Origin of the sequence: Dissulfurirhabdus thermomarina, from assembly GCF_012979235.1 — a bacterium.
Lineage (GTDB): Bacteria > Desulfobacterota > Dissulfuribacteria > Dissulfuribacterales > Dissulfurirhabdaceae > Dissulfurirhabdus > Dissulfurirhabdus thermomarina.
In genome coordinates this window covers 478,171-533,283 of record NZ_JAATWC010000001.1, presented here as the reverse complement: position 1 = coordinate 533,283, position 55,113 = coordinate 478,171, and the positions used below count along the sequence as shown (strand labels likewise).

The following is a 55,113-nucleotide window of genomic DNA, read 5'->3' as shown; positions in this document are numbered from 1 at the left end:
TAGGACTTCTCCACGCCCGGGAAGGACGTGGCCAGGCGCTCGAGGTCCTCGAGGCGCTTGACGTAGGACTCCAGCATCTCGCGCCGGGCGCCGGGCCGGGCCCCGGACAGGGCGTCGGCCGCCTGGACCAGCACGGCCAGGACGGTGTCCGGCGGCACGTCCTCGTGGTGGGCGGCGATGGCGTGGACGATCTCGGGGGCCTCGCCGTACTTCTTGGCGAGGTCGGCCCCGATGATGGCGTGGGGGCCCTCCACCTCGTGGTCCACGGCCTTGCCGATGTCGTGGAGGAGGCCGGCGCGCTTGGCCTTCTTGGGATTCAGGCCGAGCTCCGAGGCCATGATCCCGCACAGGAAGGCCACTTCCACGGAATGCTGGAGGACGTTCTGGGCGTAGCTCGTCCGGAAGCGCAGCCGCCCGAGGAGCTTCACCAGCTCCGGGTGGACCTCGTAGGCCCCCACGTCGAAGGTGGCCTGCTCCCCGGTCTCCCGGATGGTGACGTCGAGCTCTTTTTCGACCTTGCGGACCACCTCCTCGATCCGGGCCGGGTGGATGCGCCCGTCGGCCACCAGCCGCTCGAGGGCGATGCGGGCCACCTCGCGGCGCACCGGGTTGAAGGCCGAAAGCAACACCGCCTCCGGGGTGTCGTCGATGATGAGGTCCACTCCCGTCGCCGCCTCGATGGCCCGGATGTTGCGCCCCTCGCGGCCGATGATCCGCCCCTTCATCTCGTCGCTGGGGAGCGAGACCACGGAGACCGTCCGCTCCGCCACGAAGTCGCCCGCGTAGCGGGCGATGGCCAGGGAGAGGATCTCCTTGGCCTTCTTGTCGGCGGCCTCCCGGGTCTCGGCCTCGATGTTCTTCAGGATGCGGGCGGCGTCCTGCCGGGCCTCCCGCTCCATGGCCTGGAGGAGCTGTTCCTTGGCCTCGGCGGCGGTCATCCCGGAGATCTCCTCCAGGCGGGCCAGCTGCTGGACCCGCAACGCCTCGACCTCCCGTTCCCGGTCCTTGAGCGCCTCCACGGCCTGGAGGTGGGCCTTCTCCTTCTCGAGAAGCTCGATCTCCCGGCGTTCGACCAGGTCCTGCTTCCGGTCGATCTGCTGCGCCTTCTGGAGCAGCCGCTTCTCCTGGTCCTGGAGTTCCGCCTTGAGCTCGCGGATCTCGCGTTCCGCCTCCTGCTTCAGGCGGAAGGTCTCTTCCTGGGCCCGGACCAAGGCCTCCTTCTGGATCCTTTCGGCCTCGACGCGGGCGGCATCCTTGATGCGCTCGGCCTCGTCCATGGCCGGCCCCCTGGCCGCCTCCATGCGGCGGCGGGCCATGCAGATCCCCGCGGGGACCCCGATGGCCAGGGCCAGGACGACGCCTATGGCGAAATATATGGGTTCCATGACGTGCGGCACCTCCCAGAACCGCCAAACGCCATACCCGATCTGGTCCGCCGGGGAGTCCGGCGGTTGAACGGACTTGAATCGGGGGAACTCCGGATCAGGCGGGAACCGGCCGGAGCCTTGGCCGGTCCTTCAAGAGAGGGTCCCGGGGCGCCTTGGCGCCCGTGGTGCCGTCCCCGCACCTTTTTGGGTCACAACCGTTTCGCCGTTACTGATTTCGGCCCGAACGAATGCTAGGGGACAGCCCAACCGTAGCCAGGGCGGCGCGACGGAAACCTCTCCGGGCGGCCCATCGGGGCCCTACGGCCCGGTCTTCCGCCCCCCTGGCCATCGGGATTCGGTTATGTCATCGGCCGCTGAAACCGTCGTTCTCCTCAAATCCGCTGCATCGTATATGTCATCCCCAGACAGGGTTATAGCCGATGGCACCGCAAGAATGCGCCGACTACCGCGTGGCTTCGGATGTCTCGGCGGCGTACCGTAGAACACGCCTCCTCCCTCGACATCCTCGCGCCTTGCATCTGGCGATTCCCGCTGAACCACCCACTCAGAGGCCTCTCTACGAGGCCACATCAAGCTGAACCCCCGCCCATGCCGTGTCTCCGGGGTCCATTGAACCTCTGGAAGCCAGGTGGGGATTTCGTCCACGCCGCTTGGGACGGCGCCGTGGCGCCTTCCCGGCGACGGGGAGAGGAAGTCCCCGGTTCAATGATGTTGGCTCAACAAACATCCCGTCGATCACCAACAGGGCAGGGAAATTTTCCCGCGGCCTCCGCCAGGGCCCTTCCGGGCGGGAGCCGCCGCCTTACTTGGCGGTCTCGGTCACCTTCACCACGGCGTCGATCTGGGCCGCCAGGTGGCGGGCCTTGTCCGAGACCACCGCCTCCAGCCGCTCCGCCCGGGCCCGTACCTGCACCAGTTCCTTGGCCAGGGTCAGCACCGTCAGCACCATCAGTTTATGCGGCGGCAGGCCCGGGTGCAACCTTTCCTGTTCCGCCACCTTCTCGCGGACATGGGCCACGACCTCCCGGATGTCCACGTCCTCGGCCTCGGCCCTGAGATGGTAGACCTGGCCGAAGAGCTCCAGGACCACGGTCCCGGGGTCTGCTGGCCGGCCGTCGGGCATCGGCGATCCTTAGGGGCCTTCCCGCTCGGGGGCCGGCGCCTCGGCGCGGCCCTCCCCGGTCAACTGGTCGATCTTGGCGATGAGCGCCGAAACCCGGTCGCGAACCGCCGAACGCTCCCCCCGCAACTGCTGGACCTCCTGCTCGAGGTCGGCGAGACGGCCCCCCATCTCCTCGGCCCGCCGCCGGTAGTCCTCCCGCTCGATCCGCAACTGCCCGCACAGGTGGAGGAGCTGCTCCACCTTTTCCTCAAGGATTCGAAATTCCTCGCTCTCCATGGCCTTCTCCTGGAATCTTCATGATAGTTGTTGCCGTCGGTCCTGGCAAACCCGCGCCGCGCGGTGCGGCCCGCCCTCCGGGTGCCCCGCAAGGCGTCATCCGGCGGGCAGGAAACGCCGCCTTCAGCCCCCGGCCGCCCGGCACCTGCCCACGAGGTGCGAGAAGGGCGGCACCTCCGCCCCCCCGGGCACCTCCGCGTCCTGGAGCAGGGCGAAGGGGCCGATGCGCGCGCCCGCCCCCACCCGGGTCCGCCCGCGAAGCACGGCGTGGGGGCCGACCACCACGTCGGCCTCCAACTCCACGGTGGGCTCCAGGTAGACGCTCTCGGCGAGCTCGAAGCTGACCCCGGAGTCCATCCAGCGGCGCCGCAGGCGCCGGAGAAGGACCGCCTCGGCCCGCGCCAGCTCCGCCCGGCTGTTCACCCCGAGGGCCTCCTCGGCAGAGGCCAGGGGCTCCCCGTCGACATCCATGCCGGAGGCCACGCCGATCTCCACGATATCCGTGAGGTAGTACTCGCCCTGGGCGTTTTCGGGCCGGACCGCGGACAAGGCCCTGAAGAGGAACCCCGACTCCACGGCATAGATCCCGGTATTGATCTCGTCGACGGCCCGTTCCGCGGCCCCGGCGTCCCGCTCTTCCACGATGCGCACGAGCCGCCCGCCCTCCCCGGACCGGAGGATCCGCCCGTACCCGGCGGGGTCCGCCACCCGGGCGGTCAGGACCGACAGGGTCCGCCCCCCCTCCAGGTGGGCCGCCATGAAGGCCCCGAGCGTCTCGGGCCGGACCAGGGGGGTGTCCCCGCAGAGGATGAGCACGGGGCCCCGCCAGTCCTCGAGGCAGGGCCGGGCCGCGGCCACGGCGTGGGCCGTCCCGAGCTGCGCCTCCTGGACCGCCACCGAGACCGGGAGACCGCCCAGCACCTCCCGCACGGCGTCGGCCCCGTGTCCCACCACCACCACCACGCGGTCCACCGCGAGATCCTGGAGGGCCGTCAGGACGTGGAGCACCAGGGGGCGGCCCAGCAGGGGATGGAGGACCTTCGGCAGGTTCGAGCGCATGCGCGTCCCCTGCCCGGCGGCCAGCACCACCGCGGCCCACCCGGGCCCCGTGCCCCGTGCCTCGCATGCGCCCATGGAACGCCTCCTCAAAAAAAACGGGGCCGGCCAGGATCCCTGGCCGCCCCGATAAGATTAACGGATGCCCTCGGGCCGCCGCAACTATTCCTGCCGCTGCGCCACCTTGAGACGGGTCAGGGCCCGGGTGAGCGCCGCCTGGGCGCGGGCCACGTCGATCCGCTCCCGCTGGGCGGCCGCCTCCTGGAGTCGCCGCTCGGCGCGCTCCTTGGCGCGAAGCGCCCGCTCGACGTCGATCTCTTCGGCCCTTTCGGCCGATTCCGCCAGGACGGTCATCCGGTTGTTGGATATCTCGCAAAAGCCGCCGCTGATGGCCAGCCGGACCGCCCCCCCACCGGAGGCATAGCGCATCTCGCCAGCGCGAAGGGTGGCGAGCAAGGGCGCATGGTTGGCCATGACGCCGAAGGTCCCCTCCGCACCCGGCGCGGTCACCAGCTCGACCTCTTCACTCAGGACCGACTTCGTGGGTGTCACCACTTCCAGCAGTATTCGGTTCGCCATATCTCCTCAACCGCCGACGCCCGGCGCCCGATCCAGGGCCATGCGCCGGCCGGCCTCCTCTCTGGGATTGCCGGGGGTCAGGACTGCGCCTTCTTGGCCTTTTCCACGGCCTCTTCGATGGTCCCGACCATGTAGAAGGCCTGCTCGGGCAGATCGTCGTGCTTGCCCTCGAGGATCTCCTTGAACCCGCGGACGGTGTCCTCGACCTTGCAGTACTTGCCGGGCATGCCGGTGAAGGTCTCCGCCACGTGGAAGGGCTGCGAGAGGAACCGCTGGATCTTCCGCGCCCGCTGCACGGTGAGCTTGTCCTCGTCGGAGAGCTCGTCCATGCCGAGGATGGCGATGATGTCCTGGAGGTCCTTGTACTTCTGCAGCGTCTGCTGCACCTGCCGGGCCACGTAGTAGTGGTCCTCGCCGAGGACGTTCGGGTCGAGGATCCGGGAGGTGGAGTCCAGCGGGTCCACCGCGGGGTAGATGCCGAGCTCGGCGATCTGCCGCGAGAGCACCACGGTGCCGTCGAGGTGGGCGAAGGTGGTGGCCGGCGCGGGGTCGGTCAGGTCGTCGGCCGGGACGTACACGCATTCCACGGCGGTGATGGACCCCTTGGTGGTGGAGGTAATCCGCTCCTGGAGCGCCCCGAGGTCCGTGGCCAAGGTCGGCTGGTAGCCCACGGCGCTGGGGATGCGGCCGAGCAGGGCCGAGACCTCGGACCCGGCCTGGGTGAAGCGGAAGATGTTGTCGATGAAGAAGAGGACGTCCTGACCCTCCTCGTCGCGGAAGTACTCGGCGGCGGTGAGGCCCGTGAGCCCGATCCGCGCCCGCGCCCCCGGCGGCTCGGTCATCTGCCCGTAGATGAGGGCGGCCTTGGGGAGGACGCCGGATTCCTTCATCTCCATGTAGAGGTCGTTACCCTCGCGGGTGCGCTCCCCGGCGCCGCAGAAGACGGAGATGCCGCCGTGCTGCATGGCGATGTTGTGGACCATCTCCATCATGATGACGGTCTTGCCGCAGCCGGCGCCGCCGAAGAGCCCCATCTTGCCGCCCCGGGGGAAGGGCACCAGGAGGTCGATGACCTTGATCCCCGTCTCGAGGACGTTGACCGTGGTGTCCTGCTCCACGAAGGGCGGGGCCGGGCGGTGGATCGGCAGCTTGTGGTCGGACTTGACCTCGCCGAGGCCGTCCACCGGGCGGCCGATCACGTTCAGGACGCGGCCCAGGGTGGGGGGGCCCACCGGGATCTCGATGGGGCCGCCCGTGTCACGGGCGTCCATGCCCCGGACGAGGCCGTCGGTGGTGTCCATGGCGATGCACCGCACCATGTTGTCGCCGAGGTGCTGCGCCACCTCGATGATGAGGTTGTCCTTGGTGTCGTCGATGGCCGGGTTGGTCACCGCCAGACCGTTCAGGATGGCCGGAAGCTTCCCCGGCTCGAACTCCACGTCGACGACAGGCCCGATGACCTGGGCGATCTTTCCGACTCCTGCAGTTTGCTCAGCCATAGTTCCTTCTACCTCCCGTGGCACCCGCTCGGGGGGCCATCAGATTTCCTGCGACGCTGCCGTCGCCGCCCGTCATCCCTTGAGTGCCTCGGCGCCGCCCACGATGTCCATGAGTTCCGTGGTGATGGCGGCCTGCCGGGCCTTGTTGTACACCAGGGAGAGGCTGTCGATCATGTCCTTGCACGCCCGGGTCGCGTTGTCCATGGCGGTCATCCGGGCGCCCTGCTCGCTGGCGGCCGTCTCCAGCATGGCGTGCATGAGCTGCACGTTCACGTACATGGGCATGAGCTGGTTCAGGATCCGTTCCGGCTCCGGCTCGTAGGTGTAGGCCGCGGCCGGCCCCTCCTCTCCGCCGCCTTCGCCGAGCCCCTCGCTGGTGATGGGCAGAAGCCGCTGCACCGTGGGCCGCTGGACGGCCGGGTTGACGAACCGGCTGAAGAGGAGATGGACCTCGTCGGCGGCCTCTTCCAGGAAGAGCCGGATCACCTCCTGGGCCACCTGCCGGGCGTTGAACATCTGGACGTTGCCCATGACGTCGATGGTCTTGGAGACCACCGGGAAACGGCTCTTCCCGAAGTAGGCGGCCCCCTTGCGCCCCACACACACCAGGGCCACCTCGCGGCCCTGCTCCTCCTGGGCCGCCAGGAATTTCTCTGCCGTATGGATGAGGTTGGTGTTGAAGGCCCCGCAGAGGCCGCGGTCGGAGGAGATGAGCACCAGGAGGACCTTTCGGACCTCCCGGACGGCCATCAGCGGGAAGGCGTTGGAACTGGCCCCCCCGGCGAGATCCCCCATGACGGCCCGGAACTTGTCGGCGTAGGGCCGAAAGTCTTCCATGCGGGCCTGGGCGCCCCGCAACTTCGCCGCGGCCACCATGTTCATGGCCTTGGTGATCTGCTGGGTCTTCTTGACCCCGGTGATCTTGATCTTGATGTCCTTCAGCGCAGCCATGGCGGTCGGGTCCTTAGATGTTCCGGTTGGCCCGGAATTCCTTCACGAACTCCTGGATGGCCGCAGTCATCTTCTGCTCGAGGCCCTCGTCGATGGCCTGCTTCTCCTTGAGCTCCGTGTAGATGTCCCCGTGCTTCTGGCCCACGAAGTCGTAGAGCTCCTTCTCGAAGTCCCCCAGGACCTCCACCGGCAGCTCGTCGAGGTGGCCGCGGGTGCCGGCGAAGAGGATGAGCACCTGCTTCTCCATGGGAAGCGGCTGATACTGGGGCTGCTTCAGGATCTCCACCAGGCGGGCGCCGCGGTTGAGCTGCCGCTGGGTGGCCTTGTCGAGGTCGCTGCCGAACTGGGCGAAGGCGGCCAGCTCGCGGTACTGGGCCAGGTCCAGCCGCAAGGTGCCGGCCACCTGCTTCATGGCCTTCACCTGGGCCGCGCCCCCGACCCGGGAGACCGAGAGGCCGACATTGACCGCCGGGCGGATGCCGCTGAAGAACAGCGACGGCTCCAAGTAGACCTGCCCGTCGGTGATGGAGATCACGTTGGTCGGGATGTAGGCCGACACGTCGCCCTGCTGGGTCTCGATGATGGGGAGCGCCGTGAGGGACCCCGCCCCGAGCTCGTCGTTGAGCTTGGCCGCCCGCTCGAGGAGCCGGGAGTGGTTGTAGAAGATGTCGCCCGGGTAGGCCTCGCGTCCCGGCGGCCGCCGGAGCAGGAGGGACAGCTCGCGGTAGGCCACGGCCTGCTTGGAGAGGTCGTCGTAGATGATGAGGGCGTGCTTGCCGTTGTCACGGAAGTACTCGCCCATGGCGCAGCCGGAGAAGGCCGCAAGATACTGGAGGGAGGCCGGCTCACTGGCGCTGGCGGCCACCACCGTGGTGTACTCCATGGCGCCGGCCCGGCGCAGGGCCTCCACCACCAGGGCCACCGTGGACTGCTTCTGCCCGATGGCCACGTAGATGCAGTAGACGTCCGTCTCCTTCTGCGCGATGATGGCGTCCACGCCGATGGCGGTCTTGCCGATCTGGCGGTCGCCGATGATGAGCTCCCGCTGCCCGCGGCCCACCGGCGTCATGGCGTCGATGGCCTTGAGCCCCGTGTAGCAGGGCTCGTGCACGGACTTGCGGTCGATGACGCCGGGGGCCTTCATCTCGATCCGGTTGAACTCTGTGGCGTTGATGGGCCCCTTGCCGTCGATGGGGTTGCCGAGGGCGTCCACCACGCGGCCGAGCAGGGCCTCGCCCACCGGCACCTGGGCGATCTTCCCCGTCCGCTTGACGATGTCGCCCTCCTTGATGTGCTCGACGCTGCCCATGACGGCGACGCCCACGTTGTCCTGCTCGAGGTTGAGCGCCACCCCCATGATGCCCCCGGGGAACTCGAGCAGCTCCATGGCCATGCAGTTGCGCACCCCGTAGACGCGGGCGATGTTGTCGCCCACCGAGAGCACCGTCCCGGTCTCGGCGAGGTCGATGGCCTTCTCGTAGTCCTTGATCTGCTTCTTTATGATGTCACTGATTTCGGATGCGTTGATCTGTGCCATTATCCCAGCTCACCCCTCTCGATGGATTCTTTGAAGCCCTGCAGCTGGCTCGCGATGCTCCCGTCCAAGACCTTGTCGCCGATCTGCGCGACCACGCCCGCAATGACGGAAGGATCTTCCCGGAGCTCGAGCTTGACCTCCTTGCCGCTCACGCGTGCAAGGGCCTCGGATACCCGTGCCTTGAGATCGTCGGGCAGCGGCACCGCCGTGCGGACCACCGCCCTGACGACGTTCATCTCTTCGTCCATCAGCTCCTGGTAGCACTCGGCGATGAGGCCCAGGTGCTGGATCCGGCGCCGATCCACCAGGAGCTCGAGGAAGCGGGCCAGCGTCCCCTGGACCCCGAAGGCCTTGATGATCTCCTGGACGGCCTTGTGCTTGAGTTCCATGGGCAGCACCGGGCTGGAGAGCGCCGCCTCCACCTCGGGGCTGTCGGCGAGAAAACCGTGGATCTCGCCGAGGACCCGGTACATCTCCTCCAGGGTCCCCTCCTCCTTCGCGATGGCGAAGAGGGCCTTGGCATACCGTCGGGCAACGACCGTGCTAATCAATTCTGCACCACCCTTTCCAGATAGTCAGAGATGAGGCGCCGGTGGTCCTCCGGGGTCAGGTTCTTCCGGACCAGCTCCTCGGCCATCCGCACCGCCATGTCGGCGACCTCGGCCTGGAGCTGCTGACGCGCCTTGGCGAGTTCCTGCTGGACGTAGAATTCCGCCTGGGCCCGGATCCGCTCGGCGGCCTCCCGGGCCTGCGCGACGATCTTCTCCTTCTCCGCCTGGCCCTGCTCCACGAAGGCCTGCCGGATCCGCGCCGCCTCTTCTTCCATGTTGGCCAGGCGCCGCTCGTACTCGGCGTACTGCCGCTCCGCCTCGACCCGCTTGGCCTCGAGATCCTCGAAGGCCTGGCGGATCCCCTCCCGCCGACCCCGGAGAGACTCCGTAATGGGCTTGCGGAGGAAGTGGACCAGCACCACCACCATGATGGCGAAGTTCAGGCAGTGCCAGATGAAGTTCATGAGCTGCGAGTGGGTGACACCGTGGTGCCCCTCGCCGTGGCCCGCCGCCTCGCCATGGGTCTCCACGTCCACGACCCCGGCCTCGTGCTCCGCGGCCAGGGCCACGCCGTGCCCGCCGACCGCAACGCCCGCCGCCGGCCAAGCCACCGGCAGCAACAGCACCAGCCCCACCAACGTCACCAGGGCGGCCGCGGCCGCCCGGAACCCATTGCGTCTCATCAAACGGCCCTCCCCAGCAACTTCTGCGCGATCTCCGCCGCGAAGTTCTCCACCTGGGCCCGAAGCTCCTCGCGCGCCTTGCCGATCTGGGCATGAAGCTCGGTGAGCATCTGCTGCTTGCGCACCTCGGTCTCCTTGGCGCTGGTCTCGAGCAGCCGGCGTTCCTCCTCCCGGGCCTCCTTCTTGCGCCCTTCCCGCTCCGCCAGGCCGGACCGGCGCGCCTCGTCGAGCTTGCGGCTGTAGTCGGCCAGGAGCTGCTCGGCGTTCCGGCGGAACTTCTCGACGTCGCTCCGGATGGCGGCCATCCGGGCCTCCCGCTCCTCGAGCAGGCGCCGGATCGGCTTGTAGAGCATGGCGTTCAGGAGGAACATCAACACCAGCATGGAGACGAGCTCGATCCACAGGGAAATGTCTAGATCTATCATCTGGCGTCCTCGGTTGTCCGTGGCGATTTTTTATTTGTTGTTTTTTCAGTCAGTTATAAAAAATGAAGCCCCATTCAGAAATTACTGTCTGATGCTTTTACATTATTTGCCGCAGCGTGTCAACGCCTCCCGGCCGAAACCCGCCCGGCGTCAAAAAACGAACCGCCGGGCCCGGACGTTGAGGAGCAGCCCGATCCCCGCCAGGGAAACCAGGACCGAGGACCCCCCGTAACTCACCAGGGGCAGCGGGATTCCCACCACCGGCATGAGCCCGAGGACCATGCCCACGTTGATCAGGAACTGCCAGAAGAAGAGGGCGGTGATCCCGAAGGCGAGGAAGGCCCCGAACCGGTCCTTGGCCTCGGCCGCGGCCAGGAGCCCCCGGTAGAGGAGGAGGGTGAAGAGGACCAGCATGACCAGGGATCCCACGAAGCCCCATTCCTCGGCCCAGACCGAGAAGGCGAAGTCCGTGTGGATCTCCGGCAGGAAGTTGAGGTGGGCCTGCGTCCCCGCCATGTAGCCCTTGCCGAGGACCTGGCCCGACCCGACGGCGATCTTGGACTGGAGGACGTGGTAGCCGGCGTGAAGGGGATCGCTCTCCGGGTTGAGAAAGGTCTCGATGCGCCGGCGCTGGTACGGCTTGAGCAGCTTCCAGACCAGCGGCATGGCCACCATGGCGAGCCCCGCGAGGATCAACACCGAGGAGGCCCGGAGCCTCGCCAGGAAGACCATGGACCCGAAGATGGCCAGGTAGAGGATGGCTGTCCCGAGATCCGGTTCCAGGTAGACCAGGACCGCCGGCACCAGGACCAAGAGGGCCGGGCGCCACAGGTCCCGGATCCGGTAGGTCTCGTGCTGTTCGTTGTAGAAGTAGCTGGCCAGGACCACCACCAGGGTGAGCTTGGCCAGTTCCGAGGGCTGGAAGTTCAGGAAGCCAAGGGAGAGCCATCGCTGGGATCCGCCCACCGCCTTCCCGGCCACCAGGACGAGGGCCAGGAGGGCCACGGTGCCGAGGTAGAGGTGGGCCGTGTAGGCGGCCAGCAGCCGGTAATCCATCCAGAAGAGGGCGAGGGCGCCCCCCGCCCCCAGGCAGAACCACTGGAGCTGGCGCCAGTGGTAGGCATGGCCCGCGGCCACGCTGGCGCTGTGGAGGTTCACGAACCCCAGGCAGGCCAGGCCGCACGCGGCGAAGAGCAACCAGCCGTCCACGTGGGCGAACACCCGGCGGTCCATCACGTCGCCCCCCCGTCCCCGCGGCCCCGGCCCTCCCCGCCGGGCCGGCCCCGGAACCAGGTCTCGAAGAGCCTCCGGGCGATGGGGGCGGCCGCGCTGCCCCCGTGCCCGCCGTGCTCCACCAGGACCGCCACCGCCAGCTCCGGCGCCTCGGCCGGGGCGTAGGCGATGAAGATGGCATGATCCCGGAGGTTCCAGGGAAGCTCCTCGAGCTGGCCCCGCCTGGACTGCTGCACCACCTGGACGGTGGCCGTCTTCCCGGCCACCGCCACGTCCGGGAGCCGGCAGGCGTGTCCCGTCCCCTCCTCGTCGGCCACGACGCCTCGGAGCGCCCGCCGGACGAGCCGGAGGGTCTCGGGCCGGACATCCAGGCGGCCCACCACCTCGGGAGCGTCCCCCGGCCGGACCCGGCCGGAGGGCGACCGCTCCCGGTCCACGTAGAGGGGCCGGTAGAAGGTCCCCCCGTTGGCGATGGCGGCGATCATCTCCGCCAGCTGGAGCGGGGTCACCAGGGTGAAGCCCTGCCCGATGGCCATGATGGCCGTCTCCCCGTCCTGCCAGGGCTTGCCGTAGCGCTCGAGCTTCCAGGCCCGGTCGGGGACGAGGCCCGCCTTCTCGTCCTCGAGGGCGATGCCGGTGGCCCGCCCGAACCCGAAGGCCCGGGCGTAGCGGGCCAGCTCGTCCACCCCCACCATGAGCCCCGCCTGGTAGAAGAAGACGTCGCACGAGGCCACCAGGGCCTCGTAGAGGTCCGGCTCCCCGTGCCCCCGCCGGTCCCAGCACCGGAAGACCCGGCGCCCCAGACGGAAGCTCCCCGTGCAGGTCAGGCGGGTCTGCGGCGCAAGGCGCCCCGTCTCCAGCGCGGCGACGGCCGCCACGATCTTGAAGATGGACCCGGGGGAATAGAGCCCCTGGACGGCCTTGTCCTGGAGGGGGCGGGTCCGGGCGTCGTTCAAGGCCCGCCACTGGGCGGGCGTCAGGCCCCAGGCGAAGGGCTCGAGGTCGTACTCGGGCACGCTGGTGAAGGCCCGGATGCAGCCGTTGCGGGGGTCGAGGGCCACCACCGCCCCCACCTTCCCGCGCATGGCCCGCTCGGCCTCCTCCTGGAGATCGAGGTCGAGGGTCAGGAAGAGATCGCTGCCGGGCAGGGGCGGGGTCTCGTCGAGGACGCGGGCCAGGCGCCCCGTGGCGTCCACCTCCACCCGCCGGACCCCGCTCCGCCCCGACAGCACCTTCTGGTACTGGGCCTCCACGCCGGCCCGCCCCACGAGGTCGCCCGGCCGCACGCCCGGGTAGATCCCCTTGGCCAGTTCCGCCTCGTTCACCTCGGCGAGGTACCCGAGCAGATGGGAAGCCAGGCGGCCGTGGGGGTACTTGCGCAGGGGTTCCACCTCCACGCTCACCCCCGGGAGCCGGAAGAGCCGGGGTTCGAGGCGGGCCAGGGTGTCGCGGTCGATGCCCCGCTTGAGGACGATGGGCGTGTACAGGGGGAGCCGCCGCCCCAGGATGAGCCGCTCCCGGAGCGCACCCACCGGCTCCTCCAGCAGGACGGAGAGCCGGCCGAGGAGGTCCTCCACGTCCTTGGCCTCTTCCCGGACGAGGCAGACGTTGAAACAGGGCTGGTTGCCCACGAGCAGGCGCCCGGAGCGGTCCAGCAGCTTGCCCCGGGGCGGCTGGAGCCGGACCAGGCGGACACGGTTGTGCTCGGACCGGGCCCGGAGCTCCGTCCCCTTCACGATCTGGAGGTACCAGAGCCGCGCCGCGAGGGTGACCACGCACAGGAGCACGAAGAGGAAGGCGGCCTCGCACCGCTGCCGGTTGACCTCCCGGGCCTTGACATCGAGCTGCCTGAGGCGGAGGAGCACCCGCCCCGCGTCCCTGAGCGACGGCCTCATGCCTCCGGCTCCGGCAGCCAGGACTCGGCCCGGTCGAAGAGCCAGAACCAGGCCGGCGCGGTGACACCCCAGACGACCGCCTGCCCCACGCCCCACGGCCAGAAGAGGTCGGTCACACCATCACCGGCGAACAGCACCAGGGCCACCGCCAGCCCCACGAACCCGGCCAGCAGCGCCTGCTGCCACGCGGCCGGACACAGGACCTGCCCCTGGAGGTAGCGCACGAGGAGATACCCGGCGGCGTAGGCCACGAAGAAGAGCCCGGTGGCCACGTTGGAGAAGACCCCGGCCAGGAGCGCCAGGGCGAGCACCGGAATGAGGCCGGCGGGCAGGGGGCGCCGGAGCCCGTGCCAGATCACCATGGGCACCACGCCGTCCAGCCGAATCATGCCGGCCTGGAAGACCCGTCCGAGGGCCGTCTCCAGCACCAGGAGCACGAAGCCGGCCGCCAGGATGAAGAAGACGTCCCGCATGGCCCGTCCCTAGTCGACGCCCCCGCCGGTCCGGAGCACGATGAGCACCTCCTCCAGATGCCGGAAGTCCGCCGCCGGCCGCACCGTCACCTCCTGGAAGAGATCCTCCGCCGTCCCGGGCTCCACGGCGGTCACCCGCCCGAGGAGCAAACCCTTGGGATAGATCTGGTCGAGCCCCGAGGTGACCACCACGTCCCCCACCTGGACGTCGGCCCCCTTCTCCACGTACTCCAGGCGGCACAGGCCCACCTCCCCCGTCCCCTTGAGGACGCCCCGGGCCCGGCTCCGCTGGACGAAGGCGTCCGCGGCGCTGTTGTAGTCGGTGAGCAGGAGCACCCGGCTGAAATGCGGCGCCGTGTCCACCACCTGGCCCGCCACCCCCGCCCCGGCCAAAACGGCCATCCCCGGGGCCACCCCCTGGCTCGCCCCCCGGTCCACCGTCACGGTGGCCACCCACGGGGCCACGTCCACCGCCACCACGCGGGCCGCCAGGGTCGGGGCCTCGAGGGAACCGCGAAGGTCCAGCAGGCGCTGGAGACGCACGTTGGCGATCATGGCCTCACGGTACCGGTTGACCTCCTCCCGGAGACGCTCGATCTCGGACCGCAGGGCCGCGTTCTCCACCCGGACGTCCCGGAGGTCCACGTAGGACCGCCACAGGTCCCCCAGCCACCCGGCCGGGACAGAGAGCGCCTTCTGGAAGAGCCCCCCCACCTCCATCACCCCGTGGGTCGCCGGCCGGAAGCCGGGACGCCCCAGGCGGAAACCCACGAACAGGAAGACCAGCCCCAGGGCCGCGGCCAGGGCGAGGCACCCGACCGGGTGGCGGCGCACCCGCTTCGAAAGGGGGGCAGAGGGCGGCTTCAGGCGCACGGAACCGGCGACCTCCCGGGCCGGGGCGGCGGCCCCGGCGGACGATGGGCGGCCCGGCGGGGGGCGGCCTCAGTAGATGACGATCTCCCGGAGGATGTCAAGGTTGTCCAGGGCCTTCCCGGAGCCGAGCACCACGGAGGAAAGGGGATCGTCCGAGATGATGATGGGCAGAGAGGTCTTCTCCCGCAGGAGCTTGTCGAGGTTCCGGAGCAAGGCCCCGCCGCCGGTGAGGACGATCCCGCGGTCGACGATGTCGGCGGCCAACTCCGGAGGCGTCTGCTCCAGGGCCACGCGGACCGCCTCCACGATGGCGTCCACCTGCTCGCTGATGGCCTGGCGGACCTCGTCGGAGTCGATCACGATGGTCTTGGGCACGCCGGTGACCAGGTCCCGCCCCTTGATCTCCATCTGCTCGTAGGGCGGCTCGGGCATGACGTCCGCGCAGTTCATCTTGATCTGCTCGGCCGTGTGCTCCCCGATGAGGAGGTTGTACCGGCGCTTGATGTGCTGGAGGATCGCCTCGTCCATCTTGTCGCCCGCCACCCGGACCGACTGGCTGTAGACGATCCCCGCCAGGGAGATCACCGCCACCTCGGTGGTCCCGCCGCCGATGTCCACCACCATGTTGGCGGTGGGTTCCGTGATGGGCAGCCCCGCGCCGATGGCCGCCGCCATGGGCTCCTCGATGAGGTAGACCTCCTTGGCGCCGGCATGCTCGGCCGACTCCCGGACCGCCCGCTTCTCCACCTGGGTGATGCCGGAGGGGACGCTGATGATCATCCGGGGCCGGACGAAGCGGCTCTTGTGGACCTTGCGGATGAAGTAGCGGAGCATGGCCTCCGTGACCTCGAAGTCCGCGATGACCCCGTCCTTCATGGGCCGGATGGCCACGATGTTGCCCGGGGTCTTGCCCAGCATGTTCTTGGCCTCCTTCCCCACGGCCAAGACCTTGTCGGTGCGGATGTCGCGCCGGACCGCCACCACCGAGGGCTCCCGCAGCACGATCCCCTTGCCCTTGACGTAGACCAGGGTGTTGGCGGTACCGAGGTCGATGGCCAGGTCACAGGAAAGCCATTTCTCTGAAAAAGGGAACATGTCTCCGGTCCTTTCCGAGGGAGGGCCGCCGGCCCCAGAAAACGAGGATCACCCCGCTTCCATGAAGCACGAACACTAACAAAAAGCAATACCCTTGACAAGGACGGAGGCGTCCGGCGGCGCCGGGATGACAGCTGTTGCCGGAGATGTTTTAATGTTTTTTTGAACAAATCCCCGGCGGCGTCCCACCCGCGACGCCGCCCGCCACCGCGAGGCACCGATGCCGCTGACCGAACTCGAAGAACGGGCCCGAAAGGCCCTCAAGCCCAAGAAGGCGGGCGTCATCGAACCCGTCCGCCTGGAACGCGACAGCACCTTCCGCTTCCGCTGCCATCCCGGGGTGACCTGCTTCACCCGGTGCTGCCGGAACATGAACATCATCCTCACCCCCTACGACATCATCCGGCTCAAGCACCGGCTCGGGCTCAGCGCCGACGCCTTCCTCAAGCTCTACGCCGAGCCCGAGATCCTCGAGGTCACGGGGGTCCCGGTGGCCCGGCTCCGGATGCTCGAGGACCAGGGGGGCAAGTGTCCCTTCGTGACGCCCGCCGGCTGCCAGGTCTACACCGACCGGCCGGTGAGCTGCCGCTACTACCCCATCGGGATGGCCAGCCTCCGCCAGCAGGAGAAACACGCGGGAGAGGAAGAGGAATTCTTCTTCCTCATCAAGGAAGACCACTGCCAAGGGTTCCAGGAACCCGCCGAGTGGACGGTGGACTCCTGGCGCGCCGACCAGGAGGCCGACCTCTACGACCGGATGAACCGGGGCTGGATGGAGCTCATGCTCCGGAAGAAGTCCTTCGGCGACGACGTGGACATGCCCCCCAAGGCCCAGCGGCTCTTCTACATGGTGACCACCAACGCCGAGCAGTTCCGGCGCTTCGTCTTCGAGAGCCGCTTCCTCGAAAAATACGAGGTGGACGAATCGGTGCTGCGGAACATCCTCGAGGACGACGTCGCCCTCATGGAGTTCGGCTTCGAGTTCCTGAAGACCGCGGTCTTCGGGGCCGAGAGCCGGGTGGTCCGGCTCCGCCCGGACGTCCTCCAGGCCGAGGTCGAAAAGATCCGGCGGCGGCGGGAGAAGGAACGAAAACGCCTCGAGCGGCTCGCCCGGGGCCGGCGCTGAGGCCGGCCGGCCCGGAGGCGCCCCATGCACCTGGCCTGCCGCGGGCTTACCTTCCGCTACCCCGGGGCCGACGCCCCGGTCTTCCGGGGGCTCGACTGGGCCCTCGACGTCCCCGGCCTCCACGCCCTCTTCGGTTTCTCCGGGTGCGGAAAGAGCACCCTGGCCCGCCTCCTGGCCCGGGAGCTGGCCCCGCAGGCGGGGGAATGCACCGCCCCGCCCGGCGGCCCCGTCCTCTATGCCCACAACGCCGAACGCCTGCCGGGATGGCAGACCGTGGCGGCGCACCTCGACTCGGTGACCCCGGCCCCGTCCCGCCGCCTCCTCGACGACCTGGTGGCCGCCTATGACCTCGCCCCGGTGACCGGCCACCGCTTCGGGGCCCTCTCCATGGGGCAGAAGAACCGGGTCAACCTGGTCCGGTACCTGGTCCAGCCCTTCGCCGTCCTGATCCTGGACGAGATCCTGGCCAACGTGGACGAGCCCATGCGGGAGCGCATCCTGGGCGACCTCAAGCGGCGGTTCCCCGACCGGCTCCTCCTCTACATCTCCCACAACGCCCTGGAGGTGGCCCGCTACTGCCGCCGCGTCCACGTCGTCCCCCACGCGCGGGGCGGCGTCCGGCGCCTCCGGTCCCTGGACGCCCTGGACCGGCCCGGCGGCGGGGAACCGGCCCCGGACGCCGCCGTCCAACGCGTGGTCTACGACGTCCTGCGGGCGGCCAGCCGGGAGGCGGCCTGACCATGCGCGCCCTGGGCCGGCTCGTCCAGTTCGCCGCCCTCTACGCGGCCGGGCTCTGCCTCCTCTGGGCCGCCAAGGTCGCCCTCGGCCTCTCCGACTACCTCGTCCCGCCGCCGGTGGAACTCTGGAGCGTGGCCCGGGCGGACGGGGCCGCCTTCACCACCGCCGTCTCGAACACCCTGGGCGTGGCCGTCCTGGGCCACGTCCTGGCCGTGGTCCTGGCCACCGCCGTGGGGCTCGTGGGACGCCTCGCCTCCTGGCCGGGCGCCCTCACCCGCCTGGCCGCCTACAACCTCCAGGCCTACCCCGTGGTGGCCCTGGCCCCCCTCATCTTCCTCTTCTTCGGCGACGGGCTCCTGGCGCGGCTCCTCATCACGGCCCTGGTCTGCTACTTTCCCCTGCTGCTCAGCTTCATCGGGATCTTCTCCGAGCCCGTGGAGGCCGTAGAACACTTCTACCGGGCCACCGGCCGCCTCGACTGGCGCCTCGAGATCCGGATCCGGACCTTCGAGAACCTCGACAAGATCGTCACCGTGGTGGTGGGAAGCGGGACGCTGGCCATGGTGGGCACCATCATCGGGGAGTTCCTCGCCGCGGGGCGCGGCATCGGCTACGTCATCCGAAAGGCCCTCTACCAGGGAAACCTCGCCCGGATCCTGGTGGCCCTCTTCCTCATCGGCCTCGCCTCCTCCCTCTACCTGGCCGCGGTGGAAGGCGTGGGCACGGCCTGGAAGCGCCGGCTCCGGGGGGCCGGCCGGTGAAGGGCCGCCTCCTCGCCCTCGCGGCGGTCCTCCTCCTCGCCGCCGGCTGCGGCGGCGGGGAACCGGCGGCGGGCCCCGGCGCCCCGGTGGTCCTCCGGCTCAAGTGGCTCTTCAACGCCAGCTTCGCCGGGGAGATCTGGGCCGACCAGGCCGGCCTCTTCCGGGCCGAGGGCCTCCGGGTGGTCCTCCGGGAGGGCGGCCCCGAGCAGGACGCCATCCGCGACCTCGAGCTCGGCCGTGCCCAGTTCGGCATCGCCTCCGCGGACCAGGTGATCCGGGCCGCGGCCAAGGGCGCCGACGTGGTGGTGCTGGCCCAGGTCTTCCAGCGAAACCCCCTCCAGTGGATCTACCGGGCCGACCGGATCCCGGCGCTCACCCCGGCGGCCCTCGGCCGTCTCCGGATCGGCGTCACCTACGGGGGCAACGACGAGGCCATCCTCCGGGCCCTGCTCCGGAAGTACCACGTCCAGAAGGCCGAGTCCGACCTCTGGCCCGTCACCCCGGACTTCGGCCCGTTCTGGCGGGGGCGGGTGGACCTCTGGCCGGTCTACCGCAACACCCAGGGCGTCTTCCTCGCCGACCGGATCGCGGCGGGCGGCGGGCGGCCCGGCTTCCTGGACCCGGCGGCCTGGGGCATCCGGTTCGTGGCCAACTCCCTCGTGACCTCCCGGGCCTACTACCGGGCCCACCCCGACCGGGTCCGCCGGTTCACACGGGCCTTCCTCCGGGGATGGCGCGAGGCCATGGACCCGGCCCGGGAGGCCGCGGTGGCCGAGGCCGTCCACCGGCGCGACACGCAGACCCCGGTGGCGGTCATCCGCCGCCAGCTGGCGGAGACGCGGCGCCTGGTCCTCCCCCCGGGGGGACGGCCCGTGGGCGCCGTCGACCTCGAGGGATGGCGCCAGACCGAGGCGATCCTCTACCGGCAGGGCCTCGTCACGCGCCGCGTGGACGTCGGGGGCCTGCTGGCCGGACCTCTTCCTTGAGCATGCAGCAGGCGATCCGGTGGAGGGGACGGCCCTCGGCGTCGTAGGCGAGGTTGCCGGGGTGGAGGATCCGGTTCAGCACACAGCCTTCCGGGATCTCGAGGCCGAAGAGGTCGCTCTCCCGGATGGGCGGCCGTTCCACCAGGCGGTCCCCGCGGATCTCCAGGGAATGGAGCGGGAAGTCCTCGCAGAGCGGGCACCGGTACACCCGCCCGTTGGGAAAGACGAAGTAGTTGTCCGCCACCCGGCCGGCGCAGGCGAAGGGTTCGCCGGGGGCCAGGAAGACCTTGGGGTAGGTCACCACGAGGCCGAGCCGGGCGGCCGCCCGGGCCACCCCCGGCACCACCGCCTCCCATTCCTCCCGGGCGAGCTGGAGACCGGCCTCCCCCCGGGCCGCGGGCTGACCGCGGATCCCGATCACCTGGATGAAGAAACGCTCCACCCCCAGGCCGGCGAGCAGCCCCGGCATGTTGGGGAGGTCGTGGAGGTTCAGGCGGCTGGCCGTGAAGATCACGCTCACGCCGAAACCCCGCTCCCGGGCCCGCCGGATGCCGGCGGTGCAGGTCTCGAAGACGCCCGCCCCCCGGACGGGATCGTTCACCTCCGGCGAGGCCCCGTCCAGGCTGAAGCTGAAGTAGTCCACCTCGTCCGGCGCGACCCGGTCCAGGACGTCGTGGAAGAGAAACCCGTTGGTGTCCACGGTGACGCTGGCGTAGCCGAGGCGCCGGGCCTCGCGGATCCCGTCCGGGAGGGCCGGGTTCAACGTGGGCTCCCCGCCGAGGAAGACCACGTTGGTGACCTCGGCCCCCTCGGCGAAGAGGGCGAGCCAGCGGGCCATGGTGGGCGCGTCGAGGACCCCGGTCCCGTGCTGGCCTGGGTTGATGTAGCAGTGGCGGCACCGGAGGTTGCACCGGGTCAACACGTGGAGGAAGAGGTTCCGGGTGCGGGCCTGGAACTGGACGGTCCGGCGCTCGATCCTCACCGGGGCCTCCCCCGCGGCGCCGACGCGGCCGCCGAAAGGGTGTAGCGCGCCAGCGGGCTCTCCCGCCAGTAGTCGTTGGCGGGATCGGCGAAGAAGGCCCGGAAGAGGGAGAGGCTCGGGCCCCGCTCCACGCCGGCCGTGATCGTGACCGGGGGATCGGTGTAGAGCGTCGGCCCCGGGGCGCCCGGCCCGCCCCCCGAGCGGACCCGGGGGAGGAGGCCCGTGGCTCCCCCCATGACGTCCTCGTAGGCGTAGACGATCCGCCGGACGCCGTTCAAGACGAGGGCGCCGAGGCACATGAGGCAGGGCTCGAGGGTGGTGTAGACGGTGACGGCCCCGCCGGACCCCGGGGCGCCGCCGGAGAGCCACTGCCGAAGCGCCACCATCTCGCCATGGTCCAGCTCATTCACCTCCCCGGGCCGGGTGTGGACCCGCCGCCCCCGGCCCACCACGCGCCCGCCCGCCACCAGGACGCACCCCACCGGAAACTCGCCGGCCGCCAAGGCCTGGCGGGCCAGGGCGAGGGCCTCGCCCATCCAGCGCCGGTCCGCGCTCAGGTCCGGTTCCGCAGCCACCGCTTGAGCGCCTCCTCCAGGGCGAAACCGAGGTCCGCCTCCCGGGCCACCCGGGCCTGGTAGGATCGGAGCCCCTCCGGCCCCAGCCGGCGGACCAGCCGGGGGCAGACGTAGTTGATGCAGATCACGTGGCGGGCGGGGATGCGGCAGCCGGCGGCGCCGAGGAACCAACACCCGTCGGGGTCCTCCGGTCGGTCGGGAAGCTCCGCCCCCAGGAGCAGGTTCACCAGGAGGAGCACGGCGTCGAAGCGGTTCTCGATGCCGCGGCCGCAGCAGCTGCCGCCGTCCACCACGGCGCACTCGGTGCATTCGGCCACGATGCCGCCCGCCTCCATCTCGCGGCGGCTGTCCCGGAGGGCGGCCCGGTAGCGCCCGAGCAGTCCGGCGACGGCCGGGTCGGAGTGGAGCGCCGCCCCGTGAACGGCCAGGAGCCGCCGGGCCGCGGCGATCTTCTCCCCGATGGGATGGTCCACGCCGACGGGGATCGCCGGCCCGTTCCGCACCTGTTTCATGCGGCGCCCCGGCCGGCCGCCATCGTGCCGTCTTTCACGTCCGTCATGCCCCCTATAAAACATTTCGGGGAAGGCGCGGCAACGCCGGCACCCCGGCGGAGGCGGGCGGCGGTTGACTTCCCCCCCGCCAGCGAATACAACTGCCCCGGAATCCCCCCGCCCAGGAGGCCTCCCGTGACCCGAACCTCCCGATACGCCCAGGCCGGCGTCGACATCGACAAGGCCAACCGCCTGGTGGACCGGATCCGGCCCCTGGTGGCGGCGACCCGAACCCCGGGCGTCATCACCGAGCTCGGCGGCTTCGCCGGGCTCTTCGCCCTGGACACCTCGGGGCTCTCCGACCCCGTCCTCGTGGCCTCCACCGACGGGGTGGGCACCAAGCTCAAGGTCGCCGTGGAGGCCGGCATCCACGGCACCGTGGGGATCGACCTCGTGGCCATGAGCGTCAACGACATCCTGGTCTGCGGGGCCCGGCCCCTCTTCTTCCTGGACTACTTCGCCACCGGGCGCCTCGACCCCGACGTGGCCGCCGAGGTGATCGGGGGCATCGCCGAGGGGTGCCGCCAGGCGGGCTGCGCCCTCATCGGCGGCGAGACCGCCGAGATGCCGGGCATGTACGCCGCAGGGGACTACGACCTCGCCGGCTTCGTGGTGGGGGTGGCGGACCGCTCCCGCCTCATCGACGGCTCGCGGGTCCGTGAAGGAGACGCCCTCGTCGGCCTGGCCTCGAGCGGCCTCCACAGCAACGGCTTCTCCCTGGTCCGGAAGATCTGCTTCGAGGAACGGGGGCTGGACGTCCGGGCCCCGGTCCCGGCCCTGGGCAACCGGCCCCTGGGAGAGGTCCTCCTCACCCCCACCCGGATCTACGCCCGGGCCGTCGCCCGGATCCTCGAGGCCCACCCCGTCTCCGGCATGGTCCATGTCACCGGGGGCGGGTTCGTGGACAACATCCCGAGAGTCCTCCCCGGCCACCTCCAGGCCGTGATCCGGCGGGAGAGCTGGCCCGTCCCGGCGGTCTTCACCTTCCTCCGGGAGGCGGGGGACATCCCTGACGAGGAGATGTTCCGGACCTTCAACTGCGGGATCGGGATGGTCCTGGTGGTGCCCGGGGAGACGGCCGACGCCGTCCTCGAGACGGCCGCGGCGGCCGGGGAGCCGGCCTACCGGATCGGGGAGGTGCGGCCCCGGCCGGAGGGGGCCCCGGCCGTGGCCTTCGCCGGCTGAAGGTGGCGCCCGGCCTCCTCGTGAGCGCGTGCCTCCTGGGCGCGGCCTGCCGCTACGACGGCGGAAGCCGCCTCGACCCGGAGGTCTTGGCGGCCCTGGCCGGCCGGCGGGTCGTTCCCGTGTGCCCGGAGCAGCTCGGGGGGCTTGCCACCCCGCGGCCGGCCGCCGCCCTCGAGGGCGGTGACGGGCTCGCCGTCATCGAGGGCCGGGCCGCGGTGCGCACCGTCGCGGGCCAGGACGTCACGGCCCAGTTCCTCCGCGGCGCGGAGGAGGCCGCCCGCCTCGCCCGCCGTCTCGGCGTGGCCCGGGCGGTGCTCAAGGCGCGAAGCCCCAGCTGCGGGCTCACGCCGGTCCTCGGCGTCACCGCCGCGCGGCTCCTGCTGGAGGGGCTGGAGATCGAGGAGGCCGGCTAGCTCCGGGCGGCCGGGAGTCTAAGAACCGCGCCCCCGCTGGACCCGCTCGCGCAGTTCCTTGCCGACCTTGAAGAAGGGGAGCTTCTTGGGAGCCACGGGAATCTTCTCGCCGGTCTTGGGGTTGCGGCCCGTGTAGGGCCGGTAGCTCTTCACCACGAAGCTGCCGAAGCCCCGGATCTCCACGCCCTCACCGGAGACCAGGGCCTCGGTCATGGCGGCGAAGATCTCCTTCACCACCGCCTCGGCATGGGCACGCGGGAGATCGGCGCGTTCCGCCACGCCTTCCATCAGCTCGGACTTGTTCATGGTCACCTCGCCGGCGAAGTTCCGGGGTCTCCTCCCCCCGGGTTGGTCGATCCCGATGTGTCCGTTAATATCAGACTTCGGGCGCCGCTGGCAACCCCGGGCACCGTTCCGGGTGCCCCGCCCCGGAGGTCCAGGCGATGATCGGTAACTGGTTCGGACGGAAGACCCCCGCGGAGGAGGCGCCCTCCCAGGCGCCGTCCGGGCCCGCCGCGGGGCCGGAGGCCGGCGAAAGGAAGGGGCTCCTCGCCCGTCTCAAGGAGGGCCTCGCCCGCACCCGCCAGGGCTTCGTCCACCAGGTGGACGAGCTCCTCCTCGGCCGCAAGGAGATCGACCCCGGCCTCCTCGACGAGCTCGAGGAGATCCTGGTCACCGCGGACATGGGCGTGGCCACGGTGGGCAAGGTCCTGGAGGAGTTGCGGATCCAGGTGAAGCGCCGCGAGCTCGCCGACGCCGGGGCCCTCCGGGAGCGGCTCCAGGACCGGATCCGGGCGCTGCTGCCGCCGCCGGGGCCGGGGCCGGCATGGGCCCCGGCGCCCTTCGTGGTCCTGGTGGTGGGGGTCAACGGCGTCGGCAAGACCACCACCATCGCCAAGATCGCCCGCCGCCTCCAGGCCGAGGGCAAGAAGGTCCTCCTGGTGGCGGCCGACACCTTCCGGGCGGCGGCGGCGGAACAGCTCGAGACCTGGGGCCGGCGCCTGGACGTCCCCGTGGTCCGCCACGCGGCGGGGGCCGACCCGGCGGCCGTGGTCTACGACGGCCTGGAGGCGGCCATCCACCGGGGGGCCGACGTGGTCCTGGTGGACACCGCCGGCCGCCTCCACACCAAGACCAACCTCATGGAGGAGCTCAAGAAGCTCCGGCGGGTCATCCGCAAGAAGGTCCCGGAGGGGCCCCACGAGGTCTTCCTGGTCCTGGACGCCACCACCGGGCAGAACGCCGTCTCGCAGGCCCGGCTCTTCCGGGAGGCCGTGGACGTCACGGGCATCGTCCTCACCAAGCTCGACGGCACGGCCAAGGGCGGCATCGTGGTGGCCGTCTCGGACGAGATGGGGATCCCCATCCGCTACATCGGGATCGGGGAGGGGATGGACGACCTGCGGCCCTTCGACCCCGACGCCTTCGTCTCGGCCCTCTTCGAGCGGGAAGGGGCCGCCTAGGGGATCAGCCGCCGTAGAGCGCCGGGACCCGCCGGAGCCGGGCCACCGTGCGCTCCTGTCCCACGGCCGCCAGGACGTCGAAGAGCCCGGGGCCCACGGCCTGGCCCGTGACCGCGGTGCGGATCCCGTTGATGACGACCCCGGCCTTGATCCCCTTCTCCTCGGCGAAGGCCCGGACGGCGGCCTCCGTGGCCTCCGGGGTCCACGGCGACACCCCGGCCAGGCGGTCGGCGAGCTCGGGCAGCCACTCCCGGAGCGCCTCGTGCTTGAGGACGTTCTTCCGGAGGGCCTTCTCGTCCACCGGAAAGTCGTCGGAGAAATAGGCACGTCCGAGTTCCACGAAGTCCTTGAGGGTGTGGTAGCGGCTGCGGATGAGGTCCACGGTGGCCAGGAACCACTCCCGGCGCTCACCCTCCCAGGCGGGGTCCCAGATACCGGCCGCCTCGAGTTCCGCCTTCACGTGGGGGGCGATCTCCTCCACGGGCAGCGTCCGGAGGTAGTGGGCGTTGATGGAAAGGGCCTTGGGATCCGTGAAGAACTTCGGGTCGCCGGGCCGGTAGTTGAAGATGGAGTTGGCCCGTCCGATCCCCTCCAGGGAGAAGGCCTCGAGCAGCTCCTCCCGCGAGAAGATCTCCTGGTCGCCGGAGACGTGCCAGCCGAGGAGGACCAGGAAGTTCACCAGTGCCCAGGGTAGAAAACCCCGCTCCCGGTAGAACTGGACGGCCACCACCTCGCCGTGGGTCCGCTTCGAGATCTTCCGCTTCTGGAGGTCCAGGGTGAGGGGCATGTGGGCGAAGACCGGCAGCGGGGCCCCCAGGGCCTGGTAGATGAGGATCTGGCGGGGGGTGTTGGCCAGGCCGTCCTGGCCGCGGATCACGTGGGTGATCCCGTCCCGGATGTCGTCCACCGCGTTGGAGAGGAGGTAGAGCGGGGTCCCGTTGGACCGCACGATGACGAAGTCCTCGATGTCGGCCCAGGCCCGCTCGATGGGCCCGTAGACCACGTCGTCGAAGCGGACCGCCCCCTCGCCCTCCGGCACCCGGAAGCGGATGACGCTGGGCCAGCCGGCGGCCACGCGCCGCTCCACCTCCTCCGGGGGGAGGTTCCGGCAGGTCCCGTCGTACTTGAAGGGCCGCTTGGCGGCCCTGGCGGCCTCGCGCTTGGCGTCCAGCTCCTCCTTGGTGCAGAAGCAGCGGTAGGCATGGCCGGAGGCGAGGAGCCGTTCCGCCGCGGCCCGGTGCTCGGCGATGTGCCGCGACTGGAAGTCGGGCCCCACGTCCCAGTCGATCCCGAGCCAGGTGAGCCCGTCGATGATGCCCCGGATGGAGTCTTGCGTGGAACGCTCGGCATCGGTGTCCTCTATGCGGAGGATGAAGGTGCCGCCGTGCCGCCGGGCGAAGAGCCAGTTGTAGATGGCCGTCCGGGCGCCGCCGATGTGGAGGTACCCGGTGGGGCTCGGCGCGAACCGGACCCGCACGGGCGCGTGGGTGGGGGATCCCGCTGTGGTCATGATGCCCTCCCTCTTTCGTTCCGGGTGGATCGGCACTACCTTTCGGCGTGGCGGCCGACGGTGGCCATACTAGCCGCTCGCGTCCCCCGGCACAACGGCCGCCCCGCCAGGAAAAATGGACGACACCTTCCGACTCGCCACCGACCTCGAGCCCCGCGGCGACCAGCCCCGGGCCATCGCCGCCCTGGTGGAGGCACTCCGCCGGGGCACCCGCCACAACGTCCTCCTCGGCGTCACGGGCTCCGGCAAGACCTTCACCCTGGCCCACGTGATCGCGGCCCTCAAGCGCCCCACCCTGGTGATCGCCCCCAACAAGACCCTGGCGGCCCAGCTCTTCGGGGAGTTCCGCGCCCTCTTCCCGGAAACGGCCGTGGAATACTTCGTCAGCTACTACGACTACTACCAGCCCGAGGCCTACATCCCCCAGTCCGACACCTACATCGAGAAGGACGCCGCCATCAACGACTTCATCGACCGGCTCCGGCATTCCGCCACCCGCTCCCTCCTCACCCGCCGCGACGTCATCATCGTGGCCAGCGTCTCCTGCATCTACGGCCTGGGCTCCCCGGAGGAGTACGAGCGCATGCAGCTCTACCTCCGGACGGGGGATCGGCGCCCCCGGGAGGAGATCCTCGCCCGGCTGGTGGCCATGCTCTACGAGCGGGGCGAGGCGGACCTCCGCCGGGGAACCTTCCGCGTCCGGGGCGACACCGTGGAGATCCTGCCGGCCCACGAGGACGACCGGGCCATCCGGGTGGAGCTCTTCGGCGACGAGATCGAGGCCCTCTCCGTGATCGACCCCCTCACCGGGAAGCGGGTGGCCGAGCTGCGCGATGCCGTGATCTACCCCTCGAGCCACTACGTCACCACGGAGGGCCGCCTGGAGCGGGCCGTCACGGGCATCCGGGCCGAGCTCGCCCAGCGCCTCCGCGAGCTGGAGGCGGCGGGCCGCCTGGTGGAGGCCCAGCGTCTGGAGCAGCGGACGAACCTCGACCTCGAGATGCTCGAGGAGCTCGGCTACTGCCACGGCATCGAGAACTACTCGCGGCACCTTTCCGGGCGCGCCCCGGGGGAGCCGCCCCCCACGCTCCTCGACTACTTCCCCGACGACTTCCTCGTCGTCGTGGACGAGAGCCACATCACCCTCCCCCAGTTGCGCGGGATGTACGCCGGCGACCGCTCCCGCAAGGAGACCCTGGTGGAATTCGGCTTCCGGCTCCCCTCCGCCCTGGACAACCGGCCGCTGCGCTTCGAGGAGTTCGAGGCCCGCATCCGGCAGGCGGTCTACGTCTCGGCCACCCCGGGCCCCTACGAGCTGGAACGCGCGGGCGGTTCCGTGGTGGAACAGATCATCCGGCCCACCGGCCTCATGGACCCCGAGATGGAGGTGCGGCCGGCGGAGAACCAGGTGGAGGACCTGCTCGGGGAGATCCGGGAACGGGCCCGGCGCGGGGAACGCGTCCTGGTCACCACCCTCACCAAGCGGCTCGCCGAGGACCTCACCGAGTACTACGAGTCGGTGGGGGTCCGGATCCGTTACCTCCACTCCGACATCAAGACCGTGGAGCGGAGCCGGCTCATCCAGGACCTGCGCCGGGGCGAGTTCGACGTCCTGGTCGGCATCAACCTCCTGCGGGAGGGTCTGGACCTCCCCGAGGTCTCCCTGGTGGCGGTCCTCGACGCGGACAAGGAGGGTTTTCTCCGCTCCGAGGTCTCCCTGGTCCAGACCGCGGGCCGGGCGGCCCGCAACGCCCGCGGGAAGGTCATCCTCTACGCCGACCGCGTCACCGGCTCCATGCGCCGGGCCATGGAGGAGACCCGCCGCCGCCGGGCCATCCAGGCCGCCTACAACGAGGCCCACGGCATCACCCCGGAGACGGTGCGACGGGCCGCCGGCGACGCCCTGGCCGCCATCTACGAGCGGGACTACGTCAGCCTCGACCAGGTGGCCGAGGCCCCGCCCGCCGCCGCCGATCCCGCGGCCCTGGCCCGGGAGATCGCCCGCCTCGAGGCCGAGATGCGCGCCGCGGCGGCGGCCCTCGACTTCGAGCAGGCCGCCGGGCTCCGCGACCGGGTCGCCGAGCTCAAGAAGGCCCTGGCCTGGGCCGGCTGACCTCCCGCCAAGCCCCTCCCCGCCGGCGATTCAACTTGGATCCGTTCCGGTTTTAGTCTCGTGCCATTCCGGACGATGAGTAGAACGTTGGTGGCGCTTTGTCGGATCGTTCGGAGATGGCATGACACCCGAAGTCCCCTTTGAGACCCTGGTGGACGCCCTGGCCCTCCAGGCCGTCCTCTTCACCCCGGGCGACCTCCCCGCCCTGGGGGAGTTCCTGTCCACCCTGGACGCCTGCCTGGAAGCGGCCCCCGAGGGCCCCGCCCGGTCCATCCTCGAGGCGGTGAAGCAGGCCGGGGAGAAGATCGTTCTCGCCGACCTGGAAGACTCCCGCGAAAACCTCGAAACCCTGGCCCGCTGCGTCACCCTGCTCCAGAAGGCCCTCCACGGCGGCGAGGACGCAGGCCGCGCCTGCCTTGAGGAGGCGGCCGGGCTCCTCGCCGGCTGGGGCGTCACCGTGGCGGCAACGGCCGGCAGCGCCGAGGACGGGGACACCAAGAAGAAAAAGGGCAAGGGGAAGGCCCGCGCCGGCCGGAAACCGAAGGCCCCGAAACGCCCGGCGCCGGCCGAACCCCTCCCCTTCATGGCCGACCCGGACCTCCTCAAGGACTTCGTCAACGAGGCGGCCGAACACCTGGAGCAGATCGAGATCCACCTCCTGGAACTCGAACAGCGGCCGGACGACAAGGAGTGCATCAACGGCATCTTCCGGCCCTTCCATACCATAAAGGGCGTCTCCGGCTTCCTCCAGCTCCAGGACGTCAACCGCCTCTCGCACCAGGCCGAGACCCTGCTCGACCGGGTCCGCAACGACCAGCTCGAGGTCTCTCCCGCCCTGGTGGATCTGGTGCTCGACGTGGTGGACATCCTGAAGACCATGATCGGGAACCTCCAGGACGTCCTCCGGGAAGGCCCGGCCGCCTACCGGCCCTGCGACATCTCCGGGCACCTCGAACGCATCGAGGCCATGCTGGCCGGCGAGACGGGACCCGTCCCGGTCCCCACGAAACCCCTCGGGGAGATCCTGGTGGAGAAGGGGGTGGTCACCCCCGAGGACGTGGACGCCGCCATCCGGAAGCAGCGGGAGGAGACCCCGCAGGCCCGGATCGGGGAGATCCTGGTCCAGGAGGGCAAGGCCGACCCCAAGGACGTGGCCCACGCCATCCGGGAACAGCGGCAGCTCCGCAGCGAGGCCGCCGCCGTGAAGGTGGACCTCGGCAAGCTGGACAACCTGGTGGATATGGTGGGGGAACTGGTGATCGTCCAGTCCCTGGTCCAGCAGAACCCCAGCATCCGAGACACCCTGGACCAGAAGCTCCAGCGCGACCTCTCGCAGCTCGGGCGGATCACCTCCGAGCTCCAGAAGAACGCCATGGCGCTCCGGATGGTCCCCATCCGCCACACCTTCCACAAGATGATCCGCCTCGTCCGGGACCTCTCCAAGCGGTGCGGCAAGCAGGTGGAACTCCGGATGAGCGGGGAAGACACCGAGATCGACCGGAACATGGTGGAGGCCATCTACGACCCCCTGGTCCACATGATCCGAAACGCCGTGGACCACGGCCTCGAACCGCCGGAGGAACGCGCCGCCGCCGGCAAGCCCGAGACCGGCGTGGTCCTCCTGGAGGCCTACCACAAGGGCGGCTCCATCATCATCGAGATCCGGGACGACGGCCGGGGCCTCGACCGTACCCGGATCCGAAAGAAGGCCGAGGAACGCGGCCTCGTCCGGGAGGACGAGACCCTCGCCGACCACGAGATCGACAACCTCGTCTTCCATCCCGGTTTCTCCACCGCCGAATCAGTGACCGAGGTCTCCGGCCGGGGCGTGGGGATGGACGTGGTCAAGCGCGCCATCGAGCGGCTCCGGGGCAAGGTGGAGCTCCGGTCCACCCCGGGCCGGGGCTGCGCCATCGCCATCCGCCTCCCCCTCACCCTGGCCATCATCGACGGCATCGTGGTGTGCGTGGGGTCCGAACGCTACATCATCCCCACCATCGCCATCAAGCAGACCCTCCGCCCCCGCCGGGCCGACTACCACACCGTCCAGGGCCGGGGCGAGATGATCAAGGTCCGGGGCGAGCTCATCCCGCTCATCCGGCTCTACGAGCTCTTCGGAGTGGAGCCCCGCCAGACCGACCCCTGCGAGGCCCTGGTGGTGGTGGTGGAAAACGAGGGCCAGCAGCGGTGCCTCCTGGTGGAGGGCCTCCTGGGCAAGCAAGAGGTGGTGATCAAGAGCCTCGGCAAGTACCTCCAGCAGATCCGGGGCGTGGCCGGGGGAACCATCCTCGGCGACGGCCGGGTGGGACTCATCCTCGACATCGCCGGCATCATCGAGTCCCACAACGATAAGGTCCGCCGGGACAACGAGCAGATGGATCACCGGGCTTCGGCAGAGGGGGCCCGGCACAACGAAACGATGGAGGTCAACGCATGAAAGGGAAAATGTTCATCCGACTCGTGGCATGGTTCGCCGTCCTCGGCCTCGCGCCCCTGTCCGCCCCGGCCGGCGCCCACGCCGCCATGAAGATCGGGGTCCTCGCCAAGCGGGGCAACGTGGTGGCCATGAAGAAGTGGAAGCCCCTGGCGGACTACCTCACCAAGGAGACCGGGACGCCCTTCGAGGTGGTGCCCCTGAACTTCGAGGAGATCGAACCCTCGGTGAGCGGGGGGCGCATCGACTACCTCATCGCCAATTCCGGCTTCTACGTGGACATGCACGAGAAGTACGGCGTCAAGGCCCTGGCCAGCCTCCTCAACATGCGCGAGGGCCGCGCCCTCAACCGGTTCGGCGGCGTCATCTTCACCCGGGCCGGCAGCTCCATCCGCTCCCTCGCCGACCTGCGCGGCACCCGGTTCATGTGCGTGAAGCGCACCTCCTTCGGCGGCGGCCAGATGGCCTTCCGGCACCTCATCGAACACGGGATCAACCCCTTCCGGGACTTCACCCTGGTGGAGGGCAAGAAACACGACAACGTCGTCTACGCCGTCAAAAACGGCGTCATGGACGCCGGGACGGTCCGGAGCGACACCCTGGAACGGATGGAGGCGGAGGGCAAGATCCGCATGGGCGAGTTCCGGGTGATCGACCCGGCCCACGACGGCTTCCCCTTCGTCCACACCACCATCCTCTACCCGGAATGGCCGTTCGCGGCCCTCGCCAAGACCCCGGCGGATCTCAACCGGCGGGTGACCCGGGCCCTCCTTTCCCTGAAGGAGGGGCACCCGGCGGCCAAGGCGGCCAAGATCGCCGGCTGGACCGCCCCGCTGGACTACGGCCCGGTGGCCGAATGCCTCCGGATCGTCAGGGAGCACGAAAAATGAGGCCGGGCGTCGGCCTGACAGGGGGAATCGGATCATGATGAAACGCCTCAATCGAAACCACGGCGGCACCTTCGGCGCCAAGGTGGTGGCCCTCACCGGCATCTTCACCGCGGTGGGCACCCTGGTGCTGGTGGCCGGGACCCTTCTCTACCTCTCGGTCCAGGCCCAGCACGAGCAGAACGCCCAGGTGGCCGACCTGCTCTCGCGCCTCCAGGAACAGCAGACCGCCCATCTCCAGAAGAAGCTCCAGGAAAAGGGCGACACCCTCGGGCGCATCATGGCCATGATCGCGCCCGAGCGGGTCCTCGGCTACGACTTCTCGGCCCTGGAGGAATACGCCTCGGCGAGCCTCCAGGACCCGGACATCGCCTTTCTCTCCTTCCGCAACCTCGACGGCAAGCGCCTGGCGGGGACCGACCCGGTGGCCGGCATCCCCGTCATCACCCAGCCCATCCTCGTGGAAGGTGAAAAGATCGGGACCGTCCAGCTCGGCCTCAAGCGGGACTACATCGACAAGGCCGTGGAGGAGAGCCGGGCCAGCATCGAGGACTTCCGCGAGGCCTCCCTGGCGGCCACCCGAAAGGCCAAGGCCCGGATGATCCGGGCGGCGGTGATCCTGGCGGTCATCACCCTCCCGCTGGTGATCCTCACCTTCTGGCTGGTGGTGGACCGGATGATCAGCCGGCCGCTCCGCGGGGTGGTGACCGAGATCAGCCAGGGATCCGCCCAGCTCACCGAGGCCTCCGCCCAGGTGGCCACCGCCTCGCAGCAGATGGCCAGCGGGGCCTCGGAGCAGGCCGCCACCCTGGAGACCACCGCCACCGCCATGGAGGAGATCGCCTCCATGACGGAGCAGAACGCCCAGAACGCCAAGAGCGTGGAAGACCTCTCCTCCTCCAGCCAGGAGGTGGTCAACAACGCCAACGCCTCCATGCAGGAGCTGACGGGCTCCATGACCGAGATCGCCGCCTCCGGGCAGGAGATCAGCCAGATCATCAAGACCATCGACGAGATCGCCTTCCAGACCAACCTCCTCGCCCTGAACGCCGCCGTGGAGGCCGCGCGGGCCGGGGAGGCCGGGGCCGGATTCGCCGTGGTGGCCGACGAGGTCCGAAACCTCGCACAGCGCTCCGCCGAGGCCGCCCGCAACACCGCCGGGCTCATCGAGCAAACCATTCGGAAGATCGACCGCGGCTCCGACCTCGTCCGCCGCACCAACGAGGCCTTCGGCGAGGTCACCACGGGCTTCAACCGGATCCGCCAGCTCATCTCCGAGATCTCCGCGGCCAGCCAGGAGCAGGCCCAGGGCATCACCAGCATCAACGCCAACATGAACGAGCTCGAGACCGCGGTGCAGCGGGTGGCCGCCACGGCGGAAGAGACCTCCTCCGCCAGCGAACAGCTCCGGGGCCAGGCCCGCCACCTCGAGGACATCGTGGCCCGCCTCACCGAGATGGTGGGCCGCGACCACAGCCGGGAACCCTACTCCCTCGACGGCGGGCGGCTGGAACTTGCGAACTACGAGGACGAATATGCGCCAGAACGAAAAGAACCCCAGCGGGCTCTCGGAGCTTGAGGGCAAGTACCTCACCTTCACCCTGGCCGACGAGGACTACGGCCTGGAAATCATGAAGGTGCGGGAGATCATCGGCCTCATGGAGATCACCGCGGTCCCTCAGACCCCGCCCTACGTCAAGGGCGTCATCAACCTCCGGGGCAAGGTGATCCCCGTCCTGGACCTCCGCCTCCGGTTCGGGATGCCGGAACGCGCCTACGACGAGCGGACCTGCATCATCGTGGTGGAGATCCGGGAGGGAGACGAGAAGGTCCACGTGGGGGTGGTGGTGGACACGGTCTCGGAGGTCCTCAACATCGCGGGGGAGGACATCGAGCCCCCGCCGGGCCTCGGCATGCACGTCATGGCCGGGGCCATCCTGGGGATGGCCAAGGTGAAGGACCGCGTCAAGATCCTCCTGAACATCGAGGAGATCCTCAAGGACGAGGGATGGAACCTGCTCGCCGAGGCCGAGCCGGCCGCCGCGGAGGCCTGAGCCGGGCCGGGCGGGAGGGCCGCGGCGGCCCGGGAACGGACAACGAACCATGGACACGAAGAGGACGGAACGGGGGATCCGGTTCAAGACCACCGCGGCGCTCGCCGCCGCAACGGCCCTCACGGTGCTCGCCGTGGGCCTCCTGCTCGCCACGGCGGTCCGCACCCACCAGGCCTTCGAGCACTATACCGCCACGGCGGAATCCCTGGCGACCACCCTGCGGGACATGTACGCCCAGGGGCTCCAGCAGGGCCAGGCCATCCGCAACGTCGTGCTGGATCCTTCCAACCGGCGGGCCTACCAGGCCCACGAGGCCGCCGTGGAGGCCTTCGGCGATCTCTGCGACACCTTCCTGGACCTGGCCCGCGCCGCCGGGAGGACGGACTTCGTGCGGTCCGGGGAGGAGATCCGGCGCCTGTGGCGGGGCGACGTGGAGCTTCGACGGCGGATCCTCTCCCTGGCCGCCGCCGGCCGCCTGGACGAAGCCAGAGAAGCGGTCCGCTCCGACCAGGTCCGCCTCTGGCGGGCCTACCAGTCCAAGATGATCCGGCTCCTCGACGAGGTCGGGGCCTACCGGACCGCCTTCCGGGTGGACACGGCGGCCAAGGTCCGCCGCTACACCATCGTGGGCGCCCTGTCGGGCCTGGCGGCCGTGGGCATCTCCATCGCCCTGGGGTTCCTCCTGGGCGGCTCCTTCCGGCGGCTGATCCACCTGAACCTAGGACTCCACCGGGAGGCGGAGCGGATGGCGGCGGCGTCGGCGGAAGCCGCCGCCGCCAGCAAGGACCTCGCCGACGGCGCCGCGGCCCAGGCGGCCGCCCTGGAGGAGACCGCCGCCTCCCTGGAGCAGATGGCCTCCATGACACGCCGGAACGCGGAAAACGCCCACGAGGCCAACCAGCTGGTGGAAAAATCCCGCGACGTGCTCCACAAGGCCAACCGGTCCATGCGCGACATGGACGAGTCCATGAAGAGGATCTCCGCCGCCGGAGAACACATCGGGCGCATCATCGGCACCATCGACGAGATCGCCTTCCAGACCAACCTTCTCGCCCTGAACGCCGCCGTGGAGGCCGCGCGGGCCGGGGAGGCCGGGGCCGGATTCGCCGTGGTGGCCGACGAGGTCCGAAACCTCGCCCAGCGCTCCGCCGAGGCCGCCCGCAACACCGCCGGGCTCATCGAGGAGACCCGCCGGCGCATCGACGGCGGGGCCGGGCTCCTCGAGGAGGTGGAGGCCTCCTTCGGGGAGGTCATGGAACACTCGGGCCGCCTCGAGAACCTCGTCCGGGAGATCAGCGCCGCCAGCAAGGAGCAGGCCGGCGGCGTGGAACAGCTCAACCTGGCCGTCCAGCAGATGGACCAGGTGGTCCAGAAGAACGCCGCCACCGCCGACAAGGTGGCCTCCAGCAGTGACGGCCTGCGCCGCCAGGCCCAGGTCCTCACGGCCACCGTCCGGGCCCTCTCGGAAGTCATCGGCGACGGCGGCGGCCGGCCCCCCGCCACGCCTGCCGCCGGGCGGCGTCCCGCTCCCGCCCCCCGCCCCGCGCAGCCGGCACTCCCGCCCCGCCCCGACCGGGCCCCCGCCCCGGCCGCCGCCGGGCCCCGGAAGGCCCCCCCGAACGGGGAGCGGCCCTTCGTGAACCCCGCCCGGGCCATCCCCTTCGACGACGAAGTGGAGGCCCAATTTGAAGACTTCTAGGCCGCCAGCGGCGACCAGGGAAGCGCCGGGGAGGGGGACCGCCGACCTCTTCGAGACGGTGCCCCTGCGCGACCAGGAGTTCCAGCGCCTCAGCGACCTCATCCACCGCAAGGCCGGGATCTACCTCCGGGCGGAAAAGAAGGAACTCCTCAAGGCCCGGCTCGGAAAGATCCTGCGCCAGAGAGGCATCCGGAGATTCTCCCACTACTACCGGCTCGTGGTGGAGGACGAGACGGGGGCCGAGCTCGCCGCGCTCCTCGACGCCATCTCCACCAATCTCACCCAGTTCTTCCGGGAACGCCGGCACCTCGACTTCCTCACCGGCGAGGCCATCCCGGAGATCCTGCGGCTGCGGCGCCTCGACCGGGACCGGACGCTCCGGATCTGGAGCGCCGGGTGCGCCAGCGGCGAGGAGCCCTTCTCCCTGGTCATCGCCTGCCTCGAGGCGAAGGTCCTGCCGCCCACCTGGCGGCTGGAGGTCCAAGCGACGGACCTCTCCACCCGGGTCCTGGCCCAGGCGGAACGGGGGATCTACGACATCCAGAAGACCACCCCCCTCCCCCGCCACGTCCTGCACCGTTACTTTCAGAAGGGGATCGGCCGATACGATGGGTATGTCAGGGTGAAGGAGACCGTCCGGCGGCACGTCCGCTTCCTTCGACACAACCTCATGGAGCCCTTCCCCTGGCGCGATCCCATGGATATCATCTTTTGCCGGAACGTGATGATCTACTTCGACAAGCCCACCCAGGAGCGGACCGTGAGGCGCTTCCACGCCTGCCTTCGGCCGGGGGGATTCCTCTTCGTGGGGCATTCCGAGAGCCTCATCGGGACGGATCACCCCTACCGGTACGTCCGCCCCACCGTCTACCGGAAGGAACCGGCGGCCTGAAACCATGCGGATCGTCGTGGACATCGCCGACATGCGGCTGAGCCAGGACCCGGGGGCCACGCTGGTGACCTATTCCCTCGGCTCCTGCATCGCAGTGGCCATCCACGACCCGGTGGCCCGGGTGGGCGGCCTCCTCCACTACATGCTGCCCTCCTCCAAGCTCAACTGGGAACGGGCCCAGGAAAACCCCTGCATGTTCGCCGACACGGGCATCCCCCTCCTCTTCCGAAAGGCCTACGCCATGGGGGCCAAGAAGGAGAACATCGTGGTCAAGGTGGCCGGGGGCGGCAACATCATGGACACCGAGGACTTCTTCGCCATCGGGAGCCGCAACTACCTCGTCCTGGAGAAGATCTTTCGCCAGAACGGCATCACCATCGCCGCCGAACACGTGGGCGGACGCTTCAACCGCACCGTCTACCTCCACGTCGGGACCGGCCGCCTGGTCGTCAAGATCTCCGGCGGCAAGGAGATCGAGCTATGAACCCGAAGAAGATCGACGAGATCTACGCCGCCGTCGACCGGCTGCCGCCCTTCCCGGAGATCGCCCACCGGGTGATGCTCCTCATGGACGATCCCAAGGCCACCGTGCAGGACATGGTCGAGATCGTGAAGTACGACCAGGGCATCACCACCAACATCCTCCGGGTCTGCAACTCCGCCGCCTTCGGCCTGCCCCGGAAGGTGGAGTCCCTCTCCACGGCCATCTCCCTCCTGGGCCAGCGCCAGCTGGTGGACATCATCATGGCCAACTGCGGGGAACGGCTCCTGTCGGAATCCGTCCCGGGCTACGACCTGAAGAGCCGGGAGCTCTGGTGGCACTCCGTCACCACCGCCACGGCCTCGAAGCTCATCGCCCGCCGCTGCCGGGAGGCCTTCCCTCCCCACCTCTTCACCACCGCCCTCCTCCACGACATCGGCAAGATCGTGCTCCACACCTACGTCAGGGACGACTTCGAGCGGATCACCGCCCTGGTGAAGGAACGGGGCGTCCCCTTCTACGTGGCCGAAGCCGAGGTGCTCGGGGCGGACCACGCCCGGATCGGCGCCGAGATCCTCTCGCGATGGAACTTTCCCGCCGAGATCGTGGAAGGCGTCCGGATCCACCACCAGCCCGAGGCCTGCCGGGAAAACCACCTCGGGGCGGTGGTGGCCCTGAGCGACCTCCTGTCCGTGGTCATGGGCATCGGGGCGGGCGTCGACGGGCTCACCTACGAGGGAGGCTCGGAGCTCCTGGAGATATGCGGCCTGGAGGCCGGGGAGATGGACCTCCTCCTCGCCGAGCTCTGGGACGAGCTCAGGCGGACGGAGGACATGCTCGGCGTCCATCCCTGAGACGCCGGCGGGAAGCCCCGCCGCGCCGGAGCGCCCGTGAAAAAGATCCGCGTGCTCATAGTGGACGACTCCGCCGTGGTGCGGAAGGTCTTCCGGGAGGAGCTCTCCAAGGAACCCGACATCGAGGTGGTGGGCACGGCACCGGATCCCTACGTGGCCCGGAACAAGATCGTCGAACTCCGGCCCGACGTGGTGACCCTCGACATCGAGATGCCGCGGATGGACGGCATCACCTTCCTCGGAAAGCTCATGGCCCACTGGCCGCTGCCCGTCATCATCGTGAGCTCGCTCACCCCCTCGGGCAGCCGCCTGGCACTCGAAGCCCTGGGCAAGGGGGCCGTGGAGGTCATGGCCAAGCCGGACGGCTCCTTCTCGGTGGGCGACATGAGCCGGCAGCTGGCGGAGAAGATCCGGGCCGCGCACCTCGTGGACGTCGCGCGGCGGCCGCGCTCCGGCCCGGTGGGCGGGACGGCCTCCGCCCCCTCCCCCCTCACCCACACATCTCGCAAGGTCATCGCCATGGGGGCCAGTACCGGGGGCACGGAGGCCCTCACGTCCATCCTCTCCCGCCTCCCCCCGGACGTCCCGGGCATCCTCGTGGTCCAGCACATGCCGCCCGGGTTCACCGCCTCCTTCGCCGAACGGCTCGACGAGCTGTCCCCCATGGAAGTCCGGGAGGCGCGGGACGGCGAGGCGCTGCTGCCGGGCATGGCGCGCATCGCGCCGGGCAACCGGCATCTCGTCCTCATCCGCAGCGGCGACCGCTACCTCACCACGGTGAAGGACGGGCCCCTGGTCAACCACCAGCGGCCCTCGGTGGACGTGCTGTTTAAGTCGGTGGCCCGGGCCGCGGGCCCCAACGCCGTGGGTGTCATCCTCACCGGCATGGGCGGCGACGGGGCCAAGGGGCTGCTGGAGATGCGCCGGGCCGGCGCCGCCACCCTGGCCCAGGACGAGGCGAGTTCCGTCATCTACGGCATGCCGCGGGAGGCCCTGAAGGCGGGGGGGGTGGAACGCGTGGTCCCGCTGGAGGAGATGCCACGGGTCATCCTGGCCGCCCTCGAACGGCCGGCGCGGGCGGCCGCCGCGGAGGCCCCGACGGAGGATCCGCCGGCCGAGGGCTGAGGACGCCGCGGGGGCGGAAGACCCCGGTCCACGAGAAGGGGCCCCCGGCATGCGGCCGGGGGCCCCTCTCGGTTCCCGTCGTTACGGAAAGGGGAGTCCTACTCGTCCGTCATCTCCACGCCCTTCCAGGACTCCACCGCGGGCTCCGGCGGCGGGGCCACCTCGGGCACCTCCTCGGGCTCCACCATGGGCATGGTGGGAAGCGTCTCCATGGCGGCCGGCTTCATGGCCATCTTGGGAGTCTTGGCCAGGGCGGCGGCCAGGTCGTCCGCCAGCGTGGCGGCCGCCTCCTCCACGGCCCGGTCGACCTGGGCCCGGTCGGCGGGATCGGCCCAGGCGGAGCGCGGGATGACCTGCTTCTCCACCCGGTTCGCCCAGACCACGCGGCCGGTCCGGACGTCCTGGAGCGCGAGGCTCAGCTGCACGACCCCCTTGGGGATCTTGCCGCCCTTGGCGGCCAAATACGCCACGGAGGCGCCGGTGCCGCCCCAAAAGGCGGCGTTCTTGCCGTGGTGGTCGTTGTTGCCGGCCCCGGGGACGTCCGCGTAGGGCGTCTCCACCGAGGAGGCGCCCCCCGCCACCGCCCCGGCGATGGCACCCACCGCCATCTGCTGCCAGAGATCGTAGTCCTCGGACTCGGCCACGCCGAAGAGGGTGGTGGAACTGAGGTCGAAGGTGAAGGGCAGGAGCCCCCGCTTGAGCGGATCGAAGGAGTGCCCCTCGCGCACCTCGTACTCGACGATGCGGCCGCGGAGGACGTAGTCGGCCCCGAATCGCTGGCCGATGTCCTGGATGGTCTCGCGGTCGAGACCCACCTTGGCCATCTCCAGGCGGCCCGACTCGTTGCCGGCGGCGTTCAGGGCGATCTGCTTGCGGATCTCTTCCTTCATCTCGGGAGACCAGCCCTTGTTGAGCTCCCGGGCGATCACCCGGTTGGCCGAGGCATGGGTGGCGGACTCGAGGACCCGGATGACGCCGAGATCCACGAGGTACTGCACCACGTCCTCGGGCACGGGCGAGAGGATGCCGTGGCGGGCCAGCCGGTGGGCGATGGCATCGTGGACCTTGACCTGGCGCCGCATGGAGTCGTCCAGGGTGATCCCTTCCGCATAGTCGGCCAGCGGGAGCAGCACCACGTGGTGCGTGGGCTCCACGGTCAGGTCGTTCCCCGTCCGGATGTGCGTGACACTCTCGCTGACCGACTGCCCGCAGGCGGCCAGGGCCAGGCACAGCCAGACGCCCGTCAAGATGCCGAAGGATTTTCTCGTCATGAATGGCCTCCCCGCTACATGGGCACGCACATCACGTGCTGGTGCCGTACTCAATCATTCTCATCGGTTCGCATGGCCGGTTCATTAAGTCTCTTTTAGACCAAGGCCGGCAATCCCGGCAAGGGCATCGTCCGTCCCGACAACATGCAAAATGCGTGCACCAAAGCGCCGCGCCCTGCCGCCGCCACGAAAAACGGCGGGGGAGGCCCCCGCCGTCGATGCCGGCCCACTCCGGCGCCGCTATTCCTTCTCCGGCGCGGCACGCCCGGGCGCCGGGCCGGCGATGTGGCCCCGCGCCACCTTCACCCGGACGCCGTCGGCCACCTCGAGGGTCACCACCTGGTCGGTGAGCCCCGTCACCCGGCCGATGAGCCCGCCGGCGGTGACCACCTCGCGGCCCCGCTCCAGCTCGTCCAGGAACTTGCGGTGTTCCTGGGCCTTCTTCTGCTGGGGGCGGATCAGGAGAAAGTAGAAGATGACGAAGATGAGGATGAACGGCATCAGGGAGACCAGCGGGTTCGGCGCGCCCGCGGCGCCCCCGGCCGGCTGCCCCCCCATGGCGAATGCGATGCCCAGTGCGGTCATGGTGTTCCCTCCCTCCTCTGGTAGAAGTCCCTCCGGAAGGCCTCGAAGGCGTCCCGCTCGATGGCCTCACGCATCCGCCGCATCAGCTCCAGGAAGTAGTGCAGGTTGTGGATGGTGTTGAGGCGATAGGCCAAGAGTTCCCGCGCGACGAAGAGGTGCCGGAGATAGGCCCGGGAAAAATGCCGGCAGGTGTAGCAGGTACAGGCCGGGTCCACGGGGCCCGGATCCTCCTTGTAACGCGCGTTCTTTATAACAATGCGGCCGAACGAAGTAAAGAGCTGGCCGTTTCGGGCGTTCCGGGTGGGCAGCACGCAGTCGAAGAGGTCCACCCCCCGGGCCACGCACTCCACGAGGTCTTCCGGGGTCCCCACGCCCATAGCGTAGACGGGGCGGTCCGCCGGGAGGCAGGGCCGTGCGGTCTCCACCATCTCGAGCATGAGCGCCTTGGGCTCGCCGACGCTGAGCCCCCCCAGGGCGTAGCCGTCGAAGCCCAGGGCGGCCAGTTCCTCCGCGCTCCGCCGCCGCCACACGGGGTCCATGCCGCCCTGCACGATGCCGAAGAGCCTGAGCTCCGGGCGGCGGCGCGCGGCGAGGCACCGGGCCGCCCACCGGGTGGTGAGCCCGGAGGCACGGGCCACCTCCGCCTCCCCGGCGGGATACGGGATGCAGGTGTCGAGGCACATCATGACGTCGCTGCCCAGGGCCTCCTGGACCTCCACGGCCAGCTCCGGCGTCAGCCGGTGCAGCGACCCGTCGACGTGGGAGCGGAAGACCGCCCCCTCCTCCTCGATGCGCGCGAGGGCGGCCAGGCTGTAGACCTGGAACCCGCCGCTGTCGGTGAGAATGGGCCCGTCCCAGCCCATGAACCGGTGGAGCCCTCCCAGGCGGCGGATCCGCTCGTGACCGGGCCGCAGGTAGAGGTGGTAGGTGTTGCCGAGGAGGATCCGGGCCCCGAGGCCGTGGAGGTCCTCCGGCGTCAACGACTTGACGGTCGCCTGCGTGCCCACGGGCATGAAGGCCGGGGTGGGGACCTCGCCGTGGACCGTGTGGAGGCGGCCGGCGCGGGCGGCGCACTCCGAGCTCCGGGCCGTCTCCTCGAAGACCCTCATTCGGCCCCGCCGGCGAGGCGCCGGAGGAGCCGCTCGTGGAGGCCCTCGAAGGCGCCGTTGGAGAGGACGGCCACCACGTCGCCGGGGCGACAGGCGGCGACGAGGTCGTCGGCGATGGCGCCGGCGTCCGGGAACCACCCGGCGGCCACGCCGCGGGTCTCGAGATCCGCCACCAGGCGCCGCGAGGAGAAGCGTTCCGCCGCCGGGACCTTCTCCGGGTCGGGCACCTCCCGGACCCAGACCCGGTCCGCCGCGTCGAAGGCCCGGGCGTAGGCCTCCTGGAAGACCTTGCGCCGGCTGGTGTTGGTCCGGGGTTCGAAGGCCACGAGGAGCCGCCGCCCCGGGTAGGCCGCACGGAGGGCCTCGAGGGTGACGCGGACGGCGGTGGGGTGGTGGGCGAAGTCGTCGATGACGGTGACGCCGCCGGCCTCCCCCCGGACCTCCTGGCGGCGGCGCACCCCCCGGCAGGCCGCCAGCCCCCGGGCCGCGCCCTCCGGTTCGACCCCGAGCCCGTCGCAGAGCGCGGCCACGGCCAGGGCGTTCAGGGCGTTGTGGGCCCCGGGGAGGGCCAGGGTGAAGGCCCGCCGCCGCCCGCCGGGCGCCACGGCCTGGAAGGCGGTGCCGTCGGGGCCGACCTCCACCGACTCGAGCCGCCAGTCGGCCCCGGGCCCGGTCCCGTAGGTGACCACTGGGGCGGCGGCCCCGGCGGCCACCTCGAGGACGTCGGGCCAGTCGCTGCAGGCCACCAGGAGCCCGTCCGGCGGCAGGAGCGCCACCAGGCCCCGGAAGGCCGCCTTGACGGCCGCCAGGTCCGGGTAGATGTCGGCATGGTCGAACTCCAGGCTGGTGAGGATCACCGCCTGCGGCCGATAGTGCAAGAACTTCGGCCCCTTGTCGAAGAAGGCGGTGTCGTACTCGTCGCCTTCCAGGACGAACCACGGCGGGGCGCCCGGGTGGAAACCCCGCCCGTGGGACCGGACCACCCCGCCGATCAGGAAACCGGGGTCGTAGCCCGCCCCGGCCAGGGCACCCACGAGGAGACTCGCCGTGGTGGTCTTCCCGTGGGTGCCGGCGACCACCAGGGAGGCCCGGTCCTCCAGGCAGAGCCGGGCCACGGCCTCGGGCAGGGAGAGGTAGGGGAGGCCGGCCTCGATGACGGCCCGGGCTTCGGGGTTGTCGCGCCGCACCACGTTGCCGATGACCACGAGGTCCGGTGCCGGCTCGAGGTTGCCCGGGTCGTAGCCCTGGGCCACGGGGATCCCGAGTTCCCGGAGGAGGTCGCTCATGGGCGGGTAGACGTTGGCGTCGGAGCCCCGGACCACGTAGCCCCGGGCCTTGAAGAGCCCGGCGAGGGCGGCCATCCCCGTGCCGCAGATCCCGACGAGATGCACCACCGCCCCCGGGGGCGGTATCCCCGGCACCCGCCGCGCCCCGCCGTCGTGGCCCGATTCCCGGCTCGTCATGACACCTCGCCCCTTGCAGATGATCTCGGCGGGCCGGGGACAAGGCCGCCCCCTCCCCGGCCGCTCGCCCGCCGCTCCGCCGCCATGATAAACGGTTCCCCGCCCCTCCGCACCCGCCCGCCTCCCTGGCTGGGGGCGGCCGTGGTACATTCGGGGCGATGGCCGCGCCCACCCCGGAAAGACCCGCGTCCCGCCCGCACGCCTCCGTAGCGTCTCGTCCGGAACTCCTGGCGCCGGCGGGCACCCTCGAGGCCTTCCACGCCGCCCTGGCCGAGGGCGCCGACGCGGTCTACGTGGGGCTCAAGACCCTGAACGCCCGGGCGCTGGCCGCCAACTTCACGCCGGCCCAGGTGGAGCGGCTGGCGGACACCGCCCACGGCCTCGGCCGCCGGCTCTTCGTGGCGCTCAACGCCCTCGTCCGCGAAGACGAGGTGCCGGAATTGATCCGGTCCCTGGCGGCCCTCGAGGCGGCGGGCGTCGACGCCGTCATCCTCCAGGACCTCGGGGCCTGGCATCTCGCCCGGCGCCACTTCCCCGGCCTCCGACTCCACGCCAGCACCCTGATGGCCGTCCACAACGGGCCCGGCGTCCGCCAGGCCCATGCCATGGGGTTCGCCCGGGTGGTCCTCGCCCGGGAGATGACCCTCGACGAGATCCGGGCCGCCGCCCGGGCGGCCCCGGTGGAGACCGAGGTCTTCGTGCACGGGGCCCTCTGCTTCAGCTACTCCGGCCTCTGCCGCTTCAGCAGCGCCTTCGGCGGCCGTTCCAGCACCCGGGGCCGGTGCGTCCAGCCCTGCCGGCGCCGGTACCGGTGGGGGGAGAAGACCGGGACCTTCTTCTCCATGAAGGACCTCTGCGCCCTGGATGCCCTGGACGAGATCCGGGCCGCGGGCGTCCGTTCCCTCAAGATCGAGGGGCGGCTCCGCCCGGCCCACTACGTGGCCTCCGTGGTGCGGGCCTACCGCCTGGCCCTGGACGCGCCGCCCGGGGACGCGGCCGCCCGGGCGGAGGCCCGGCGGCTCCTGGAGGACGCCCTGGGGCGCCCCGGGACCCCCGCCTACCTCCGTTCCCCCCACCCCGAGACCGCCCTCGCGCCGGAGCGGACCGCCAACACCGGCCGCTTCCTCGGGGAGGTCCGGCGGGTGGCGGGCGGCCGGCTCCTCGTCGCAACGCGCCGGGCGCCGCGGCCCGGGGACCGGCTCCGGGTCGTGGCCCGGCGGGGCGAGCACCAGGCCGCCTTCGTCTGCCGGGCCGTCGCCGCCGGGAAGGCCGGGACGGTATGGATCGAGGGCCTGGCAGCGGCCGAAGGCCGCAAAACCCCGCCCGCCGGTCCTTTCGGCCCCGGGGACCGGGTCTTCAAGGTGGACGAGGGGGCCTCCGCCCTCCTGGCCGGCCACCGCCCCCTCCCCGCCCCGCGCGACCGGCGGGGACGCGGCCGGCGCCGGAAGGCGGCCCGGGAACGGGCCGAAACGGCCCTGGCCGACTACCGGTCGGCGGCGGCCGGCGCCGCGGGGCGTCCCCGCGGCCCGGCCCGGCCCGAGCTGTGGGCCGCCGTCCGGGACCCGGCCGCATGGCGCGAGATCCAGGGGCTCCGCCCGGACCGCCTCGTGGTGGAGATCAACCGCCGGACCCTGGCGGCCTTCCTCCGGCATCCGCCGTTCCCGGCCCGGACCGGCCGGCTCCTGTGGGCCCTGCCGCCGGTGCTCCACGAGGAACGGCTCGCCTTCCACCGCTCGGCGCTCCGGCGGATCCTCGCCGCCGGGTTTGCCGGGTTCGTGGCGGCGAACCTCTCCCACCCCGCCTTGATCCGGGAGGCCGCCGGCGAAGCCGGGAGCCGCCGGGTCGAGATCCACGGCGGCGCCGGGCTCAACATCCTGAACTCGCTCGCCGTTCGGGCCGCCGGGGAACTCGGCCTCGCCTCCGTGCAGCTGTCGGTGGAGTCGGACCGGGACAACCTCGAGGCGCTCCTGGCGGCGGGGCCGCCGCTCCCGGCCGGGCTCACGGTCTACGGCTATCTCCCCCTCTTCACCACCCGGATGCGGCACCCGGCCTTCCGGCCGGGGACGCCGGTGGTGAGCCCGAAGGGGGAACGCCTCCACTGGACGGCCGACGCGGCGGCGGGCCACCTCCTCCCGGCCCGCCCCTTCTCCCTGCTGGACAAGGAGAAGGAGCTGCGCCGGCTCGCCCTCTCGGCCTGGGTCCTGGACTTCACCCACCGCCCGCCCCGGCGGCGCGGGCCGGGACGCCTCCGATCCCGGCGCGACCTCGACCGGCTGGAACGGGGCTGGGACTGGAACTTTTCGGGCCGGCTCCGCTAGCCGGCATCCTCCAGGCCCCAGCGGCGGAGCTTCTGGCGCAGGGTCTTTCGGTCGATGCCCAGGAGCCGCGCCGCCTCGGACCGGTTCCCCTCGGCCCGGCGGAGGACCGACAAGACGTGGCGGCGCTCCACCTCGTCGAGGGGGAGGGGCCGTCCCGCCTCCCCCGGGACGGGAGAGGCCGCCTCCGGCCCCGCCGTCTCGCCGGCCGCCTCCAGGAGTCCGGCCGCCTGGAGGTCGTCCGCGCCGATGGTCCCCCCCCGGGCGAAGATCACGAGCCGCTCCACGGCGTTCTCCAACTCCCGGACGTTGCCCGGCCAGTGGTAGGCCTCGATCCACCGCATGGCGTCCCCGGCCAGCCGGAGCCCGGGCCGCTGGTACTTGCGCCCGTAGCGCTCGAGGAAGTGCCGCACGAGGAGCGGGATGTCCTCGCGCCGTTCTCGGAGCGGCGGCGTCTCGAGCGCCACCACGTTGAGCCGGAAGTAGAGGTCCTCCCGGAAGGCGCCCGCGGCCACGGCCCGCCGGAGATCCTGGTTGGTGGCCGCGATGATCCGGACGTCCACCTTGGTGAGCCGGTGGCTTCCCACCCGGGAGATGACCTTCTCCTCCACGGCCTTGAGGAGCTTGGCCTGGAGGTCGAGGTCGATGTTGGCGATCTCGTCCAGGAAGAGCGTCCCGCCGTTGGCCAGCTCGAACTTGCCCATCTTGTTGGCGGAGGCGCCGGTGAAGGCGCCCTTGACGTGGCCGAAGAGCTCGCTCTCGAAGAGGGACGAGACCAGGGTGGAACAGTCCACGGCCACCAGGGGGCGGTCGCGCCGGGGGCTCGCCTCGTGGATGTAGCGGGCGAGCAGCCCCTTTCCCGTCCCGGACTCTCCGGTGACGAGGACGGTGCTGTCCGTGGCCGCCACGCGCTCCGCCTGCTCGAGGAGGCGCCGGAGCGCGGGGCTCCGGCCCACGATCTCGGGGGCACCCTCCTGGCGCCGGAGTTCCTCCTTGAGGTAGAGGTTCTCCAGCGCCAGGCGCCGGGCCTGCAGGGTCCGGTCCACCACCAGGCGGAGCTCTTCGGGCTCGAAGGGCTTCGAGAGGAAGTCGTTGGCTCCGAGCCGCATGGCCTCCACGGCGTTCTCCATGGTGCCGTAGGCGGTGATCATGACCACGGGGACCGCCGGGTCCTGCTCCCGGATCCGGCGGAGGAGGTCCAGGCCGTTGATATCGGGCATCTTGAGGTCGAGGAGGATGAGGTCGAAGGCGTAGCGCCCGAGGAGATCCAGGGCCTCCCGCCCGGTGGCGGCCTCGGAGATCTCGTGCCCCGCCCGGCCGAGCACCTGGGCCGAGCCGTCGCGGATGGCGGCGTCGTCGTCCACGATGAGGATGCGGGCGTCCATGGCCCCTCCTAGGCCCCCCCGCCGCGAAGCGGCAGGAAGACGTCGAACCGGGCGCCCCCCTCCGGACGGTTGCGGACCTCGATCCGGCCGCCGTGGCGCTGGACGATCCCGTGGGTGATGGAAAGCCCGAGCCCGGTTCCCTTCCCGAGCCGCTTGGTGGTGAAGAACGGCTCGAAGATCTTCGGAAGGAGGTCCTCCGGGATGCCGGGACCGTCGTCCTCCACAACGAACCGGACACCGTCCGGGTCGCGTGCCGGGGCCGTCTCGAGCCGAAGCACGCCCCCCCCGTCCATGGCCTCCGCCGCGTTGATGATGAGGTTCAGGACCACCTGCTCCACCTGCCCCCGGTCGCCCATGATGTGGGGGACCTCCGGGTCCAGGCGTTGCGCCACGCGAATCCGCTGGAAGATCTTGTGGTCCCGGACGAGTCCCAGCATGTCCCGGACCACGTGGTTGACGTCCACCGGGGCGTAGGGCCCGGCGTCGGAACGGCCGAAGTTCAAGAGCCCCTTGGCGATGATCCGGCACCGGGTGGCCAGCTTCAGGATCTTGTCGAGGTTGCCGCGGGCGGGGCTCTCCGGCGGCAGGTCCTCCCGGATGAGCTTCCCGTAGAGGAGGATGCCCCCCAGGGGGTTGTTGATCTCGTGGGCGATCTCCCCGGCCAGCTTTCCCATGGCGGTCAGGCGCTCGGCCTGGAGGAGGCGCCCCTCCCACGACCGGCGGGCCGTGACGTCCCGAAGGAGGCTCTGGAAGAGGAGACCGCCACCCACCTCGCAGGGCAGGCAGGTCATCTCCACCTCGATCCGGCTCCCGTCCCGGCGCCGCCCCATGTGCTCGCGCAGGCCGAGCCGGCGGTAGCCCGCCGGCCAGGGCGAGAAGAAGTCGCCCATGGGGCGTCCCACCACGTCCTCCGCCCGGGCGAACCCGAAGAGCCGGGCGAAGGCCTCGTTGGCATAGAGACAGGTCTCGCCGTCGTGGATGGCCCCCGCCTGCGGGATCTGCTCCCAGATTTCCACCAGGATTTCGGGGACTTTTTGGGTCACGGCCGCCACGCAGATGAGCTTACCGGCCCGGCCCCCGGGCGTCAACGCGGGCCCCCGGCGGCCGTCTTGCCCCGGGGGACCGCCGCGGGTATCCTCCCGCCATGGAGCCGGAGCCGCGCATCACGTGCCCCCACCCCACGCCCGGCGGCCGCGTCCCGGTCCGCTTCCCCGCCTGGGTCACGTGGGCGGCCTTCGGCGTGGGCCTCACCGGCGCCATCTCCCTCCGGCTCATCCTCGTCGCCAAGGCCTACGACCCCGACCTCATCCGCCTCTTTTGGTACATCGGGGTCTGCGGCAACATGCTCTTCTTCCTCTTCCGCTCCTACATCACCCAGCGCCGGCGGCGGGTCATCCTCTCCCTCGACCTCCCGGCCAAGCTCCAGGACGAAGCCCGCCTGTGCCCGGAAGACTACGAGGCCCTCCGATACCTGGTGGCGAGCCTCATGGCCTCGAAGGAACGCTGGAACTACTTCGTCATCTCGGCCTTCTCCCTGGCGGCCATCGCCTGGGACCTCTGGTGGCACGCCCGGTGAGGCGCCGCCTCAGCCGCCCGCCGCCTCCCGCCGGTTGAAGGCCACGGCGTCGGCGTAGCGCACCCCGCTGCCGCCGTAGATGTCGAGGGCGCTGCCGATGGTGAGATCGACCCGCCCCCGGCCGGCCTCCTTCACCCGGTGGAGGTCCTCCAGGGAGGAGGCCCCGCCGGCGTAGGTGGCGGGGATGGGGCTGAAGTCCGCCAGGCGGCGGACGAGCTCCAGGTCCACGCCCCGGCATTTTCCCTCCACGTCGGCGGCGTGCACGAGGAACTCGGCGCAGAACCCCGCCAGGTAACCGAGGCTGTCGGGGGAGATGGCCACCTCGGTAAAACGCTGCCAGCGGTCGGTGACGATGATGTAGTCGTTCCCCCGCCGGCGGCAGCTCAGGTCCAGCACCAGGCGCTCCCGGCCCACGGCCGAGACCAAGGCCTCGAGGCGGTCTGCCCGGATCCGCCCGTCCTGGAAGACGAAGGAGGTCACGATCACCGCCGCCGCCCCGGCCTCCAGCCAGCCGGCGGCGTTGGCGGCGGTGATGCCGCCGCCCACCTGGAGGCCGCCGGGCCAGGCCGCAAGGGCATCCCGGGCGGCGGCCTCGTTCCCCGGCCCCAGCATGATGACGTGGCCGCCGGTGAGGCCGTCACGGCGGAAGAGCGCCGCGTAGTAGGACGGCGGCCGGTCGGAGACGAAGTTCTCCCGCAGCCCCGCGGGGTCGTCGTCCCGGAGGGTGGAACCGACGATCTGCTTGACACGGCCGCCGTGGAGATCAATACATGGACGAAAGCGCATCTTCCCCCCGAAGATCACAGGAGAACGACATGTTACTCGCCGCCGCCGCCGAGATGCAAGCGCTCGACCGGGCCGCCATGGAGGAATTCGGCATCCCCGGCGTGGTACTCATGGAGAACGCCGGCCGCGGCGTGGCCGGACTCGTCCTGGAGGCCTTCCCCTCCGAGGCCGCCGGCGGCGTCCTGGTGCTCTCGGGGCCCGGCAACAACGGGGGCGACGGTTTCGTGATCGCCCGCCACCTCCACCAGGCGGGGGTTCCCGTCCGGGTGGCCGCCCTGGCCCCGGCGGAGAAGTTCCGAAACGAGGCGGGCGTCAACCTCGAGATCGTCCGCCGGAGCGGGATCCCCCTCGAGTTCTGCCCCACGGAAGCGGACGTCCCCGGCCTGGCCGGCCGCTGCCGGTCGGCCGGCCTCCTGGTGGACGCCGTCTTCGGGACGGGGCTGGCGCGGGAAGTCACGGGCCGCTTCGCGGAGATCATCCGCACGATGAACGACGCCGGCCGCCCGGTGGTCTCGGTGGACGTCCCCTCGGGGCTCTCCGCCGACACCGGCCGGCCGCTCGGAATCGCCGTGGCCGCCCGGATGACGGCCACCATGGCGCTACCGAAACTCGGGCTCGTGGTCTGGCCGGGGCGGGAGCTGGCCGGCGAGCTCCGGGTGGTGGACATCGGGTTGCCGCCGGCCGCCCTCCGCCGCCACCCGCCCGCCCAGGAACTGCTCGACGAGGCCGCAGCCCGGGAGCTGGTCCGGCCCCGGCCGCCCGACGGCCACAAGGGCACCTTCGGGCACCTCCTGGTCCTGGCCGGCGCCCCCGGCAAGACAGGGGCCGCGGCGCTGGCGGCCATCGGTGCCCTCCGCTCCGGCCCCGGCCTCGTCACCGTGGGGACCCCGGCCGGGTGCCAGCCGGTGCTCGCCGCGAAGCTCACCGAGGCCATGACGGCGGGCCTGGCCGAGACGGCGGATGGGACCCTGGCCGCGGCCGCCTGGAACGGCATCCGGGCGCTCCTCGAGGGCAAGCGGGCCCTGGCCGTGGGACCGGGCCTCGGCCTCGACGAGGAGGTGCAAGAGCTGGTGCGGCGCCTGGCGGCCGAGGCGCCCTGCCCGGCGGTCCTCGACGCCGACGCCCTGACCGCCCTCGGCACCGAGGCCCCGCGCATCCTCGCCGCCGCCCCCGCCCCCCGCCTCCTCACCCCTCATCCCGGGGAGATGGCCCGCCTGACGGGCCTTTCCACCGCCGAGATCCAGTCGGACCGGCTCGGGGCGGCCCGGGAACTGGCCCGCGCCACCGGCGCCGTGGTGGTCCTCAAGGGCGCGGCCACGGTGATCACCGAGCCGGGCGGGCGCGCCGCCGTCAACGGCAGCGGCAACCCGGGCATGGGCGCCGGGGGCATGGGGGACATCCTCACCGGGATCCTCGGCGGGCTGCTCGCCCAGGGCTACGCCCCCTGGGACGCCGCCCGGCTCGGGGTCTACGCCCACGGCCGGGCCGCCGACCTGCTGGCCCGGCAGGCGGGCCCCCACGGCTACCTCGCCCGGGAGGTGGCCGACTGGCTGCCCCGGCTGTGGAAGGCCTGGACGCCCCGATCCGTTCAGCCCACCGTTTCGGCCGCGTAGGCCCGGCAGGCCGCGACCCAGCTCGCCGCCGCCCCGGGGCACCCCGCCAGGTGCAGGTGGACGTAGCTGGCCACCGTCCGCTCCACGTGAAAGTGCGCCGTCTCCACCAAGCGCCCCGCCGCGTCCCACACCCGGAAGGGCCGCCGCGCGGCCGGCGGCGTCCCTTCCCCCCCGGCGGGCACCAGGCGGGAGTAGTGGAACTCGTGGCCCCGGAGCCGGGTCCCGGCGGGGCCGAGCAGGCAGTCCACGGCGAGTTCCACCTCCCGGTACCCCAGGGCCCGCCGCCGCGGAGTCATCTCCACGGCGTAGGGCAGAGCCCCCACCCAGGGGACGAGCCCGCCGGGGGCGGCCGGGTCCAGGAGGCCCCGGCAGAGGTAGAGGAGCCCTCCGCACTCGGCGTAGACGGGCATCCCCGCCTCGACGGCCCGGCGGACCGCCCCGAGGAGCGGACGGTTTTCGGCCAGCGCCGGGCCGTGGAGCTCGGGGTAGCCGCCCCCGAGGTAGAGCCCCGACGTCCCCGCCGGGAGGTCCGTGTCCCGGAGGGGGGAGAAGAAGGCGAGTTCCGCCCCGGCCGCCTCGAGAAGGTCCAGGTTGGCCCGGTAGTAGAAGCAGAAGGCCCGGTCCATGGCCACGGCCACCACCGGCCGCGGTTCCCCGCCGGGGCGGGCTGGGGCGCCCGGCGGGCCTTGGCGGCGGGCGGCCCCGCCGCGCCCTTCCGGGCACCCGAGGACCCGCAAGAGCTCCTCCATCCGGCCGCCGCCCTCCATCCAGCCGGCCAGGGCGGCCTGCACCCCGGGGCCGAGGTCCAGCTCCGCCGCGGTCACCAGGCCGAGGTGCCGGGAGGGCATCCGGAGCTCCTCGCGCCGGGGAAGCCACCCCACCCACGGAAGATCCAGGGGGGCCAGCGCCTCGAGGAGGATCCCGGCATGCCGGGACCCGCCGACCCGGTTCAGGAGGACCCCGGCCAGGCGGAGCTCCGGGTCGAAGTCACGGAAGCCCCGGACCAGGGCCGCCACGCTCCGCGCCGCACGGGCGGCGTCCACCACCAGGAGCACCGGGAGGCCGAGCCACTTGGCGATCTCTGCGGTGGAGCCGGCCTCGCCGTCGGCCCGGGCCCCGTCGAAGAGCCCCATGACCCCTTCCACCACGGCCACGTCGGCCCGCTCCATGCCCCGGGCGAAGATGCCGAGGACCTCGTCCCGGGCGGACATCCAGCCGTCGAGGTTCCGGGACGGGCGGCCGCACACCGCCGCGTGGAGACCCGGATCGATGAAATCCGGCCCCACCTTGAAAGGGGCCACCTCGAGGCCGCGCCGCCGGAGGGCGGCCATCAGGGCGAGGGTGACCGTGGTCTTCCCGCACCCGCTGTGGGGCCCGGCCACCACGACCCCCGGAGCGGCGGCGTGACGGGGGAAGGGACGTCCTTGCTGTTTCATGACCCGGGACCTATCTTTAATGATGCCGGTCGGGCAGGCCGATGATCATGACATCGGGCGGCCCGCCGGCGGCCCTGCGTCCCCATGAGAAACCACATCGGAAAGATCCGGAGGTCACACCGGCCCTTCGGCCTGAAGCCCCCGCCCCGGCTCCTGGACCGGGTCACACCCCTTCTCCGGATGACCCAGGGCCACCATCGGGCCGCCGCGGCCGTGGAGATGCCCGAGGTCCTGGACCTCGAGACCCTGGTGCTGCGCCGGCTCCACCACGCGCCCGGGGGGTTCTGCAACCCGTGGCTGAGCCGGCGGTTCCAACCCGCCGACATCCTGAAACGATGGGAAGGAAACCGGCCCCGGCGGCCGGCGGGGGCCCCGGCGGCGGTGCCCCTTTCGCCGGAGGCGGCCGCCGCCCTCCCGCCTCCGGCGGTCACCTTCCTCGGCCACAGCACCCTGTGGTTCCGGATGGGTGCCGCCGACATCATAACGGATCCCGTCCTGGGGAACATCTTTCCCGTCCTGCCCCGGCTCCAGGCCCCGCCCTGCCCGCCGGAGGCCCTGCCGCCCATGGACGTGGTCCTCCTGAGTCATGCCCACCGCGATCACCTGGACCTGCCAACGCTGCGGCGGCTTCGGGGACGCTACACCATCGTGGCCCCCCTGGGGTTCCGCCCCTTCCTCCGGCACTGGCACCGCCGCGGCCGCCTGCTGGAACTCGACTGGTTCGAGTCCGTGACCATCAAGGGCGTCCGTCTGACCTGCCTGCCGGCCCAGCACTGGTCCCGGCGGCGCCTGCGCGACACCAACCGCTCGCTCTGGGCCAGCTGGCTCCTGGAAGCCGCCGGGTGCCGGGCCTTCTTCGCCGGAGATTCCGGCTACTTCCATGGGTTCCACGAGATCGGCCGCAAGTTCGGCCCCGTGGACCTCGCCTGCCTGCCGGCGGGCGCCTACGAACCCCGCTGGTTCCTCCAGCCCGTCCACATGAGCCCGGAAGAGGCCGTCCAGGCCGGCCTGGACCTCCGCGCCGGGCGGATCCTCCCCATCCACTGGGGGACCTTTCCCCTGGGCGACGACCCGCCGGGGGCCCTCCCGGACCGCTTCCGCCAGGCCTGCCGCCGGCTGGGACTTGCCGAGGCGGCGACGCCGGTGCTCCGTCCCGGCGAGACCCTTCGCCTGGGAGACGCCGCCGGGGGCCGGCCGTGACGACCGCGGCCGCCGTCGCCCTGGTGGCGGCCCTCACGGTGGGCTGGGACCTCGGCTGGTGGGCGGCCGGCGTCCGTCCCCTCTCCCCCCGCCAAGTGGAACGCCTGGAGGGCGCCTGGCTCGTAGACGTTCGGACGCCGGGGGAGTTCGCCTGGCGCCACGTCCCCGGGGCGGAGAACCTTCCCGGCGGCCGCGGCCTCACGGCGGCGGCCGCCGCCCACCCCAAGGACCGGCCCGTGGTGGTGATCTGCTTCTCGGGACACCGCTCGCCCTTCGCCGCCCTTCGGCTTCGAAGGGCGGGTTTCCAGCGGGTCTACAACCTCACGGGCGGCATGGCCGGGTACCTGGCATGGAAGGCCCTCAGCAGGTGAGGTGGATGGCGAGAGCCACCCGCTCCGCCCCCATCTCGCGGCAGAGCTCGTTGAACCGTTCCACGGCCCTGGCAGAGGGCAGGGCCTCGAGGCGGATCTCCCGGGCCGCCAGGGCCTCTTCCAGGCTGGGGTCCGGGCGCATGAGCCCCGAGGCGCCCGTCCCGAGGACCAGGACCGCCGGCCGGGCCTCGATGACGTCGACCAGGTCCGCCTCCCCCACGGCGTGCCCCCGGTCCCGCCACCAGCCCTCGCGGACCCGTCCCCGGACGATCTTGAGGTCCCGCCGGAAGGGACGCCCGTCGACCTCCACCTCGCCGAACCGGTAATTGCCCACGCGTACTTCGTCCATGTCCCGTGCCTCCAGCGATCGGTGATCTGCGCCTCACCGTCCAGGTTGCCACCGCCGGCCGCCCCTGGAAAGCCCCCCGGCGGCCTCGGTTGACAAGGAGGGGGCCTCCGTATATAGAGAATTCCGTGTCGGGACGTGGCTCAGTCTGGTAGAGCACAGCGTTCGGGACGCTGGGGTCGGAGGTTCAAATCCTCTCGTCCCGACCACCCCCTTTCCTTGTGATTCCCCCCGGGGCCCGGCGCCCCGGCGCGGGTCCGTTCCCGTTCCCCAAGGACCAAGGAGCACGACATGGCCAAGATCGAAAGGGCCCTCATCAGCGTGACGGACAAGACGGGCGTGGTGGAACTGGCCCGCGATCTCCACGGCATGGGCGTGGAGATCATCTCCACCGGCGGCACCGCCCGGGCCATCCGGGAAGGCGGCGTCCCGGTCCGGGACGTCTCCGAGATCACCGGGTTCCCGGAGATGATGGACGGCCGCGTCAAGACCCTGCACCCGAAGGTCCACGGCGGCATCCTCGCCCTCCGCGACAACCCCGTCCACGCGGCCCAGATGGCCGAGCACGGGATCCGGCCCCTGGACCTCATCGTGGTGAACCTCTACGCCTTCGAAAAGACCGTGGCGCGGGAAGGCGTCACCCTGGCCGACGCCATCGAGAACATCGACATCGGCGGCCCCACCATGCTCCGGTCCTCCGCCAAGAACTTCCGCTTCGTCACCGTAGTGGTGGACCCGGCGGACTACGGCAAGGTGCTCGACGAGATGCGGGCCAACGGCGGGGCCACCACGCTGCGGACCCGCTTCGAACTGGCGCGGAAGGTCTTCGCCACCACCTGCCGCTACGACGAGGCCATCACGCGCTACCTCTCGGGTATCGACCCGGTCTCGGACCCCTATTTCGCGTAGATGATCTGCGTGGCCCTGGCGGAGCGGTCCGTCCGCGACCTCCTGGAGGCCGCGGACCGGGCGGCGGCCGGAGGCGCCGACCTGGTCGAGGTCCGCCTGGACGCCCTCGGGGCCCCCGGCCCGGCCGACGTGGAGACCCTCCTCGGAGCCGCCCCCCTGCCCCTGGTCTTCACCAACCGCCACCCCGGCGAGGGCGGCGCATTCCGCGGCCCCGAAGAGGCCCGCGTGGCCCCGCTCATCGCCGCGGCCCGGTCCGGGGCCGCCTACGTGGACATCGAGCTG

General features: G+C 71.1%; 53 protein-coding genes, 1 tRNA gene, 1 other RNA gene and 1 pseudogene (2 of these 56 cut by a window edge). 25 read left to right on the top strand and 31 right to left on the bottom strand.

Features of this window, described 5'->3' with window-relative positions; genetic code table 11:
- The 17 genes from rny to HCU62_RS02500 all read right to left on the bottom strand — a co-directional run.
- Positions 1-1,385 carry the 5' portion of a ribonuclease Y gene (gene rny, locus HCU62_RS02580; protein WP_163298229.1) on the bottom strand. 178 nt of this gene lie to the left of the window's left edge, so the window shows 1,385 of its 1,563 coding nt (coding positions 1-1,385); its start codon is at positions 1,383-1,385; its stop codon lies off the left edge, out of view.
- A gap of 578 nt (positions 1,386-1,963) precedes the next feature.
- A non-coding RNA gene (gene ssrS / locus HCU62_RS02575) (6S RNA) lies at positions 1,964-2,144 on the bottom strand.
- Positions 2,145-2,190: 46 nt separating this feature from the next.
- Complete coding sequence (gene zapA, locus HCU62_RS02570; protein WP_163298228.1) at positions 2,191-2,511, bottom strand: cell division protein ZapA; 321 nt, start codon at positions 2,509-2,511, stop codon at positions 2,191-2,193.
- 9 nt (positions 2,512-2,520) lie between these two features.
- On the bottom strand, positions 2,521-2,787 hold the full coding sequence (locus tag HCU62_RS02565; protein ID WP_163298227.1) for a cell division protein ZapB: 267 nt from the start codon (positions 2,785-2,787) through the stop codon (positions 2,521-2,523).
- Between the two features lie 123 nt (positions 2,788-2,910).
- On the bottom strand, positions 2,911-3,921 hold the full coding sequence (locus tag HCU62_RS02560; RefSeq protein ID WP_163298226.1) for an NTP transferase domain-containing protein: 1,011 nt from the start codon (positions 3,919-3,921) through the stop codon (positions 2,911-2,913).
- An 84-nt stretch (positions 3,922-4,005) separates the two neighbouring features.
- Positions 4,006-4,422, bottom strand: a complete 417-nt coding sequence (locus tag HCU62_RS02555) for a F0F1 ATP synthase subunit epsilon (protein WP_163298225.1) — start codon at positions 4,420-4,422, stop codon at positions 4,006-4,008.
- 77 nt (positions 4,423-4,499) lie between these two features.
- Positions 4,500-5,921, bottom strand: a complete 1,422-nt coding sequence (atpD, locus tag HCU62_RS02550) for a F0F1 ATP synthase subunit beta (RefSeq protein WP_163298224.1) — start codon at positions 5,919-5,921, stop codon at positions 4,500-4,502.
- 72 nt (positions 5,922-5,993) lie between these two features.
- Positions 5,994-6,872, bottom strand: a complete 879-nt coding sequence (gene atpG / locus HCU62_RS02545; RefSeq protein WP_163298223.1) for an ATP synthase F1 subunit gamma — start codon at positions 6,870-6,872, stop codon at positions 5,994-5,996.
- Positions 6,873-6,885: 13 nt separating this feature from the next.
- Positions 6,886-8,409 carry a F0F1 ATP synthase subunit alpha gene (atpA, locus tag HCU62_RS02540; protein WP_163298222.1) on the bottom strand — a complete coding sequence of 508 codons (1,524 nt, stop codon included), beginning with the start codon at positions 8,407-8,409 and terminating at the stop codon, positions 6,886-6,888.
- The gene (gene atpH, locus HCU62_RS02535; protein ID WP_163298221.1) at positions 8,409-8,960 is read right to left on the bottom strand and encodes an ATP synthase F1 subunit delta; all 552 of its coding nucleotides are present in this window, start codon (positions 8,958-8,960) and stop codon (positions 8,409-8,411) included. Before atpH ends, atpA begins: the two co-directional genes overlap by 1 nt.
- Positions 8,957-9,643 carry a F0F1 ATP synthase subunit B gene (atpF, locus tag HCU62_RS02530; RefSeq protein ID WP_163298220.1) on the bottom strand — a complete coding sequence of 229 codons (687 nt, stop codon included), beginning with the start codon at positions 9,641-9,643 and terminating at the stop codon, positions 8,957-8,959. Before atpF ends, atpH begins: the two co-directional genes overlap by 4 nt.
- Positions 9,643-10,068 (bottom strand): F0F1 ATP synthase subunit B, encoded by a 426-nt coding sequence (locus tag HCU62_RS02525; protein ID WP_163298219.1) that lies wholly within the window; start codon positions 10,066-10,068, stop codon positions 9,643-9,645. The genes atpF and HCU62_RS02525 overlap by 1 nt, the downstream gene beginning before the upstream one ends.
- A 150-nt stretch (positions 10,069-10,218) precedes the next feature.
- Positions 10,219-11,301, bottom strand: a complete 1,083-nt coding sequence (rodA, locus tag HCU62_RS02520) for a rod shape-determining protein RodA (protein WP_163298218.1) — start codon at positions 11,299-11,301, stop codon at positions 10,219-10,221.
- Positions 11,301-13,196, bottom strand: a complete 1,896-nt coding sequence (gene mrdA / locus HCU62_RS02515; RefSeq protein ID WP_169755396.1) for a penicillin-binding protein 2 — start codon at positions 13,194-13,196, stop codon at positions 11,301-11,303. Before mrdA ends, rodA begins: the two co-directional genes overlap by 1 nt.
- The gene (locus tag HCU62_RS02510) at positions 13,193-13,669 is read right to left on the bottom strand and encodes a hypothetical protein (RefSeq protein WP_163299845.1); all 477 of its coding nucleotides are present in this window, start codon (positions 13,667-13,669) and stop codon (positions 13,193-13,195) included. The genes mrdA and HCU62_RS02510 overlap by 4 nt, the downstream gene beginning before the upstream one ends.
- A 9-nt stretch (positions 13,670-13,678) precedes the next feature.
- A complete protein-coding gene (gene mreC, locus HCU62_RS02505) occupies positions 13,679-14,542 on the bottom strand; it encodes a rod shape-determining protein MreC (protein WP_169755395.1) in 864 nt (287 codons plus the stop codon).
- Positions 14,543-14,611: 69 nt separating this feature from the next.
- The gene (locus HCU62_RS02500; RefSeq protein ID WP_163298112.1) at positions 14,612-15,637 is read right to left on the bottom strand and encodes a rod shape-determining protein; all 1,026 of its coding nucleotides are present in this window, start codon (positions 15,635-15,637) and stop codon (positions 14,612-14,614) included.
- Positions 15,638-15,857: 220 nt separating this feature from the next.
- On the opposite strand from HCU62_RS02500, the gene HCU62_RS02495 reads away from it, so the two are divergent.
- Genes HCU62_RS02495 through HCU62_RS02480 form a run of 4 tightly spaced genes read left to right on the top strand, consistent with a single transcriptional unit; the run spans position 15,858 to position 19,248 of the window.
- Positions 15,858-16,763 carry a YkgJ family cysteine cluster protein gene (locus tag HCU62_RS02495; protein ID WP_163298113.1) on the top strand — a complete coding sequence of 302 codons (906 nt, stop codon included), beginning with the start codon at positions 15,858-15,860 and terminating at the stop codon, positions 16,761-16,763.
- Positions 16,764-16,787: 24 nt separating this feature from the next.
- Complete coding sequence (locus HCU62_RS12460) at positions 16,788-17,501, top strand: ATP-binding cassette domain-containing protein (RefSeq protein ID WP_163298114.1); 714 nt, start codon at positions 16,788-16,790, stop codon at positions 17,499-17,501.
- Between the two features lie 2 nt (positions 17,502-17,503).
- Positions 17,504-18,262, top strand: a complete 759-nt coding sequence (locus tag HCU62_RS02485) for an ABC transporter permease (protein ID WP_163298115.1) — start codon at positions 17,504-17,506, stop codon at positions 18,260-18,262.
- Entirely contained in the window at positions 18,259-19,248 is a 990-nt protein-coding gene (locus HCU62_RS02480; protein ID WP_163298116.1) for an ABC transporter substrate-binding protein, read from the top strand. The genes HCU62_RS02485 and HCU62_RS02480 overlap by 4 nt, the downstream gene beginning before the upstream one ends.
- Here HCU62_RS02480 and HCU62_RS02475 read toward each other — a convergent pair.
- Genes HCU62_RS02475 through HCU62_RS02465 form a run of 3 tightly spaced genes read right to left on the bottom strand, consistent with a single transcriptional unit; the run spans position 19,199 to position 21,317 of the window.
- On the bottom strand, positions 19,199-20,230 hold the full coding sequence (locus tag HCU62_RS02475; protein ID WP_309474769.1) for a radical SAM protein: 1,032 nt from the start codon (positions 20,228-20,230) through the stop codon (positions 19,199-19,201). The two genes, HCU62_RS02480 and HCU62_RS02475, sit on opposite strands and share 50 nt — an antisense overlap.
- Positions 20,227-20,805 (bottom strand): deaminase, encoded by a 579-nt coding sequence (locus HCU62_RS02470; protein ID WP_309474770.1) that lies wholly within the window; start codon positions 20,803-20,805, stop codon positions 20,227-20,229. Before HCU62_RS02470 ends, HCU62_RS02475 begins: the two co-directional genes overlap by 4 nt.
- The gene (locus HCU62_RS02465) at positions 20,784-21,317 is read right to left on the bottom strand and encodes a hypothetical protein (RefSeq protein WP_163298117.1); all 534 of its coding nucleotides are present in this window, start codon (positions 21,315-21,317) and stop codon (positions 20,784-20,786) included. Before HCU62_RS02465 ends, HCU62_RS02470 begins: the two co-directional genes overlap by 22 nt.
- Positions 21,318-21,491: 174 nt before the next feature.
- Between HCU62_RS02465 and purM the strand changes: the two genes are divergently transcribed.
- Positions 21,492-22,541 carry a phosphoribosylformylglycinamidine cyclo-ligase gene (gene purM / locus HCU62_RS02460; protein ID WP_163298118.1) on the top strand — a complete coding sequence of 350 codons (1,050 nt, stop codon included), beginning with the start codon at positions 21,492-21,494 and terminating at the stop codon, positions 22,539-22,541.
- 20 nt (positions 22,542-22,561) lie between these two features.
- Entirely contained in the window at positions 22,562-22,954 is a 393-nt protein-coding gene (locus HCU62_RS02455) for a 2-thiouracil desulfurase family protein (RefSeq protein WP_309474771.1), read from the top strand.
- An 18-nt stretch (positions 22,955-22,972) separates the two neighbouring features.
- On the opposite strand, the gene HCU62_RS02450 is transcribed toward HCU62_RS02455, so the two are convergent.
- The gene (locus HCU62_RS02450; RefSeq protein ID WP_163298120.1) at positions 22,973-23,260 is read right to left on the bottom strand and encodes an HU family DNA-binding protein; all 288 of its coding nucleotides are present in this window, start codon (positions 23,258-23,260) and stop codon (positions 22,973-22,975) included.
- A gap of 137 nt (positions 23,261-23,397) precedes the next feature.
- Here HCU62_RS02450 and ftsY point away from each other — a divergent pair, with 137 nt between their 5' ends.
- A complete protein-coding gene (ftsY, locus tag HCU62_RS02445; RefSeq protein WP_163298121.1) occupies positions 23,398-24,417 on the top strand; it encodes a signal recognition particle-docking protein FtsY in 1,020 nt (339 codons plus the stop codon).
- 4 nt (positions 24,418-24,421) lie between these two features.
- Here ftsY and gltX read toward each other — a convergent pair whose 3' ends face one another.
- Positions 24,422-25,927 carry a glutamate--tRNA ligase gene (gltX, locus tag HCU62_RS02440; RefSeq protein WP_163298122.1) on the bottom strand — a complete coding sequence of 502 codons (1,506 nt, stop codon included), beginning with the start codon at positions 25,925-25,927 and terminating at the stop codon, positions 24,422-24,424.
- Between the two features lie 115 nt (positions 25,928-26,042).
- Here gltX and uvrB point away from each other — a divergent pair, with 115 nt between their 5' ends.
- The 10 genes from uvrB to HCU62_RS02390 all read left to right on the top strand — a co-directional run bounded on the left by uvrB (position 26,043) and on the right by HCU62_RS02390 (position 38,466).
- Entirely contained in the window at positions 26,043-28,040 is a 1,998-nt protein-coding gene (gene uvrB, locus HCU62_RS02435) for an excinuclease ABC subunit UvrB (RefSeq protein WP_163298123.1), read from the top strand.
- A 121-nt stretch (positions 28,041-28,161) separates the two neighbouring features.
- Positions 28,162-30,477 (top strand): chemotaxis protein CheA, encoded by a 2,316-nt coding sequence (locus tag HCU62_RS12455; RefSeq protein ID WP_163298124.1) that lies wholly within the window; start codon positions 28,162-28,164, stop codon positions 30,475-30,477.
- The gene (locus HCU62_RS02425) at positions 30,474-31,364 is read left to right on the top strand and encodes a phosphate/phosphite/phosphonate ABC transporter substrate-binding protein (protein WP_163298125.1); all 891 of its coding nucleotides are present in this window, start codon (positions 30,474-30,476) and stop codon (positions 31,362-31,364) included. Before HCU62_RS12455 ends, HCU62_RS02425 begins: the two co-directional genes overlap by 4 nt.
- Positions 31,365-31,398: 34 nt before the next feature.
- The gene (locus HCU62_RS11610; RefSeq protein ID WP_220096255.1) at positions 31,399-32,940 is read left to right on the top strand and encodes a methyl-accepting chemotaxis protein; all 1,542 of its coding nucleotides are present in this window, start codon (positions 31,399-31,401) and stop codon (positions 32,938-32,940) included.
- Positions 32,897-33,415: a chemotaxis protein CheW gene (locus HCU62_RS02415; protein ID WP_163298126.1), complete on the top strand. Its 519-nt coding sequence runs from the start codon at positions 32,897-32,899 to the stop codon at positions 33,413-33,415. Before HCU62_RS11610 ends, HCU62_RS02415 begins: the two co-directional genes overlap by 44 nt.
- A gap of 49 nt (positions 33,416-33,464) precedes the next feature.
- Positions 33,465-35,114, top strand: coding sequence for a methyl-accepting chemotaxis protein (locus HCU62_RS12450; RefSeq protein ID WP_169755394.1), 1,650 nt, complete (start codon positions 33,465-33,467; stop codon positions 35,112-35,114).
- Entirely contained in the window at positions 35,101-36,006 is a 906-nt protein-coding gene (locus HCU62_RS02405; RefSeq protein WP_163299285.1) for a CheR family methyltransferase, read from the top strand. The genes HCU62_RS12450 and HCU62_RS02405 overlap by 14 nt, the downstream gene beginning before the upstream one ends.
- Before the next feature lie 4 nt (positions 36,007-36,010).
- Positions 36,011-36,490 (top strand): chemotaxis protein CheD, encoded by a 480-nt coding sequence (locus HCU62_RS02400; RefSeq protein WP_163299286.1) that lies wholly within the window; start codon positions 36,011-36,013, stop codon positions 36,488-36,490.
- Complete coding sequence (locus HCU62_RS02395) at positions 36,487-37,341, top strand: HDOD domain-containing protein (protein WP_163299287.1); 855 nt, start codon at positions 36,487-36,489, stop codon at positions 37,339-37,341. The genes HCU62_RS02400 and HCU62_RS02395 overlap by 4 nt, the downstream gene beginning before the upstream one ends.
- A 36-nt stretch (positions 37,342-37,377) precedes the next feature.
- Entirely contained in the window at positions 37,378-38,466 is a 1,089-nt protein-coding gene (locus HCU62_RS02390) for a protein-glutamate methylesterase/protein-glutamine glutaminase (RefSeq protein WP_163299288.1), read from the top strand.
- 98 nt (positions 38,467-38,564) lie between these two features.
- Here HCU62_RS02390 and HCU62_RS02385 read toward each other — a convergent pair whose 3' ends face one another.
- From HCU62_RS02385 to mpl, 4 genes are all read right to left on the bottom strand, one after another.
- Positions 38,565-39,737: a hypothetical protein gene (locus HCU62_RS02385; RefSeq protein ID WP_163299289.1), complete on the bottom strand. Its 1,173-nt coding sequence runs from the start codon at positions 39,735-39,737 to the stop codon at positions 38,565-38,567.
- Between the two features lie 240 nt (positions 39,738-39,977).
- A complete protein-coding gene (gene yajC / locus HCU62_RS02380) occupies positions 39,978-40,322 on the bottom strand; it encodes a preprotein translocase subunit YajC (protein ID WP_163299290.1) in 345 nt (114 codons plus the stop codon).
- Positions 40,319-41,431, bottom strand: a complete 1,113-nt coding sequence (gene tgt, locus HCU62_RS02375) for a tRNA guanosine(34) transglycosylase Tgt (protein WP_163299291.1) — start codon at positions 41,429-41,431, stop codon at positions 40,319-40,321. The genes yajC and tgt overlap by 4 nt, the downstream gene beginning before the upstream one ends.
- Complete coding sequence (gene mpl, locus HCU62_RS02370; RefSeq protein WP_163299292.1) at positions 41,428-42,894, bottom strand: UDP-N-acetylmuramate:L-alanyl-gamma-D-glutamyl-meso-diaminopimelate ligase; 1,467 nt, start codon at positions 42,892-42,894, stop codon at positions 41,428-41,430. Before mpl ends, tgt begins: the two co-directional genes overlap by 4 nt.
- A gap of 158 nt (positions 42,895-43,052) precedes the next feature.
- Between mpl and HCU62_RS02365 the strand changes: the two genes are divergently transcribed.
- Positions 43,053-45,212: a peptidase U32 family protein gene (locus HCU62_RS02365; protein WP_169755393.1), complete on the top strand. Its 2,160-nt coding sequence runs from the start codon at positions 43,053-43,055 to the stop codon at positions 45,210-45,212.
- On the opposite strand, the gene HCU62_RS02360 is transcribed toward HCU62_RS02365, so the two are convergent.
- Positions 45,209-46,594 carry a sigma-54-dependent transcriptional regulator gene (locus HCU62_RS02360; protein ID WP_163299410.1) on the bottom strand — a complete coding sequence of 462 codons (1,386 nt, stop codon included), beginning with the start codon at positions 46,592-46,594 and terminating at the stop codon, positions 45,209-45,211. The two genes, HCU62_RS02365 and HCU62_RS02360, sit on opposite strands and share 4 nt — an antisense overlap.
- Positions 46,595-46,602: 8 nt before the next feature.
- Complete coding sequence (locus tag HCU62_RS02355) at positions 46,603-47,610, bottom strand: two-component system sensor histidine kinase NtrB (protein WP_163299411.1); 1,008 nt, start codon at positions 47,608-47,610, stop codon at positions 46,603-46,605.
- A 128-nt stretch (positions 47,611-47,738) separates the two neighbouring features.
- Here HCU62_RS02355 and HCU62_RS02350 point away from each other — a divergent pair, with 128 nt between their 5' ends.
- The gene (locus HCU62_RS02350) at positions 47,739-48,170 is read left to right on the top strand and encodes a hypothetical protein (protein ID WP_163299412.1); all 432 of its coding nucleotides are present in this window, start codon (positions 47,739-47,741) and stop codon (positions 48,168-48,170) included.
- Positions 48,171-48,179: 9 nt separating this feature from the next.
- On the opposite strand, the gene hisA is transcribed toward HCU62_RS02350, so the two are convergent.
- Positions 48,180-48,956: a phosphoribosylformimino-5-aminoimidazole carboxamide ribotide isomerase gene (hisA, locus tag HCU62_RS02345; RefSeq protein ID WP_163299413.1), complete on the bottom strand. Its 777-nt coding sequence runs from the start codon at positions 48,954-48,956 to the stop codon at positions 48,180-48,182.
- 29 nt (positions 48,957-48,985) lie between these two features.
- Between hisA and HCU62_RS02340 the strand changes: the two genes are divergently transcribed.
- A complete protein-coding gene (locus tag HCU62_RS02340) occupies positions 48,986-50,569 on the top strand; it encodes an NAD(P)H-hydrate dehydratase (RefSeq protein WP_169755392.1) in 1,584 nt (527 codons plus the stop codon).
- Here the strand turns inward: HCU62_RS02340 and HCU62_RS02335 are convergent.
- Complete coding sequence (locus tag HCU62_RS02335; protein WP_163298422.1) at positions 50,545-52,005, bottom strand: cobyrinic acid a,c-diamide synthase CobB; 1,461 nt, start codon at positions 52,003-52,005, stop codon at positions 50,545-50,547. The two genes, HCU62_RS02340 and HCU62_RS02335, sit on opposite strands and share 25 nt — an antisense overlap.
- An 84-nt stretch (positions 52,006-52,089) precedes the next feature.
- On the opposite strand from HCU62_RS02335, the gene HCU62_RS02330 reads away from it, so the two are divergent.
- Together HCU62_RS02330 and HCU62_RS02325 are read left to right on the top strand one after the other, a co-directional pair.
- On the top strand, positions 52,090-53,205 hold the full coding sequence (locus HCU62_RS02330) for an MBL fold metallo-hydrolase (RefSeq protein ID WP_169755391.1): 1,116 nt from the start codon (positions 52,090-52,092) through the stop codon (positions 53,203-53,205).
- Positions 53,202-53,576 carry a rhodanese-like domain-containing protein gene (locus HCU62_RS02325; protein WP_169755390.1) on the top strand — a complete coding sequence of 125 codons (375 nt, stop codon included), beginning with the start codon at positions 53,202-53,204 and terminating at the stop codon, positions 53,574-53,576. Before HCU62_RS02330 ends, HCU62_RS02325 begins: the two co-directional genes overlap by 4 nt.
- Here HCU62_RS02325 and HCU62_RS02320 read toward each other — a convergent pair.
- Complete coding sequence (locus HCU62_RS02320) at positions 53,566-53,925, bottom strand: MTH938/NDUFAF3 family protein (RefSeq protein WP_169755389.1); 360 nt, start codon at positions 53,923-53,925, stop codon at positions 53,566-53,568. The two genes, HCU62_RS02325 and HCU62_RS02320, sit on opposite strands and share 11 nt — an antisense overlap.
- Before the next feature lie 129 nt (positions 53,926-54,054).
- On the opposite strand from HCU62_RS02320, the gene HCU62_RS02315 reads away from it, so the two are divergent.
- The 3 genes and pseudogenes from HCU62_RS02315 to aroD all read left to right on the top strand — a co-directional run.
- Positions 54,055-54,131 (top strand) — tRNA-Pro (locus HCU62_RS02315).
- A gap of 82 nt (positions 54,132-54,213) precedes the next feature.
- Positions 54,214-54,792, top strand: a pseudogene (locus HCU62_RS02310) (IMP cyclohydrolase); the annotation flags it as partial.
- Positions 54,793-54,831: 39 nt separating this feature from the next.
- Positions 54,832-55,113: the 5' portion of a type I 3-dehydroquinate dehydratase gene (aroD, locus tag HCU62_RS02305; RefSeq protein ID WP_163298417.1), read on the top strand. It continues 423 nt past the right edge of the window; only the first 282 of its 705 coding nucleotides appear in the window; its start codon is at positions 54,832-54,834; its stop codon lies beyond the right edge, outside the window.

Excerpts from the sequence above, each read along its gene's own strand:
- HCU62_RS02425 (WP_163298125.1), top strand. The coding sequence starts at position 30,474 with ATGAAAGGGAAAATGTTCATCCGACTCGTGGCATGGTTCGCCGTCCTC.
- atpG (WP_163298223.1), bottom strand. The coding sequence starts at position 6,872 with ATGGCTGCGCTGAAGGACATCAAGATCAAGATCACCGGGGTCAAGAAG.
- HCU62_RS12450 (WP_169755394.1), top strand. The coding sequence starts at position 33,465 with ATGGACACGAAGAGGACGGAACGGGGGATCCGGTTCAAGACCACCGCG.
- atpF (WP_163298220.1), bottom strand. The coding sequence starts at position 9,643 with ATGAGACGCAATGGGTTCCGGGCGGCCGCGGCCGCCCTGGTGACGTTG.
- HCU62_RS02335 (WP_163298422.1), bottom strand. The coding sequence starts at position 52,005 with ATGAAACAGCAAGGACGTCCCTTCCCCCGTCACGCCGCCGCTCCGGGG.
- HCU62_RS02565 (WP_163298227.1), bottom strand. The coding sequence starts at position 2,787 with ATGGAGAGCGAGGAATTTCGAATCCTTGAGGAAAAGGTGGAGCAGCTC.
- tgt (WP_163299291.1), bottom strand. The coding sequence starts at position 41,431 with ATGAGGGTCTTCGAGGAGACGGCCCGGAGCTCGGAGTGCGCCGCCCGC.
- atpD (WP_163298224.1), bottom strand. The coding sequence starts at position 5,921 with ATGGCTGAGCAAACTGCAGGAGTCGGAAAGATCGCCCAGGTCATCGGG.
- HCU62_RS02415 (WP_163298126.1), top strand. The coding sequence starts at position 32,897 with ATGCGCCAGAACGAAAAGAACCCCAGCGGGCTCTCGGAGCTTGAGGGC.
- HCU62_RS02385 (WP_163299289.1), bottom strand. The coding sequence starts at position 39,737 with ATGACGAGAAAATCCTTCGGCATCTTGACGGGCGTCTGGCTGTGCCTG.
- HCU62_RS12460 (WP_163298114.1), top strand. The coding sequence starts at position 16,788 with ATGCACCTGGCCTGCCGCGGGCTTACCTTCCGCTACCCCGGGGCCGAC.
- HCU62_RS02350 (WP_163299412.1), top strand. The coding sequence starts at position 47,739 with ATGGAGCCGGAGCCGCGCATCACGTGCCCCCACCCCACGCCCGGCGGC.
- HCU62_RS02400 (WP_163299286.1), top strand. The coding sequence starts at position 36,011 with ATGCGGATCGTCGTGGACATCGCCGACATGCGGCTGAGCCAGGACCCG.
- HCU62_RS02365 (WP_169755393.1), top strand. The coding sequence starts at position 43,053 with ATGGCCGCGCCCACCCCGGAAAGACCCGCGTCCCGCCCGCACGCCTCC.
- HCU62_RS02485 (WP_163298115.1), top strand. The coding sequence starts at position 17,504 with ATGCGCGCCCTGGGCCGGCTCGTCCAGTTCGCCGCCCTCTACGCGGCC.
- hisA (WP_163299413.1), bottom strand. The coding sequence starts at position 48,956 with ATGCGCTTTCGTCCATGTATTGATCTCCACGGCGGCCGTGTCAAGCAG.
- mrdA (WP_169755396.1), bottom strand. The coding sequence starts at position 13,196 with ATGAGGCCGTCGCTCAGGGACGCGGGGCGGGTGCTCCTCCGCCTCAGG.
- HCU62_RS02320 (WP_169755389.1), bottom strand. The coding sequence starts at position 53,925 with ATGGACGAAGTACGCGTGGGCAATTACCGGTTCGGCGAGGTGGAGGTC.
- HCU62_RS02465 (WP_163298117.1), bottom strand. The coding sequence starts at position 21,317 with ATGAAACAGGTGCGGAACGGGCCGGCGATCCCCGTCGGCGTGGACCAT.
- HCU62_RS02510 (WP_163299845.1), bottom strand. The coding sequence starts at position 13,669 with ATGCGGGACGTCTTCTTCATCCTGGCGGCCGGCTTCGTGCTCCTGGTG.
- uvrB (WP_163298123.1), top strand. The coding sequence starts at position 26,043 with ATGGACGACACCTTCCGACTCGCCACCGACCTCGAGCCCCGCGGCGAC.
- HCU62_RS02560 (WP_163298226.1), bottom strand. The coding sequence starts at position 3,921 with ATGGGCGCATGCGAGGCACGGGGCACGGGGCCCGGGTGGGCCGCGGTG.
- rodA (WP_163298218.1), bottom strand. The coding sequence starts at position 11,301 with ATGGACCGCCGGGTGTTCGCCCACGTGGACGGCTGGTTGCTCTTCGCC.
- HCU62_RS02450 (WP_163298120.1), bottom strand. The coding sequence starts at position 23,260 with ATGAACAAGTCCGAGCTGATGGAAGGCGTGGCGGAACGCGCCGATCTC.
- yajC (WP_163299290.1), bottom strand. The coding sequence starts at position 40,322 with ATGACCGCACTGGGCATCGCATTCGCCATGGGGGGGCAGCCGGCCGGG.
- HCU62_RS02525 (WP_163298219.1), bottom strand. The coding sequence starts at position 10,068 with ATGATAGATCTAGACATTTCCCTGTGGATCGAGCTCGTCTCCATGCTG.
- HCU62_RS12455 (WP_163298124.1), top strand. The coding sequence starts at position 28,162 with ATGACACCCGAAGTCCCCTTTGAGACCCTGGTGGACGCCCTGGCCCTC.
- HCU62_RS02340 (WP_169755392.1), top strand. The coding sequence starts at position 48,986 with ATGTTACTCGCCGCCGCCGCCGAGATGCAAGCGCTCGACCGGGCCGCC.
- HCU62_RS02360 (WP_163299410.1), bottom strand. The coding sequence starts at position 46,594 with ATGGACGCCCGCATCCTCATCGTGGACGACGACGCCGCCATCCGCGAC.
- HCU62_RS02395 (WP_163299287.1), top strand. The coding sequence starts at position 36,487 with ATGAACCCGAAGAAGATCGACGAGATCTACGCCGCCGTCGACCGGCTG.
- atpA (WP_163298222.1), bottom strand. The coding sequence starts at position 8,409 with ATGGCACAGATCAACGCATCCGAAATCAGTGACATCATAAAGAAGCAG.
- zapA (WP_163298228.1), bottom strand. The coding sequence starts at position 2,511 with ATGCCCGACGGCCGGCCAGCAGACCCCGGGACCGTGGTCCTGGAGCTC.
- HCU62_RS02500 (WP_163298112.1), bottom strand. The coding sequence starts at position 15,637 with ATGTTCCCTTTTTCAGAGAAATGGCTTTCCTGTGACCTGGCCATCGAC.
- gltX (WP_163298122.1), bottom strand. The coding sequence starts at position 25,927 with ATGACCACAGCGGGATCCCCCACCCACGCGCCCGTGCGGGTCCGGTTC.
- HCU62_RS02555 (WP_163298225.1), bottom strand. The coding sequence starts at position 4,422 with ATGGCGAACCGAATACTGCTGGAAGTGGTGACACCCACGAAGTCGGTC.
- HCU62_RS11610 (WP_220096255.1), top strand. The coding sequence starts at position 31,399 with ATGATGAAACGCCTCAATCGAAACCACGGCGGCACCTTCGGCGCCAAG.
- ftsY (WP_163298121.1), top strand. The coding sequence starts at position 23,398 with ATGATCGGTAACTGGTTCGGACGGAAGACCCCCGCGGAGGAGGCGCCC.
- HCU62_RS02330 (WP_169755391.1), top strand. The coding sequence starts at position 52,090 with ATGAGAAACCACATCGGAAAGATCCGGAGGTCACACCGGCCCTTCGGC.
- mpl (WP_163299292.1), bottom strand. The coding sequence starts at position 42,894 with ATGACGAGCCGGGAATCGGGCCACGACGGCGGGGCGCGGCGGGTGCCG.
- HCU62_RS02495 (WP_163298113.1), top strand. The coding sequence starts at position 15,858 with ATGCCGCTGACCGAACTCGAAGAACGGGCCCGAAAGGCCCTCAAGCCC.